Origin of the sequence: Lactococcus fujiensis JCM 16395, from assembly GCF_002441655.1 — a bacterium.
Classification (GTDB): Bacteria; Bacillota; Bacilli; order Lactobacillales; family Streptococcaceae; genus Lactococcus; species Lactococcus fujiensis.
Window position 1 is genome coordinate 115,343 of record NZ_JXJU01000002.1, and the last position, 57,671, is coordinate 173,013.

Annotated in this window: 50 protein-coding genes and 3 pseudogenes (2 of these 53 running past the window's edge); 33 read left to right on the forward strand and 20 right to left on the reverse strand. The window is 38.1% G+C overall.

Translation table 11 applies throughout. The features are described 5' to 3' along the window. Positions 1-132: the start of an LPXTG cell wall anchor domain-containing protein gene (locus RT41_RS02445; protein WP_180752672.1), read on the reverse strand. Its footprint begins 1,935 nt before the window's first position; only the first 132 of its 2,067 coding nucleotides appear in the window; it begins with the start codon at positions 130-132; the stop codon falls past the left edge of the window. A gap of 307 nt (positions 133-439) precedes the next feature. On the opposite strand from RT41_RS02445, the gene RT41_RS02450 reads away from it, so the two are divergent. The 6 genes from RT41_RS02450 to RT41_RS10325 all read left to right on the forward strand — a co-directional run bounded on the left by RT41_RS02450 (position 440) and on the right by RT41_RS10325 (position 6,683). Continuing rightward, a complete protein-coding gene (locus tag RT41_RS02450; RefSeq protein WP_054639228.1) occupies positions 440-1,015 on the forward strand; it encodes a TetR/AcrR family transcriptional regulator in 576 nt (191 codons plus the stop codon). A gap of 85 nt (positions 1,016-1,100) precedes the next feature. Beyond that, positions 1,101-1,589: an HAD domain-containing protein gene (locus tag RT41_RS02455; protein ID WP_096817177.1), complete on the forward strand. Its 489-nt coding sequence runs from the start codon at positions 1,101-1,103 to the stop codon at positions 1,587-1,589. 14 nt (positions 1,590-1,603) lie between these two features. Next, positions 1,604-2,089 carry a glutathione peroxidase gene (locus RT41_RS02460; protein ID WP_096817179.1) on the forward strand — a complete coding sequence of 162 codons (486 nt, stop codon included), beginning with the start codon at positions 1,604-1,606 and terminating at the stop codon, positions 2,087-2,089. A gap of 319 nt (positions 2,090-2,408) precedes the next feature. Further along, entirely contained in the window at positions 2,409-5,603 is a 3,195-nt protein-coding gene (carB, locus tag RT41_RS02465) for a carbamoyl-phosphate synthase large subunit (protein WP_096817181.1), read from the forward strand. Between the two features lie 732 nt (positions 5,604-6,335). Further along, the gene (locus tag RT41_RS10730) at positions 6,336-6,470 is read left to right on the forward strand and encodes a hypothetical protein (protein WP_281251366.1); all 135 of its coding nucleotides are present in this window, start codon (positions 6,336-6,338) and stop codon (positions 6,468-6,470) included. 12 nt (positions 6,471-6,482) lie between these two features. Further along, entirely contained in the window at positions 6,483-6,683 is a 201-nt protein-coding gene (locus tag RT41_RS10325; RefSeq protein WP_143467338.1) for a hypothetical protein, read from the forward strand. On the opposite strand, the gene RT41_RS02475 is transcribed toward RT41_RS10325, so the two are convergent. Beyond that, positions 6,680-7,669 (reverse strand): hypothetical protein, encoded by a 990-nt coding sequence (locus RT41_RS02475; protein ID WP_096817184.1) that lies wholly within the window; start codon positions 7,667-7,669, stop codon positions 6,680-6,682. The genes RT41_RS10325 and RT41_RS02475 overlap by 4 nt on opposite strands. Positions 7,670-7,907: 238 nt before the next feature. On the opposite strand from RT41_RS02475, the gene RT41_RS02480 reads away from it, so the two are divergent. Both RT41_RS02480 and RT41_RS02485 read left to right on the forward strand, forming a co-directional pair. Beyond that, complete coding sequence (locus RT41_RS02480) at positions 7,908-10,229, forward strand: glycosyltransferase family 39 protein (RefSeq protein WP_245811571.1); 2,322 nt, start codon at positions 7,908-7,910, stop codon at positions 10,227-10,229. Between the two features lie 99 nt (positions 10,230-10,328). After that, positions 10,329-10,865, forward strand: a complete 537-nt coding sequence (locus RT41_RS02485; protein ID WP_096817188.1) for an rRNA large subunit pseudouridine synthase E — start codon at positions 10,329-10,331, stop codon at positions 10,863-10,865. A gap of 488 nt (positions 10,866-11,353) precedes the next feature. Here the strand turns inward: RT41_RS02485 and RT41_RS02490 are convergent, their stop codons facing one another. From RT41_RS02490 to RT41_RS02500, 4 genes and pseudogenes are all read right to left on the reverse strand, one after another. After that, positions 11,354-12,154 (reverse strand): TPM domain-containing protein, encoded by an 801-nt coding sequence (locus RT41_RS02490; RefSeq protein WP_054639218.1) that lies wholly within the window; start codon positions 12,152-12,154, stop codon positions 11,354-11,356. Continuing rightward, on the reverse strand, positions 12,151-13,269 hold the full coding sequence (locus RT41_RS02495) for a TFIIB-type zinc ribbon-containing protein (RefSeq protein WP_096817190.1): 1,119 nt from the start codon (positions 13,267-13,269) through the stop codon (positions 12,151-12,153). Before RT41_RS02495 ends, RT41_RS02490 begins: the two co-directional genes overlap by 4 nt. 20 nt (positions 13,270-13,289) lie before the next feature. Beyond that, a pseudogene (locus RT41_RS10775) lies at positions 13,290-13,463 on the reverse strand (SPFH domain-containing protein); the annotation flags it as partial. Between the two features lie 8 nt (positions 13,464-13,471). Further along, positions 13,472-14,573 (reverse strand): annotated as a pseudogene (locus RT41_RS02500) (SPFH domain-containing protein); the annotation flags it as partial. Between the two features lie 319 nt (positions 14,574-14,892). Here RT41_RS02500 and RT41_RS02505 point away from each other — a divergent pair. The 6 genes from RT41_RS02505 to RT41_RS02530 all read left to right on the forward strand — a co-directional run bounded on the left by RT41_RS02505 (position 14,893) and on the right by RT41_RS02530 (position 19,786). Continuing rightward, positions 14,893-15,693, forward strand: coding sequence for a dihydroorotate dehydrogenase electron transfer subunit (locus tag RT41_RS02505; protein ID WP_096817194.1), 801 nt, complete (start codon positions 14,893-14,895; stop codon positions 15,691-15,693). Further along, positions 15,690-16,640, forward strand: a complete 951-nt coding sequence (locus RT41_RS02510; RefSeq protein ID WP_096817196.1) for a dihydroorotate dehydrogenase — start codon at positions 15,690-15,692, stop codon at positions 16,638-16,640. The genes RT41_RS02505 and RT41_RS02510 overlap by 4 nt, the downstream gene beginning before the upstream one ends. Continuing rightward, positions 16,633-17,346: an orotidine-5'-phosphate decarboxylase gene (gene pyrF / locus RT41_RS02515; protein ID WP_096817198.1), complete on the forward strand. Its 714-nt coding sequence runs from the start codon at positions 16,633-16,635 to the stop codon at positions 17,344-17,346. The genes RT41_RS02510 and pyrF overlap by 8 nt, the downstream gene beginning before the upstream one ends. A gap of 404 nt (positions 17,347-17,750) precedes the next feature. Further along, positions 17,751-18,092, forward strand: coding sequence for a GNAT family N-acetyltransferase (locus tag RT41_RS02520; protein WP_096817200.1), 342 nt, complete (start codon positions 17,751-17,753; stop codon positions 18,090-18,092). 68 nt (positions 18,093-18,160) lie between these two features. Then, a complete protein-coding gene (locus RT41_RS02525) occupies positions 18,161-19,489 on the forward strand; it encodes an amino acid permease (RefSeq protein ID WP_096817203.1) in 1,329 nt (442 codons plus the stop codon). A 60-nt stretch (positions 19,490-19,549) separates the two neighbouring features. Then, complete coding sequence (locus tag RT41_RS02530) at positions 19,550-19,786, forward strand: serine hydroxymethyltransferase (RefSeq protein ID WP_096817206.1); 237 nt, start codon at positions 19,550-19,552, stop codon at positions 19,784-19,786. A 65-nt stretch (positions 19,787-19,851) separates the two neighbouring features. Here RT41_RS02530 and rsmG read toward each other — a convergent pair whose 3' ends face one another. From rsmG to RT41_RS02560, 6 genes are all read right to left on the reverse strand, one after another. Next, complete coding sequence (gene rsmG, locus RT41_RS02535; RefSeq protein ID WP_096817208.1) at positions 19,852-20,565, reverse strand: 16S rRNA (guanine(527)-N(7))-methyltransferase RsmG; 714 nt, start codon at positions 20,563-20,565, stop codon at positions 19,852-19,854. Then, positions 20,562-21,521 carry a polyprenyl synthetase family protein gene (locus tag RT41_RS02540; RefSeq protein WP_096817210.1) on the reverse strand — a complete coding sequence of 320 codons (960 nt, stop codon included), beginning with the start codon at positions 21,519-21,521 and terminating at the stop codon, positions 20,562-20,564. Before RT41_RS02540 ends, rsmG begins: the two co-directional genes overlap by 4 nt. Further along, the gene (locus tag RT41_RS02545; RefSeq protein ID WP_054639215.1) at positions 21,512-22,042 is read right to left on the reverse strand and encodes a Gx transporter family protein; all 531 of its coding nucleotides are present in this window, start codon (positions 22,040-22,042) and stop codon (positions 21,512-21,514) included. Before RT41_RS02545 ends, RT41_RS02540 begins: the two co-directional genes overlap by 10 nt. Then, positions 22,039-22,425 (reverse strand): NusG domain II-containing protein, encoded by a 387-nt coding sequence (locus RT41_RS02550; RefSeq protein ID WP_096817212.1) that lies wholly within the window; start codon positions 22,423-22,425, stop codon positions 22,039-22,041. Before RT41_RS02550 ends, RT41_RS02545 begins: the two co-directional genes overlap by 4 nt. A 114-nt stretch (positions 22,426-22,539) precedes the next feature. Further along, on the reverse strand, positions 22,540-23,466 hold the full coding sequence (gene galU / locus RT41_RS02555; protein ID WP_096817215.1) for a UTP--glucose-1-phosphate uridylyltransferase GalU: 927 nt from the start codon (positions 23,464-23,466) through the stop codon (positions 22,540-22,542). A gap of 106 nt (positions 23,467-23,572) precedes the next feature. Next, positions 23,573-24,586 carry an NAD(P)H-dependent glycerol-3-phosphate dehydrogenase gene (locus tag RT41_RS02560; RefSeq protein WP_096817217.1) on the reverse strand — a complete coding sequence of 338 codons (1,014 nt, stop codon included), beginning with the start codon at positions 24,584-24,586 and terminating at the stop codon, positions 23,573-23,575. A 272-nt stretch (positions 24,587-24,858) separates the two neighbouring features. Between RT41_RS02560 and RT41_RS02565 the strand changes: the two genes are divergently transcribed. The 7 genes from RT41_RS02565 to RT41_RS02595 all read left to right on the forward strand — a co-directional run bounded on the left by RT41_RS02565 (position 24,859) and on the right by RT41_RS02595 (position 33,752). Then, the gene (locus RT41_RS02565) at positions 24,859-25,473 is read left to right on the forward strand and encodes a 5-bromo-4-chloroindolyl phosphate hydrolysis family protein (protein WP_096817219.1); all 615 of its coding nucleotides are present in this window, start codon (positions 24,859-24,861) and stop codon (positions 25,471-25,473) included. A 100-nt stretch (positions 25,474-25,573) separates the two neighbouring features. Then, entirely contained in the window at positions 25,574-26,740 is a 1,167-nt protein-coding gene (locus RT41_RS02570) for a toxic anion resistance protein (RefSeq protein WP_096817221.1), read from the forward strand. 149 nt (positions 26,741-26,889) lie between these two features. Beyond that, on the forward strand, positions 26,890-28,038 hold the full coding sequence (nagA, locus tag RT41_RS02575; RefSeq protein ID WP_096817223.1) for an N-acetylglucosamine-6-phosphate deacetylase: 1,149 nt from the start codon (positions 26,890-26,892) through the stop codon (positions 28,036-28,038). A gap of 249 nt (positions 28,039-28,287) precedes the next feature. Continuing rightward, positions 28,288-29,310 carry a 6-phosphofructokinase gene (pfkA, locus tag RT41_RS02580; RefSeq protein ID WP_096817225.1) on the forward strand — a complete coding sequence of 341 codons (1,023 nt, stop codon included), beginning with the start codon at positions 28,288-28,290 and terminating at the stop codon, positions 29,308-29,310. 84 nt (positions 29,311-29,394) lie between these two features. Beyond that, on the forward strand, positions 29,395-30,927 hold the full coding sequence (gene pyk, locus RT41_RS02585) for a pyruvate kinase (RefSeq protein ID WP_096817227.1): 1,533 nt from the start codon (positions 29,395-29,397) through the stop codon (positions 30,925-30,927). 134 nt (positions 30,928-31,061) lie between these two features. Then, the gene (pyk, locus tag RT41_RS02590; protein ID WP_096817230.1) at positions 31,062-32,594 is read left to right on the forward strand and encodes a pyruvate kinase; all 1,533 of its coding nucleotides are present in this window, start codon (positions 31,062-31,064) and stop codon (positions 32,592-32,594) included. Positions 32,595-32,774: 180 nt separating this feature from the next. Then, complete coding sequence (locus RT41_RS02595; protein ID WP_096817232.1) at positions 32,775-33,752, forward strand: L-lactate dehydrogenase; 978 nt, start codon at positions 32,775-32,777, stop codon at positions 33,750-33,752. 67 nt (positions 33,753-33,819) lie between these two features. Here RT41_RS02595 and RT41_RS02600 read toward each other — a convergent pair whose 3' ends face one another. From RT41_RS02600 to RT41_RS02625, 6 genes are all read right to left on the reverse strand, one after another. Further along, entirely contained in the window at positions 33,820-34,236 is a 417-nt protein-coding gene (locus tag RT41_RS02600) for an EamA family transporter (protein ID WP_096817234.1), read from the reverse strand. A 97-nt stretch (positions 34,237-34,333) separates the two neighbouring features. Continuing rightward, entirely contained in the window at positions 34,334-35,287 is a 954-nt protein-coding gene (locus RT41_RS02605; RefSeq protein WP_096817236.1) for an ABC transporter permease, read from the reverse strand. After that, positions 35,287-36,354, reverse strand: a complete 1,068-nt coding sequence (locus RT41_RS02610; RefSeq protein ID WP_054639212.1) for an ABC transporter permease — start codon at positions 36,352-36,354, stop codon at positions 35,287-35,289. The genes RT41_RS02605 and RT41_RS02610 overlap by 1 nt, the downstream gene beginning before the upstream one ends. Beyond that, on the reverse strand, positions 36,344-37,867 hold the full coding sequence (locus RT41_RS02615) for an ABC transporter ATP-binding protein (protein WP_096817238.1): 1,524 nt from the start codon (positions 37,865-37,867) through the stop codon (positions 36,344-36,346). The genes RT41_RS02610 and RT41_RS02615 overlap by 11 nt, the downstream gene beginning before the upstream one ends. 203 nt (positions 37,868-38,070) lie before the next feature. Next, the gene (locus RT41_RS02620; protein ID WP_096817240.1) at positions 38,071-38,907 is read right to left on the reverse strand and encodes a putative RNA methyltransferase; all 837 of its coding nucleotides are present in this window, start codon (positions 38,905-38,907) and stop codon (positions 38,071-38,073) included. Beyond that, positions 38,904-40,526, reverse strand: a complete 1,623-nt coding sequence (locus RT41_RS02625; RefSeq protein WP_096817322.1) for an Rqc2 family fibronectin-binding protein — start codon at positions 40,524-40,526, stop codon at positions 38,904-38,906. The genes RT41_RS02620 and RT41_RS02625 overlap by 4 nt, the downstream gene beginning before the upstream one ends. A 402-nt stretch (positions 40,527-40,928) precedes the next feature. Between RT41_RS02625 and trpX the strand changes: the two genes are divergently transcribed. From trpX to RT41_RS02650, 5 genes are all read left to right on the forward strand, one after another. Further along, positions 40,929-41,921, forward strand: coding sequence for a tryptophan ABC transporter substrate-binding protein (trpX, locus tag RT41_RS02630; protein WP_096817242.1), 993 nt, complete (start codon positions 40,929-40,931; stop codon positions 41,919-41,921). A 16-nt stretch (positions 41,922-41,937) separates the two neighbouring features. Further along, complete coding sequence (locus RT41_RS02635; RefSeq protein ID WP_096817245.1) at positions 41,938-42,783, forward strand: ABC transporter permease; 846 nt, start codon at positions 41,938-41,940, stop codon at positions 42,781-42,783. Continuing rightward, on the forward strand, positions 42,767-43,522 hold the full coding sequence (locus tag RT41_RS02640) for an ABC transporter ATP-binding protein (RefSeq protein WP_096817248.1): 756 nt from the start codon (positions 42,767-42,769) through the stop codon (positions 43,520-43,522). The genes RT41_RS02635 and RT41_RS02640 overlap by 17 nt, the downstream gene beginning before the upstream one ends. Beyond that, complete coding sequence (locus tag RT41_RS02645) at positions 43,519-43,986, forward strand: hypothetical protein (protein WP_096817250.1); 468 nt, start codon at positions 43,519-43,521, stop codon at positions 43,984-43,986. The genes RT41_RS02640 and RT41_RS02645 overlap by 4 nt, the downstream gene beginning before the upstream one ends. A 171-nt stretch (positions 43,987-44,157) precedes the next feature. Next, the gene (locus RT41_RS02650; protein WP_096817252.1) at positions 44,158-45,282 is read left to right on the forward strand and encodes a polysaccharide deacetylase family protein; all 1,125 of its coding nucleotides are present in this window, start codon (positions 44,158-44,160) and stop codon (positions 45,280-45,282) included. A 55-nt stretch (positions 45,283-45,337) separates the two neighbouring features. On the opposite strand, the gene RT41_RS02655 is transcribed toward RT41_RS02650, so the two are convergent. After that, positions 45,338-47,578, reverse strand: a complete 2,241-nt coding sequence (locus RT41_RS02655; protein WP_096817254.1) for a GH92 family glycosyl hydrolase — start codon at positions 47,576-47,578, stop codon at positions 45,338-45,340. Positions 47,579-47,620: 42 nt separating this feature from the next. Further along, the gene (locus RT41_RS02660) at positions 47,621-48,661 is read right to left on the reverse strand and encodes a GntR family transcriptional regulator (protein ID WP_096817257.1); all 1,041 of its coding nucleotides are present in this window, start codon (positions 48,659-48,661) and stop codon (positions 47,621-47,623) included. Positions 48,662-48,937: 276 nt separating this feature from the next. On the opposite strand from RT41_RS02660, the gene RT41_RS02665 reads away from it, so the two are divergent. The 7 genes and pseudogenes from RT41_RS02665 to RT41_RS02695 all read left to right on the forward strand — a co-directional run. Continuing rightward, a complete protein-coding gene (locus tag RT41_RS02665) occupies positions 48,938-50,227 on the forward strand; it encodes a glycoside hydrolase family 125 protein (protein ID WP_054639209.1) in 1,290 nt (429 codons plus the stop codon). 29 nt (positions 50,228-50,256) lie between these two features. Next, positions 50,257-52,950 (forward strand): alpha-mannosidase, encoded by a 2,694-nt coding sequence (locus tag RT41_RS02670; protein WP_096817324.1) that lies wholly within the window; start codon positions 50,257-50,259, stop codon positions 52,948-52,950. Beyond that, on the forward strand, positions 52,947-53,876 hold the full coding sequence (locus RT41_RS02675) for an ABC transporter permease (RefSeq protein ID WP_096817258.1): 930 nt from the start codon (positions 52,947-52,949) through the stop codon (positions 53,874-53,876). The genes RT41_RS02670 and RT41_RS02675 overlap by 4 nt, the downstream gene beginning before the upstream one ends. Positions 53,877-53,887: 11 nt before the next feature. Beyond that, on the forward strand, positions 53,888-54,808 hold the full coding sequence (locus RT41_RS02680) for a carbohydrate ABC transporter permease (RefSeq protein WP_096817260.1): 921 nt from the start codon (positions 53,888-53,890) through the stop codon (positions 54,806-54,808). A gap of 108 nt (positions 54,809-54,916) precedes the next feature. Beyond that, a pseudogene (locus RT41_RS02685) lies at positions 54,917-56,383 on the forward strand (ABC transporter substrate-binding protein). 52 nt (positions 56,384-56,435) lie between these two features. Then, positions 56,436-57,455, forward strand: a complete 1,020-nt coding sequence (locus RT41_RS02690; RefSeq protein WP_245811574.1) for a family 20 glycosylhydrolase — start codon at positions 56,436-56,438, stop codon at positions 57,453-57,455. 75 nt (positions 57,456-57,530) lie between these two features. Beyond that, positions 57,531-57,671: the start of a DUF624 domain-containing protein gene (locus tag RT41_RS02695; protein ID WP_054639206.1), read on the forward strand. It continues 480 nt past the right edge of the window; only the first 141 of its 621 coding nucleotides appear in the window; the start codon lies at positions 57,531-57,533; its stop codon lies beyond the right edge, outside the window.

Below are 57,671 nucleotides of genomic sequence, written 5' to 3' on the forward strand. Positions count from 1 at the left end.
ACTGATTTGGTTACCCGTGTCAGCCAGAACATGGTTGCTAGGGGGGATTGTAGCAAACGACCCCATTACGAGTAGGAGAATGTTTGCAGAATAAATAAAACTTCTTACCTTGTGATTTTTTAGATTGTTCATTTGGATACCCCTTTCCATAAAAACTTTAAAAATAAGATTATTTAAATATTTGCTATTCCTTAATTAAATTTTACTGTAAATATTATTGATTGTAAACATAATGCAATCATAGAAATGTTTACGAATTGTAAATGTTACTAAAAAGATATATAATAGAATATATATGAAAATAGCGAAAATTAAATTAATATTATATTATTATCTTTACATATTGTAAATTTTTTGTGGTTTACAAAATGATATAGTAATACTTGTGAAGCAAAAAGATCATTATAAATTTGACAAACTATATTATAGGAGGGATAAAATGGTTAAAAACACAAGAGAAAATATTATTAATGCCTTGTTTCGAATTGCAATTAAACATCCTGAAAAATCAAATTTTACAATTAATGAGATCGCATTAGAAGCAGGGATTAGTCGGCAGGCAATTTATCAAAAACACTATCGCAACGTTGCTGAAATACTTGAAGATGTGCAGCGACCAATGCTTTTTGACATTGGAAAAGTCTACCGAGAAGCAAATAAGATTGAAACTTCTGATCCTTTTGTTTTTTTAGCTGAACAGCTATTGCCCGTTTTATATAAGCATCGCGAATGGTTACGTGTCTTTTATACGACTTGTATGGATCCGACTTGGATAAAAAGGTCTGAGGAAAGAATGAGAAATTGGATAAAACCTTATCTCAAGATAGAATATCAGTCCGGTGAGTTTTCACGTGAAGTTGCCCAAAACGTGTTGGCAAAAAGTATGTTAGTCATCATCACGACTTGGCTTTCACAGGATTTTCCACCACCACCGGATACGTTTAAATATGACTTTCTCTATTTGCTCCAACATTCAGTTGAAGAATTACTGCTTCCAGAATTTAGAATTAAGTAAGGCGATAAAGCTGAGAAAGTGTTATAATTTAATTAAAATGAAGTTAAGTTTCAGCTGGTTATTTAAAAAGAAAAATGAGCGAAAAATGTCAAAAGTAATTGTTTTATTAGATGTAGATGGTGTCTTACTGGCGATGGGGCAACAGCCAGAAAATACGTTGAAAGTTGGCAAAATGGTGTATGATGCCAACTTGCCCGCATGGCTTCAAAAGCTAAGTCAGATAGCAGAAATATATTGGTGTTCTTCTTGGCAAGATCAATCGGAACAATTTGCTCACGATTTGGGCTTTAGTTCTGCAGGCTATATTGGATTTTCTGATCTGAAAAGAACAAAAAACTACTTTTGGGGCAAATTAGAAGCAATCGAACATTTTATGATTGAACATCAAAATCAATCCTTTGTATTAATTGATGACAACGCTAATTCTTGGTTAATAGAAGAGTCATCATTACTGACCGACTTGCAGAAAAATGGGAGATTATTGGTCATTAAACCCTTCGCATACACAGGGATTTCGGAAGATGAAATGAACAAAGTTACGAATTATGTGGATCATATTAATAAAAGCCAATAAAAAAGGAGATTCAGATGAAATTTTATGATTATTCGGCCCGTAAAATGAATGGCAATACAGTTTCCATGTCAGCGTACAAAGGAAAGGTGGTATTGGTCGTTAATACCGCCAGCAAATGTGGCTTTACACCACAATTTGAGGGCCTCGAAACACTCTATAAAAAGTATCACGACCAAGGCTTGGAGATTTTAGGGTTCCCTTGCAACCAATTTGGGAACCAAGATTCTGGCACCAATTCGGAAATTGAAGCTTTTTGCCAAATGAACTATGGCGTCACTTTCCCAATGTTTGAAAAAATTAAAGTCAACGGACCCGAGGCGCATCCGCTTTACAAATTTTTGAAATATGAAGCAAAAGGAGTACTAGGATCAACCATAAAATGGAACTTTACTAAATTTTTAATTAGTCGAGATGGTGAAGTGCTTGAGCGTTTTGCATCAGCTACAGAACCTACCGAGTTTGAACAGAAAATTATTGATGAATTAAAAAAAGCAGTTTAACTGCTTTTTTTCAATAATGTAAATTAACTTTTGACTTGAATTAATGCAAATAATTTGATAAACTCAATAAGATAAAACTTTTAATCTAGTCCAGAGAGGCTAGCAAGGTTGTGAACGGGATATTAAAATTCTATCAGGAGGACAGTTTCTGTCTGGACTGACAGAATACATTTTGGTACACATCTGCTAGGTTTCTGGCAGATGTTTTTTTGTCGCCGACGCTTGATAGGCCTTATTGGAAATCGTTGGACACAATGATGGAACGAAAGCAAGAGACTTGTGAATAATTTAGCAACCAGTTGCTTAAAGGAGAAAACAAATGCCAAAACGTAAAGACATTAAGAAAATTATGATCATTGGTTCTGGCCCAATTATTATTGGGCAAGCTGCTGAATTTGATTATGCGGGGACGCAAGCTTGTCTTGCATTGAAAGAAGAGGGGTATCAAGTTGTCTTAGTCAATTCAAACCCTGCAACGATTATGACCGACCGTGAAATCGCAGATCGCGTTTATATTGAACCAATTACGGTTGAATTTGTTTCAAAAATATTGCGCAAAGAGCGCCCAGATGCTTTGTTACCAACACTTGGCGGTCAAACAGGCTTAAATATGGCCATGGAATTATCTAAAGCCGGTATATTAGAAGAGTTGGGAGTTGAGCTACTTGGAACAAAACTATCGGCGATTGACCAAGCAGAAGATCGAGAACTTTTTAAAGAACTTTGTGAAAGAATAGATGAACCCCTTTGTAAATCCGATATCGCCACTACAATTGATGATGCAGTTCAAATTGCCGAAAAAATTGGCTATCCAATTATTGTACGCCCAGCATTTACCATGGGGGGAACAGGAGGAGGAATTTGTGACAACGAAGAAAGTCTCCGCGAAATAGTCGCCAACGGATTGAAATTAAGCCCAGTAACACAATGCTTGATTGAAGAGTCTATTGCTGGCTACAAAGAAATTGAATATGAAGTCATGAGAGACTCAGCAGATAATGCCATCGTTGTTTGCAATATGGAAAACTTCGACCCCGTCGGTGTGCATACAGGGGACTCAATTGTTTTTGCTCCGCTTCAAACTTTGTCAGATAAAGAAAACCAAATGATGCGTGATGCCTCCTTGAATATTATTCGAGCCTTAAAAATCGAAGGCGGTTGTAATGTCCAATTGGCGCTCGATCCTCATTCTTTCCAATACCGTGTCATTGAAGTCAACCCACGTGTTTCAAGAAGTTCGGCGCTAGCGTCAAAAGCAACAGGTTATCCGATAGCCAAAATGTCAGCTAAGATTGCAGTAGGCATGACATTGGATGAAATTGTCAATCCCGTAACAAACAAAACCTTCGCCTTGTTTGAACCTGCCCTTGACTATGTGGTTGCTAAAATAGCCCGGTTTCCTTTCGATAAGTTTGAACATGGCGACCGCCACCTTGGAACCCAAATGAAAGCAACTGGCGAAGTGATGGCAATTGGACGAAATATAGAAGAAAGTTTCTTGAAAGCCATCCGATCATTAGAAATTGGTGCTTTCCACAATGACCTTGAAGAAGCAAGACAAGCATCTGATGAGAAATTATATGAAAAAATGGTAAAAGTGCAAGATGACCGTTTGTTCTATGTCTCAGAGGCCATCCGCCGCGGTATTTCGATTGAAGAAATTCATGAATTAACCAAAATTGATTTGTTTTTCTTAGACAAGTTACTGCACATTGTCGAGATAGAACAAGACTTAAAAGCAGCCCCTTTTGAATTGTCAGTCTTGAAAGAAGCCAAGAAAAATGGGTTTGCAGATCGTGAAATTGCCTTACTATGGGACTGCGCAGCCGAACAAGTTCGTCATTTCCGATTGGAACACCAACTTTTCCCTGTCTACAAAATGGTAGACACCTGTGCAGGGGAGTTTGAAAGCGAAACACCTTATTTCTACTCTACCTATGAGCAAATGACGGAATCAATTCGTTCCGAGAAAAAATCAATCCTTGTACTTGGATCTGGCCCCATTCGAATTGGACAAGGCGTTGAGTTCGACTATGCTACAGTACATGCAGTTAAGGCAGTGCAAGCAGAGGGCTATGAAGCCATTGTCATCAATTCAAATCCGGAAACGGTGTCCACTGATTTTTCAATCTCAGACAAGCTCTATTTTGAACCGTTAACATTTGAAGATGTGATGAACGTGATTGATGTTGAGCAACCAGAGGGTGTAATTGTTCAATTTGGTGGGCAAACTGCGATCAATCTAGCCGAGCCATTAACCAGAGTAGGCGTACGCATTTTAGGGACACAAGTTGCTGACCTTGACCGAGCTGAGGACAGAAAACTATTTGAGGTTGCCCTACAAGAAATGGGGATCCCTCAACCTAAGGGGGCTACTGCAACAAATGAATCTGAAGCGGTTGCAAATGCTAATGCGATCGGCTACCCTGTCCTGATCCGACCAAGTTTTGTCCTCGGAGGACGGGCAATGGAAATTATAAATAACGAAAATGATTTACGTGATTATATGAAGCGTGCCGTTAAGGCAAGTCCAGAACACCCGGTCTTGGTCGACTCCTACCTCCAAGGCCGTGAATGTGAAGTAGATGCAATCTGCGACGGAAAAGATGTCCTTTTGCCAGGCATTATGGAACACATTGAGCGGGCGGGTGTTCACTCAGGTGATTCAATGGCAGTATATCCTCCTCAGACCTTTTCGCCAAAAATTATCGAAACAATCGTTGAGTATACGACTAAATTAGCCCTCGGTTTGAAGTGTGTCGGAATGATGAATGTTCAATTTGTTGTTTACGAGGAACAAGTATATGTCATCGAAGTCAACCCTCGAGCCTCAAGGACAGTTCCTTTCCTATCAAAAGTTACCAATGTTCCCATGGCTCAACTTGCTACTCGATTGATTTTGGGTCAAACGCTTGAAGGATTAGGATACCAGTCAGGACTTTTACCAACACCAGAAATGGTTCATGTCAAGATTCCAGTCTTTTCATTCACAAAATTAGCTAATGTCGATAGCCTTTTAGGCCCAGAAATGAAGTCAACTGGAGAAGCAATGGGATCCGATGTCACATTAGAAAAAGCCCTTTATAAAGCCTTTGAAGCAGCTAAGTTGCACATGGAAGACTTTGGTTCAATTCTATTCACAGTCGCCGATGAGGACAAATCCGAAACTCTTGAACTTGCAAAAAGCTTCGCTGAAATTGGTTATTCATTGGTCGCAACTTCAGGGACCGCTGAATACTTCAAAGCGCATGGCTTGTATGTTCGTGAAGTGGAAAAGTTAGCAGGCTCCACTGATGAAGAAGGAACCATCGTTGAAGAAATTCGAAACGCCAGAGTACAAGCAGTGGTTAATACCATGGGAGCCAACCGTGCCTCACTGACTGCAGAAACGGATGGTTACCGCATTCGTCAAGAAGCTATTTCACGAGGTATTCCGCTCTTTACCGCGCTCGATACAGTCGCAGCTATCCTAAAAGTCATGGAAAGCAGAAGTTTCGCAACCACGACAATTTAATTTATAAAAAGGTAAAAATAAAGTAAATCCTGCTCACTTTTTACCTTTTTTTCTTACCATTCTAGCTCAATTCAAAGAGGAAATCCACAACTTTCTGCTACTTTGAGCAGGTTATATAAGTAGTTTCGGATTAAAGGAAGCAACAGCTTGCTCAAGTCAACCACCAGAGTAATTAAAGATAAGGAACATAATGCGCTAATCCAAGCAAAATAATGACAAATATCAGACTTTTTATCCCCAAAATCAAAGCGACAAAACTCCATAAGTAAAGCGAAATCGTGCATACGTTAAGCTACATTAATCTCAAAGTTAAGCAAGAGAGTTCAAAAATGTAGCTTTGAGAATTCAGATTTTTGTGCTACAAAAATGGAAGAGTAATGCTTTGTTTTGTAAAATGTGATCTTCGAATAGTTGCGAGTTGAACTATTCATTGCTTGGACGTCAACTTTATTTGAGCCCTATCGAAGAAAAAGTTCCCCGACGCTCTAGAGAAAAAAATTAACTTTCAAGGTCAGTGGGCCTTTGACTTAGGGACTTCCAGGTGTGCTTTTACCATCATTTACCATCTTTCTATTTCTTCTGGTGTTTACCAGATTTAGTTGTCGCCCTCCAATTATCTAATCGTTTAGAAATCATAGGGCAAAGATTGTAGCGAAAATGGAGCAACAAAAGCAGTGGAATGGTTATATAGGTCTTGACTATATCCTTTGTAATTGGCATTCTGCTCGGAAGATGACTAGTACTTCTCTCTCGTCCCCAGTTCTTCATTACCTAATTTTATTTGGTTTATTGCTGATCGGTTTAGCTTTTGCACAAGGAGTTGGTGTGACTGCTTTGATAGCTAAAATTGTTGGTCAAGCGTTCTAATATCGCTCAACGATGATGAGCTTAAATAGTTTCGCCATGTATCTAGGCCTAACCATCGGTTCTAATTTTGGTGGAATCCTTTTCCAAAATCTTAATTCTATGAGTCTTGGCCACCTGTCAGCCCTTTCTTATGGACTGGTTATGTTACGTATTAGTAGACAAAAGAAAGAAAATCATTCCTTGGATGATTTTTCTGTTGAATTATTGAGTTAAAGGGGGGCATAATCAAAGGTGTCAAGCCCCATTTGTTTGAGTTGATTTTGCCAAATTGAACTATAGTTTTGTAAGTTTTCTTGATTCATTTCATTTTGTAAAAGGCTTAGAATAGGAACCCCTAGAAGCATAAAGCCAACTTCTAAACGGTCAGCCCAGAGGTCATAAACCGCCTTTTGGTCCGCGGCATAATAATAGTAAGGAGCAGCATTTATCCCGTAAAATGAATTGAGTGAATTGTAATGGTCAATACCTCCTTCATCAAATAAAATCTTCCATGCTGCATTTGCGCCACCTGCGTGATCATGAATTCGAGCGATGGTTTCAAGGTCCAGCATTTTGCGTTCTTGATTAAGATAGATATCATGTTCATTTGGTCGATAGGCTCGATAAAGGTCATTCCATACAGCAACATAGGTCCGATAACGATTATAGGACACTTGTGTCGGTGAAAGAAGTCCCTTCCCGAGGTAGATGGATTGCATAGACCCTTTTGGAAGTGTCCCTTCGCCAATTTTATAGGTCATCTTTTCCCCGGTTGATAAAATCTCAAGCATACGATAGTTTGTATTAGAATCTTGTTGCGTCATATAAAAGACGGGGACTGTACCATAGAAGTGCTCATCTATTTCAATCACCCAATCGCGAGTGGGATTATCAAGGACAATGAAACGCACTTTCCCGTCATAGAGGGTGGCTTTTAAACCGGGATTGTTGGAGGTGTAATAGTTTCCACCACCGTAGGTCGCACTTTGTTTGTCGAGTTGATTGTAACCAATATTCATTTCGAGCGGAGAGGATTCGACTTCATCATAAGTAAAATGGAAGCCATCGTTCTTTTTAATTACCTTGACGACTGTAAATGGTGTGACTGAGGATGCTTTAGCCGAAAGAGGGCTTACGGTACCGAAAGTTGCGGCTGCAACGACAGCAACTCCAATACCAGCACCTTTTCGCGAGTTGCTTAAAATGTTTTCTTTTTTCATGATATGTTCCTTTTCTCATTTATATATTGTTTATTCAATTGAATGTCCTTAAGTACTCGTGTTTCTAATCGATTACTAATAATTTTATCATGTAACTCTTAATTAAAAAAATGATATAAGAAATCTTGCCATTTAAGTTTTATTCTATTTTCATTTAAGTCTGACTAAAAAGAAAGGAAGTACAATATGTTCATCGAATGAAAGAAGCGGGTTAATAAAAATGAAGAAAAGAATAAAAATGAAGTGGTATCAGCGAGTAGACTTTTGGCTTTTGGCTATTTTGATCCTCGCTTTATTTCTAAATGCTTGGGGGATTTGGGACGCAGGTAATGCCAATGCTTATTATACAGCTGCCATTAAGTCAATGACAGAAAGCTGGAAAGCATTTTGGTATGGCTCGCTTGACCCAGCCTCATACATCACTGTAGATAAACCGCCCGTTGCCCTTTGGTTTATGGCATTGTCGGCTAAAATATTTGGAGTTCATGGCTGGTCGGTTGTCCTCCCTTCTGTTTTGTTTGGGGTGGCTAATTCTTATCTCATGTTTGTTTTATTAAAGAAAAAATTTGGGCCTTGGGCAGGTCGATTAGCAGCATTCTTTATGACCATTACACCAATTGCTGTAGCGGACAATAGAACAAACAACATGGATACGACCCTTATCTTTTTCTTACTCTTAGCCTTTTATTTTCTTCAAAAAGGGGCCGTTAAGAAACTCCTCCGTTATGTCTTTCTGAGTTTTGCTTTGATTGGGATAGCATATAATGTGAAAATGCTTCAAGCCTTTATGGTCTTACCTGCTATGCTCCTCTATTATTTTATTGCCATCAAATTACCATGGAAAAAATTATTATTGGGAATGTTGGCGAGTCTGGCGATACTTGGAATTACAACCTTCTCATATACAACGATCGTTGACAATACACCGGCCAGTGAACGGCCATATATTGGGTCAACTGAGGATAATTCTTTATTAAATTTGGCCTTTGGCTATAATGGAACAGAAAGATTATTAGGTCAAACGACAGGAACTGGAGGTGCTTTCCCAGGCATGTCAAGTAAAACGACGGCTAAACAAGGAATAACACCAACGCAAGAAGCAGAGACAAGCAGCAATGGTCAAATGGGAACAGCACCTAATGGAACAAAAGGACCGGTAGGGGGAACGAGCTCAGGAGTAGGGACTCCTCCAGAAAAACCAGCTGGTTCGACTCCAACGCAAATGGCACCAACTAGTGGAACTGTGAGCCAGGGTTCGGTAAATGCTTCTGGCAATTCCAGTGAGTCGATGCCAGCTGGCATTCAAACGCAGGGTACGGCACCTGGTGGAACAATGAAAAAGGGAAGTCAAGCGAGTCCTGGCGGAGCAGGGGGAGCTGGCGGCGGTGCCTTTAATATCGGTACAGCTGGGCCATTAAGAATTTTCGAGTCAGAGCTTGGTCCAATGGCTTCTTGGTTACTCCCAACAGCAATCATTGGTCTCTTTGTCGGATTTTTCGCAAGTCGGCGACGTAAACAAAGATGGTTTGAACTAAATCTTAAGCAAAAAGAGACCTTATTGTGGGCAGGCTGGTTGATTCCTGTAGGAGGCTTCTTCTCAATCGCAGGTTTCTTCCATCCTTATTATATGATTATGTTGGCACCAGCAGTTGCAGCTTTGGCTGCAATTGGTTTGGTAGAATCAATCAAAAAAGTGCAAGAGACGAAAAAAGGAATCACGTGGGCCAATGGCACCCTTGCCCTAATGATTCTGTCCACCCTTGCTTTACAAGGCTATTATGCTTGGTCATATTATCCACTCGTGGTGATTGGCCTTGGTATTATTGCCCTCCTCTTATCGATTGCTTGGTTCTTCCCACGACAAGTTGCTAGCATCAAAATTAAAGCTGGCTTGACGGTAGTGATCATTTCTTTATTGACTGGTTGGTGGGCTTTAACTCCTACTTTATCACACGAATCAGCACAAATTCCGACAGTGGGACCAAGTGTTTTAACAAGTGGTAACTCCAGTATGGGCATGTCAAGTTCTGTCGATAGCAAGTTATTATCTTATGTTGAGAAGAATCAAGGCTCTGCCACCTATTTATTTGCGACAACAGATGCGTCAACTGCAGCACCTTATATCATTTCTTCGGGTAAATCGGTCATGGCTTTAGGCGGTTTCAATGGAACAGACCCTTCAATCACTTTGACTGAATTTAAAAAGCTCGTTAAAGAGGGAAAAATTAAATATTTCTACTCGGGTGGTAAAGGTATGATGGGTGGAAACAGTGAAAATACGACAGATGCAACTGGTGAAATCGAAAAAATAGTAAAATGGATTGAAGCTAACGCTAAAACAGTCTCCTCAGTCAGTTCAACAAATGGAACGAGTCTAGCAAGAACAAGCAAAAATGCAACGTCGAGTTCTAGCGCTCAAGTTGTGACAGGAGCCACGAGTCAAGGCAAGAACTCAACGAGTACAAGTGGAACAAGTCAATCGACTCAACCAGGTGGACAAATGGGTCAAGGTGGACAAAGTGGAACCTTATATGATTTGACAACCATTATAAACGATTAAAAGAACAGCCTCCAAGGAGGTTGTTTTTTTATCTGATATTCGAATGCTGCCTATGGTATAATGAAATGAACGAATGATGTGGGAGAAGTGAGGAATTTCATGATTGTTTTATTTAACAAACCTTTTAACGTATTGACAAAGTTCACAGATGACAAAGGTCGTATGACTTTGGCTGATTATATTGATTTACCTAATATTTATGCGGCTGGTCGCTTGGATAAGGATAGCGAGGGGCTTTTGTTACTAACGAACGATGGTCAATTAAATCATCGTTTGACTGATCCTAAAACGAAATCTTACAAGACTTACTTGGTGCAAGTGGAGGGCGAATTTTCAGAGGCAGCCGCAAATGCTTTACGTCAAGGTGTCCAATTAAAAGATGGTAAAACTTTACCAGCAAAGGTAAGGTTAGTGGATGAGCCCGACTGGCTTTGGGAGCGGACACGGCCAATACGTGAGCGTAAATCCATCCCAACTTCGTGGGTAGAGCTATCAATTAAAGAAGGTAAAAATCGACAAGTTCGGAGAATGACTGCTAAAGTTGGCTTTCCAACGCTGCGATTAATTAGAACGAAAATAGGAGAATATGAGTTGGGCAATCTGCCTTCTGGTCAATTCAAAATTATAAAAGGTTAAAATCTGTCTCTGACAGGTTTTAATTTACTTTTACTTGACATGAATTATAGTTTGTAAGGGGAGAAATTAGAACGAAAAGTTTTTTTGTCAAGATAAGGTCATTGTCGGAAATTCTTTTTTTGATTTTAAAAAAGAAAGATTTGGTGAGATTTTTAATTTCTTGGTCCTTGGGGTTATTCATGCCGCTTACGAGGAATGAGGAATCCGATTCTCTTAGACGATTAATGGCACAAAAAGTTCTTCTTCAAGTTCAATCCTAAGGAATTTGTCATAAAAGATATGTATCATACTGTTTCCATTCAATGAAAATGCTGGAAGAAATTTCTCAAAAACAAAAAGGTCAGGCACTTCTGACTACATCTTAAAAAGTCTTAAAAGTTCAGTCTTGCTCATTTTGTCTGGCCTTTTGAAATTGGTGATTTTTTGGTGCAAGAATTTAAAAAGAGTACATGTAAAATAAAAAAACCATCAATTGATGGCTTTTTTATTTAGAAAGAACGTCCTCCGCCTGATCCACCTGACATCCCGCCTCCCCCAAATCCACCAGAATTATTATTTCGTGGAATGTGGCGCGTGGTGACAAAACGATTGACAAGTAAGTCTTGCTGATTTGTCAGGTTGAGTTGACTGTTTTGATTCAAATTGTAACGTACTTTTGCACTAGAGTCTTTCATTTGATAACGTCTTTGGATGGACCATGCAAATAATCCTGGAATTATTAAGGCGATAAAAGCGGCAAACGCCACGTATTCTATTTTAAATTGGTGGTAAAATGTGATTTTTCCTGTTTCTTCATTGACACTATATTTTCGTCCTCCCGGCACACCATCACGAACGGCAGACTGAACATGTTCAAAATAGTCGACAATGGCTTGGGTATAAGTTTGATTAGTCAAATTAGGTTGAATGTCATCGAGTGCTGAATTGATACGACTTTGGGTAAGGTAGAATTCCATATTTCCTGTCCCCCAAAGATAGACTTCACGTTGCCCCATATCAATGAGTAAAACCACACCATTTTGACCGGCTCCAATTTTTGATGCCAAGTAGCTTTTTGCGAAAGGCCCAGGTTTTTCATTATTGGTCTCTGTTGTAACAACAAAAACAGAGGCTTTGATTTCTTGAGCCAACACATTTGCTTGATTTTCCAAATTGTTCTTTTCATTCATCACTAGATTGGCTTGGTCATCTATTAACCCAGTGAAGGTTTCTGCGAAAATTTGTTTTGGTAGTGTCATTAAGATAAGCGTCAGAATAAAAAGGCTGAGTATAATTATTTTTTTTCTCATGAGATGTAGTACCCCACAATCACTCCTAAATTCAGGAGGACGATGAAAATCAGCGCCGAAACCCAAAATAATTTTACTGTATCAATGGGAAGCACTCCGGCGACTTTTCCGGTTTGCCCATTCATGGCATAATAGTACATTTTGCCATCAGTTTTTTGTTTGTAAGTTACAAGCCAAATGGGCAGTAAGACATAGTCTTGATTGATATGGGTCAAATTCTGCTCGCCTCGGACATTTGTGACAGCGGTATAACCATTAATTGTACTTTGCATCAAACTTGTAGCGTATTGTTGAAATTCTTTTTCTACATCGGTTTTCATTTCGGAAAATTCAATGTCTCGTTTTTCTGTCAAAAAACCAGACAGATATTGGTTTTTGAAATCAACTGCTTGTCGCATATCAAATGGTTCTACAGCACCTACAAGATGATCAGATAAATTTTTGCGAAGTGCTTTTTTGACCAAGTCTTTGAAACTTGAATCGCCGACTCTTGTGATTTGGAATTCTGATGTTTCAGTAAATTCTGTATCACCTTGAATCCAGACACGCACATTTCGACCACGTGCAGTCAATTGACCATTCAAATCGGCATCAACCACCCAATAAGGAAAATAGACACCGGAAAGGTTTTCAATCTGTTTCTTGTTGAAGAAAGCTTTCGGAACAAATTTTTTCTTACCTACCCATTCGAGAAACTCATTTTCAGCTTCTTTGCGTTCAATTTGAAAGGGTAAAACTTTTTCGGGTAAAAATTGACCTGATAAACGGCTTGAGAGCAATACGGGGTTGTGGCAATAAAAGCAAAAAGTAGAAGCAGTGTTTGCATCGGTTACAATTTCAGCACCACAAGACGGGCAGAGAAATAGGCCAACATCTTGTGATGTTTCTGTTTGTGTTTCTACATTTTTTTCATCACTTGCCTGGACATCGGTCGTAGTTTGCCCTAGTGGGTCTTTGATACCAGCATCAGCTTGTTTTTGGGCAATTTGATTGACTTCATTTTCGGTAAAAGTTGAGCCACAATATTCGCAGTGAAATTTTTGGTCTTTTGGATTAAAGAGCAAGGGGCCGCCACAATTGGGACATTTATTAGTAATGACAGTACTTTCGCCCATAGCATTCTCCTCCACGATTATTAGGCTTTAGGAACAAATTTTTTCCCACATTCAGGACAGAATTTTGGCAATCCTTGCGCAGTATCTACGATGGCACCACATTCTGAACAGGTTTCTTCAGTTGACGGCTTTTTATTACCACAATTTGAACAGAACTTGCCTGTATTTTCAGTGCCACAGGAACAAGTCCATGTGGCTTCGGAAGCTGGTTTTGCTTTGCCACAGTTTTGGCAGAATTTGCCTGTATTTTCAGTTCCGCAAGTACATTTCCATGAGGATTCGTCATTTTTTTCGGCCTTTTGTTGATTCATTTGGGCTTGGTTGGCCTGACTAGTTTGACCAACGAGCCCTCCTGCTTGATTCAAGCCCATATTCATTCCCATGAAAGCATTCATGGCGCCACCTGTATTTGATCCGGCTGCTTCCATCCCACGAGCGACTGCACCTTGAACATAGCCTTCACGCACGTTTGGATCACCTAACATTGCCCCCTGATTGCGCATATTAATTAACTTTTGACTATCGTCTGTGTAAGAAATACTTGCCAAAGCAACGGAAACAATTTCCATGCCACGCAGTTTACGCCAGTCCTCATCGAGGACATCGGACATGTATTTGGAGAGCTCCATACTTTTAGAAGTCAGGTAGGAAACACGTTCACCTTGTGCTGAATATTGATTGATTGACGTATTCAAAGCAGTCAAAAATTCAGACACGTATTGATCATTGATATCTTGAATTTCTACGTGATCTTGGTTTTTGGGAATGGCATTCGCATAAAAAGCCAATGGATCGGTAATTTTAATCGAATAAGTCCCATAGGTTCTTACAAAAAGTTCAGCATTATAAAAATTGTCGAAGTATTGTAAAGGTGTAGCAGTACCAAATTTAATGCCTTTGATTTCCTGCAAATTAATATAAAAAACTTGTTGACTTTGTGGTGTTACGCCACCGAATTTGAAACGGAAAAACGTTTCTTGAATGGATTCACGCAAATTTCCATTAAACATGCTGGGTGCCGTGTCGTTTTTGACCGTATAATAGCCAGGTTCAGCACTATAGTCAATAATTTTGCCCCCGTCCACTAACAACATCATCATGTTTGGATAAACGTGGACAACAGAACCGTCAGTAATGACATCAGCAGTTCCTTTACGATTTGAGCCGCGCTTGTCATTTTTTCTGACCATGACCCCCTTGGTAAAGACGGTTTGATCACTCATTTCATCTGGTTCAATGACCTCAAGCCATTGATCGGCAAGTGTTCCACCTAAGGCGCTTGTCGCTGCTTTTATGATTCCCATGCTGTGTTCTCCTTATTCCTGTTAATGCTTTCATTATATCAGAAAATTACTCGTTCATAAAGAATATCTAGATAAAATTTGTCTATCAAAGTTATATATTAATTTTTCGATAATTTTTGACGAATTAAAAAAATTAAGCTATAATGATTAAAACCTTTAAATGAGTCCAGTGAGGCTTGCAAGGAACCGGAAAATGAAAATTACTAGAACGAGAGTCAATCATAGCTTGTAGAGTGGTTGACAGGTATTCTAATATCAATTTTTTGTGCACTTGCAGACTTTCTGTAAGTGCATTTTTATTTATAAAAAAGGAGATATAATGCCCGTTTTACAAGAAAAGATGACAATTGTCAAACAAATGGAAGTCGCAGAAAATATATTCGAAATGACACTGAAGGGCCGAATGGTCGATGAACTTAATGAAGCAGGCCAATTTCTAGATTTGAAAGCACCAAAAGAATCGATGCTCTTACGTCGTCCCATTTCAATTTCTTCCTGGGATAAAGAACAGCAGACTTTGACCCTTCTTTATCGTGCAGGAGATGAAACGACAGGGACGCGTGCATTGTCAGAACTGATCGGAGGACAAGAAGTTGATGTGCTTGGGCCTTTAGGGCACGGCTTTCCCATCCATGAGGTCAAAAGGCATGAGAAAATTGTTTTGGTTGCTGGTGGAATTGGTGTTCCACCACTTTACGAGTTAGCCAAACAGTTATCCAAAAAAGGCTGTCAAATAATCGTTCTTCTAGGTTTTGGGTCTGTTAAGTTTAAAATCTTAGAAGCAGAATTTACAGAATTAAAAAATGTTACCGTTCAGGTTGCCACTGACGACGGTTCGTATGGGAGGCACGGCCATGTTGGAATGCTTATGGATGGACTTGAATTCGAGCCTGATGCAGTTTATACCTGTGGAGCGGCGGGAATGTTAAAAGCCGTTTACAATAAATACTCGCATTTAAAAAGATTATATATCTCAACGGAATCGAGAATGGCTTGTGGAATTGGGGCTTGTTATGCTTGTGTCGTTCATACAAAGGATGATCCAGAAGGAATTTCAGGGCATGCCCTAAAAGTTTGCGAAGATGGACCTGTATTTAAGGGAGGAGAATTAACTTTATGACAACTAAAAACAGACTTGCCGTTTCATTACCTGGACTTGATTTGAAGAATCCAATAATGCCAGCCTCAGGTTGCTTTGGGTTCGGCGAAGAATATGCTAAGTATTATGATCTGAACCAGCTCGGTTCAATCATGATCAAAGCGACCACAATTAACCCACGATTTGGCAACGCCACACCACGTGTGGCTGAAACAACATCTGGCATGCTCAATGCCATAGGTTTACAAAATCCAGGGCTTGATTTTATATTGGCTGAAAAGTTGCCATTTTTAGCTAATCATTTCCCGGAATTACCGATTATTGCAAATGTTGCTGGCTCAACCGTAGAAGACTACGTAGCGGTCTGTGCTCGCATCGGTGAAGCGAGTAATGTTAAAGCCATTGAACTTAACATTTCATGTCCCAATGTTAAGCATGGAGGGCAAGCATTTGGAACTGACCCAGAAGTTGCTTCTGAACTCGTTAAATCTTGTAAAGCAGTTACAAATCTCCCCATTTATCCCAAACTGTCACCCAACGTGACTGACATTGTACCCATCGCAAAAGCAGTCGAAAAAGCAGGTGCAGATGGGATTACCATGATTAATACCTTAATGGGAATGCGTTATGACTTAAAAACGAGAAAACCTGTTCTTGCTAACGGGACTGGTGGATTATCTGGAAAAGCTATTAAACCGGTGGCCTTAAAATTAATCCATCAGGTCGCAGAAGTCGTTGATCTGCCGATTATCGGAATGGGAGGCGTGGCAACAGCACAAGACGTGCTCGAAATGTATATGGCAGGTGCATCTGCTGTAGCAATTGGGACAGCTAATTTCACGGATCCATTGATTTGTCCTAAAATTATAAATGATTTGCCAGAAAAAATGGACGAATATGGAATTGAGAGCATAGAGCGGTTAATAAAAGAAGTAAGAGAAAGTAAGAAAGGAATCCAAAATGCGTGAAAGTAAACCCATTATTGCACTTGATTTTCCTAACCTAGATCAGGTCAGGTTATTTCTTAATCAATTTCCTAAGTCGGAAAAACTTTATCTGAAAGTTGGCATGGAATTATATTACGCTGAAGGGCCAAAAATCGTTGATTACCTTAAATCACTTCATCATTCCGTTTTTTTAGATTTAAAACTGCACGATATCCCAAATACAGTTGAATCGGCCATGCGTGTATTAGCTAATTTAGGGGTTGATATGACAAACGTTCACGCGGCAGGTGGATCAGAGATGATGCGAGCTGCTAGAAAAGGATTAATTGAAGGGACTGTGCCTGGGCAATCTATTCCCAAGTTGTTGGCTGTGACCCAATTAACTTCCACATCTGAAGCTGGGATGCGAAAAGATCAAAATATTCAAACGTCCATTGGCAGGTCGGTTGTTCATTATGCCGAGCGAACGGCCTTTTCAGGACTTGACGGAGTTGTTTGCTCAGCGAAAGAAGTGAAAATGATCAAAGAAGCAACCAACCAGGATTTTATCTGTCTCACGCCCGGAATTCGTCTTAAATCGGATGTAAACGGTGATCAAAAAAGGGTGATGACACCACAAGAAGCACGCAAGGTTGGGTCGGATTATATTGTTGTTGGGCGACCAATTACCCACGCAGAACATGCTTATGAAGCATATCGAGCCATATTTAGGGCTTGGAATGAATAAGTCAGTACGATTTTATAAATTTTTTTAGAAATTACATAATGCTTGCATTTTCAAAATGAGCTGTTATAATTTAATACAACAAAACATGAAAAGGAGAGAACAAATGGCAACACAAAAATTAATGCAATCATATTATTACTGGTGCGGATAGTTGTGTGTAGCTTTGGCTAGATACAACTTTTGAGTATTCTCAAAAAGTATCTAAGCCAGTGATTCTCTAGAAACCGAGTCGCTTGCGAATCGGTTTTTCTTTTTGGGAATATTTCAGAATAGAAAAGGAAAATTTAATGTAATTCAATTTGCAGATTGTTAGAGTTGATGAAGTGGTGGATTAATTAGTTTGGTTAAAAAATATTTCGTCCTTTCTTGAAAAATATCATGACAATGAAATAAATCCAGTCACCATGACGAAAAAACAATTGCTGGAAAAAATTGAGGATAAGCGTTCAGAAATAGATGTGGCGAAATGGCAGAATAAAATATTCGGCATGATTCGATTGAAACATTTGAATGGTGTCTTCCAAGGCCAAGATAAAATAGCCGTCGTTCTAGTTGGAATTGATCCAGAATTTCAAAACCGTGGGGTTGCACAAGAAAAGTTTCATCAAGTTGAACAACGTTACAGACCTAAAGATGGCTGGGAATTAGTTACAATTATACAAGATGAAAGGAATCTGCATTTATATGAAAAGTTGGGTTATCAACGAAACGGATTTCTTAGACAAAAAAATAAGGAACAAACATAAGTGGGTTTCATTAAGGAAAATTCTTGCCAAAAACAGGACTGGTAAGGAAATGAGGAAGGAAAGTTATTTTGGAAAATGAAGAAAAGAAGTTAAAGTCATCAATGAAAACGAGGCACGTCGTTATGCTGTCTTTGGGAGGGGCCATTGGTGCAGGATTATTTGCAGGCTCATCAAGTGCCATTCAAGCAGCTGGGCCATCGGTAATGCTCGCTTACTTACTAGCTGGTCTTATATTATTTGTCGTTATTTATGGTGTCGGGCAAATTGTTCTTCAACAAAAAACAAAATCTGTAGGAATGTCAGGAATCGTTTCTCCATTCTTAGGGAATCGTTGGGGACATTTTACCGATTGGGTGTACTGGGCTGATTCCATGGCTGTAATGGTTGCAGAAGCTGCAGCTATTGCCCAATTTATGCACGTATGGTGGCCCCAGGTACCAAATTGGATTTTTGTGCTGGCAGTTGCCATTTTAACCCTGGGCATAAATTTGTACTCTGTCAGAGCATTTGCTGAAACAGAATATTGGTTGGCAATCGCCAAAGTTGGCGTCATTGTCCTATTAATTGGTCTTGGTTTTTGGTTTTTAATGGTTCAAGTTTTACATCTGGGGATTTCAACTGGTCTAAACCAAATGAATTTACATGGCGGATTTATGCCTCATGGCTACCGCGGGATCTTCAATGCCATGTTGATGGTCATTTATTCATATGGGGGGTCAGAATTGATTGCCATTACGGTTTCAGAAGTTGAGAATCCGAAGGAAGCAATCCCGAAAGCAATTCGTGGAGTTATGAGCCGAATTGTAGCCTTTTACGTGATTCCAATGTTTCTATTTTTAGAATTATTCTCATGGAAGTTTTTGTCTGAAACTAAGGCGAGTCCTTTTGTTCTTATTTTTGATAAATTTGGGATTCCATATGCTGGGGACATAATAAATTTTGTAATTATTTTAGCCCTCTTTTCAGTGATTAATTCAATGATATATGCGACCTCACGTTCGCTTTATGCCAGAACAAAAAATTCGAAGAATGGGCTAGGCCATTATTTGGGGCAATTGTCAAAACGGCAGGCACCTGTTCGTGCAATTGCATTCTGTGCTGCTGTTCTTTTTATCGGTGTTATTCTCTCTTATATCTTTGGGGATGGACTCTTTAGCTACATGGCTGGATCGATCTCATACACGGTATTGATTACCTGGATGATGTTGTTGCTAGCTTCAATTCGCTTTTATTTTCTTAATCGCGCTTCTTTGTGGAAAAAAGGAGTGAGTGTGGTCACATTTGTAGCATTACTCATTGTAGCTTTTAATTTAGTGCTAAATAATCCACTGGGAATCAGTATTTTCGCCTTCATTGTTTGTCTTCTAAGCTTTATTTCATTTCGTAAAGTTAAATAGTTGCTTTTTTTCTGAAAATAATGTATAACTGTTGTAATCTAAAGAAAGACGAGGAATACAATGACACTAACAAAAAATCAGAAAGAGTTGCTCCATCTCATGTACAGCATCATTTTGGACACTACAATTTCAGCAACAGAAAAAGTTTTATTTGTTAAAACAAAAAGTGATATCGAATTTGGTCGTTCTTTTGATCAAGAACTCAAAGCTTTACTCAATGAATTAACTTTTATTCCAAATTCGTCAAAGATTGTTGAATTTAAAGAAGAAGTGAGAAAACGTGCTCTAATCATTTAAGATTTAATAGGTAGTGAGCAGAATTAAAAGACAGAAAAAAACATCATTTTTATGATGTTTTTATTTTATAAAGGATTTTTGTTTGGTGTGCCAGCCTTACGAGGATATATTTTGGGCGTTTCTTTTTTCTTCTCAATAACAGCAATGTGCCGTTCATCACCATTAGGTAATTTGTATGATACTTCACTCACAAATTTGCTTCCCAATTTGGTAATGGCGTTTTTGGCATCACGAAGTTCGTCTTCGAACTGCGCAGCTTTTAAAGAAAGCAGAAGTCCATGAATTTTTAAAAAGGGAATAGTTAATTCCGTCAGTACTGACAATCGAGCAACAGCACGCGCTGTAACAATGTCAAATTGGTCTCGGTAGGTTTTATTCTGGCCAAAGTCTTCAGCACGGCCGTGCAAAAGTTCAACATCTTTCATTTCAAGTTCATCAGTTAGTAAATTTAAGAATTTAATTCTTTTATTTAATGAATCAATGATGGTCACTTTTAATTGAGGAAAAATAATTTTCATAGGTAAACTGGGAAAACCAGCCCCTGCCCCAATATCTAAAACTTTAATGGGTTTATTTTCAACGAGTTGATACAAAAGTGGTGCAATCGAGTCGTAAAAATGTTTCAAATAAACTTCGTTTTTTTCTGTAATCGCCGTTAAGTTTATTTTTTCATTCCACTCTACAAGCAGTTCAAAATAGCGTTCAAACTGAACCTTTTGATTGTCATTTAAGACAATATCAAACGTTTTTAATTGGGCATAAAATTCTTCTGGGGTCATAAGGCTCTCTCTAAAAGTTTTGCAGTAATCTCAGCAATTACGGTTTTATTTTCATGATGAGGTAATTTATCAATCAGGGTTAAGGCATTGTTTGTATAAAACTGAGCCAGTTTTTTTGTTTCTATTAACGCATTTGAATTTTGAATCCAGTCAAAAAGTTCATCATAGGACTCATTTTTCAACAAATGTTCTACTTCAGACCGATTTTCTTTTAAAGCATAAAGGATCGGCGCAGAATATATTCCTTGTCGCACGTCTTCAAGAACCGGTTTACCTAAAGTGTTTGCGTCTGAGGCATAATCGAGATAGTCATCCATAATTTGAAAAGCAATTCCAATATTCATTCCAATTTTATTTGCTAAATTGGCTAATTTATTGTTTTTGGTCACAACAGGAGCGGCACAAGCAGATAATGCAAAGAGTTCCCCAGTTTTACCTGAGATGTTTGCGATATAATCATCTAAATTTTGTTCCAAATCAAAATGATTGTCCAATTGCCCCAATTCTCCACCCAAAAGCCGTTCGATTGAACCTAAATGCTTGGTCAAGTTGGATACTTCAAAGGTATGCTCAGACAAAAGTTTAAAGACGGCCACAAAGAGATAATCCCCTGCGTACACGGCAATTTCAGGATTATATTTATTAGAGAGAGTAGCAACACCACGTCGCGTATCAGCTTTATCAACGACGTCGTCATGAATTAAAGTCGCAGTATGCAGGAGTTCAATACTTGCAGCAAGAGCAAAAGCATCATTATCATCAAGTTCAGTAAAACCAGCAAAAAGAAGGAGATAAGCTGGTCTCAACCGTTTTCCACCACCATCAATTAAATCAAAAATAGCGGCTTGGATGTCTTTATTTTTAACGCGAACTTGTTTTTTCATTAAAATTGTAACTTTATTTAGCTTTTTCTCAAGTTCGGGGTAATTTTTCCAAATCCTATTTTTTACGTCCATAGTTTACTTTCTTTTACGAATAACTCGTGAATTGGTTTAATTCGATCGATGAGTTGATTTCCCCCCATCCCAATCGCGAAGCCGGCTAACATTCCAAAAACCGTGAGCCATGGAAGGTAAATCATCACAGAATAGGCTTGAGCGAGAAGCGCAGCAACTGTCAACTGTCCCAGATTATGGAAAAATCCACCGACAACAGATATTCCAATTTTAGAGACCAAGCGAGGCCCAAATTGTTTCATGGCATACATCATCAGTAATGACAAAACCCCACCCGCTGCTGAATAAATAAAAACCGAAAACCCTGTAAATAAAGCAGTGATGAGTAATCTCAGAATCTCCATTACCCAGACTTTTCGCCAATTTAATGTGAATATAGCAATAATCATGACCAAATTGGCAAGACCAATTTTTGCACCAGGTGCGAATGCAAAAAAAGGTGGAAACCATGATTCCACTATCCCCATGACGACAGCAACTGCAGTCAAAAGAGAAACATAGATATATTCTTTAATATTCATGCGTTATAATCGACCTCATTATTCTCCTTACCGCTCATGACTTGAATGACTAAATTATGGGGTAAACAAACGGCCGTTTGTCCCACTTGGTCTATCCAACCTGTATGGACCGCAATTTGGTCTGGAGAGTTGTCTGCCTTATCCCGAATCTTGCCGTCTTTTACTTCAATAATATTCCAATTGCCATTTTTTGCTCGATAAGTCCATGTTTCATTTTTGTTCAGGTCAAATTGCTTGACAACTTGACCATTTACTCGAACTTCAGCACTGGCTCCCGATTCAGCCTTTGGCATAAATGCAAAAACCGAGAAACTTGAAAAAAAGAGGAGCAGAATAATGACGATATCGAGAGGCTTTATTTTTATATCTCTTAGAAATTTCATTACTCTTAATCATAGCATATTTTGACAAAATTTTCATGATAATTACAAATGAATAGTTGTTAATTTTGGAAAAATAGAAAAACCACTAAATCCTCTGATCCAGTGGCTCAATTTTTATTTTTTCGACCCTTTTTCTTGTGAAAGTTCTTTACCTTTCGCGATGATATAAGCCTTTAAATCGTCTTTAATTTGAGGGTGTTGGAGACCATATTCAATAGAAGTTTCCATGAAACCAAATTTGTCACCCACATCATAGCGTGTCCCCTTGAATTCATGCGCAAAAACCCGTTGCGTTTTATTCAATGTTTCAATCGCATCAGTAAGTTGAATTTCATCACCTGCACCAGGTTTTTGTGTTTCCAAAACGCCAAAAATTTCTGGTGTCAATAAATAACGACCGATAATGGCCAAGTCTGAGGGAGCATCTTCGACAGCTGGTTTTTCAACAAACTTGTCGACATTATAAAGTCCGTCAGCAACTTTACCACTCGGCGCAATGACCCCATATTTGTCGACTTCGTTATGTGGGACTTTCATGACAGCAATAGTTGAGGCATGCGTCTTTTCATAATCATCAATCAAAGATTTAGTCAGTGGTTCACCCTCACCCATGATGTTCATGAGGTCATCACCAAGCATAACAACAAATGGTTCGTCACCAACAAATGCTTTAGCTTGTAAAACAGCGTGTCCCAAACCTTTAGGATGACTTTGACGAATAAAATGAAGATTGATGTCAGTTGTTTCTTCAACCAATTTCAACAGCTCTGTTTTTCCTTTTTCACGAAGATTTTCTTCAAGTTCTACATTGGAATCAAAATGATCTTCAATGGGACGTTTTCCCTTGCCCGTAACGATTAAGATATCTTCTATACCAGATTTTAAAGCTTCTTCAACAATAAATTGGATGGTTGGCTTATCAACGATTGGCAACATTTCTTTTGCAAGTGCTTTTGTCGCTGGTAAAAAACGAGTCCCAAGTCCGGCAGCAGGAATCACTGCTTTACGAACTTTTTTTGTTTTTGATTTAATAACTGACATATCTACTCCTCATTATTTATATATTTGTAAAGATAATAGTATATATTTTTATTATATCCCATTATATAGGATATTGCAACGTTTGTATTTAATCCTTGTTTCACAATCAGAATTCGTTTTCGGCTCGTGTTTCACGACGCATTATTTCAAGGATTCCCGTTCTTGGGTCAAGATTCTCATATAAAACTTGATATATTGTTTCAGTAATTGGCATGTCAATTCCCAATTGCTGGGCCAATTCATAAGCAACTTTGGTTGTAGAGACTCCTTCGATTACCATACCCATATTTTTTTCAACATCAGCTAACTTTTCACCTCTGCCGAGTGCATCACCTGCGCGCCAATTTCGTGAGTGAACAGAAGTTCCTGTTACAATCAAATCACCCACACCGGATAGACCAATGTAAGTCAAGGGTTCCGCTCCTAATGCAACACCCAATCGTGTAATTTCGGTCAGACCGCGCGTAATAATTGCTGCTTTTGCATTATCGCCAAAACCAAGACCATGGAGTGCCCCAGCTCCTACCGCAATAATATTTTTCAAAGCACCTGCCGTTTCAACACCTATAACGTCATTGTTGGTATAGAGGCGGAAATAATCATTTGAAAAGAGCGATTGGGCATATTTGGCTTCGTTATTGTCAATAGAAGCGGCGGAAATCAGTGTGATATCTCGAACGATTGTTTCTTCAGCGTGTGACGGACCAGAAACAACTACAATTTCACCACGTAGATGCTCAGGAATTTCTTCTGTTAGGACGCTTGAAATACGTTCGTGAGTCCCTTGCTCGAGACCTTTTGATGCATGCATGACATGGACGCGATGGTCTAGAAGGGCTGCAACTTGTTGGGCAACAAGTCGAGTTACTTTTGTTGGAACGACAAACAAAAGAGCGTCAACGCCGTCGAGTGCGGCTTTTAAATCCGTATATGCAACAATTTTTTCATCTAGAATGATGTCTTTGAAATAACGAGTATTTGTGTGCTTTTCGTTAATTTCTTTGGCTTGTTCTAAATTATTCCCCCAAAGGCGGACTTCGTGGCCATTGTCATTTAGGACTTGGGAAAGCGCAGTTCCCCACGAACCAGGCCCTAAAACAGCAATTTTTTGATGATTCATATGGTGAGTTCCTCCATGAATTCTATGAAAACAAATATAGACTATACTTTGAAGAACGCTCGATAGATATAATATTTCAAAAAGCGATTTCATAAATATTTATTCAATCCCATTTTAACATAATACAAAATAAAAATCATACCAAAGTATGATTTTGAAAGTTGGAAATGTGGTAAAATAGACATATAGCCAGTAAGGCTAGCATTAGAAAAAACAACTTGTATAACAGGAAACAAGTGGATAAAATAGAAATAAACGAAGGAGATATTGATATGCCAGTAAATTATATGATGGTTGATGGAATGAGTAGAGGTCACTTAGGATTCTTTAATTTTATTCTCATATTCATCTTGGCTTTTTTCGTCATTAAAGTGATTGTTGGCGTCAGTCTTTCAAGAAGCTCTCGCCAGAATGATGGTGAAAATTATCGTGATAAAGCGGCAAACCTAAAAGTAAACATGGAACGTTATCGTGAATCAGGTCTTTCTGATAGTGATATAAAAATCTTCCGTGAAAATTTAGCTGAAGCAAAAACAAACATTGAAACTTGGGAAAAGAACATGAAAAAGAACGATGATTTACAAGTCGTTGAGTCGGTTACCGGTGGGCTTGAATCTAGTAAATTAACATTTAAATACATCGTACAAAATCCTCAAGAATTGACAAAACAAAGTGAATTTCTCTATAAAGATTTGCCTAATATGGTTAAATTATCTGATAAATTCATCGAAATGAAAAAACAATCTGTCAAAACGGATGACATTTCACGCGATTTAGATGAAACATTGTTACTCATCAAGACCTTGTCAACTAACATTTCTAAAAATTACCATGATATTTTAATGGATGATGTCAATGTAATTAAACATGAGGTCAATTTCGACTAGATATGTCTAATTAGCTTGTCACAACTGACAAAAACGTGTATAATTCTGTCAAAAGGCAGAATTATTTTATCATCAAGAAAAAATCCTAAAAGGAGAAAATATGACCAACCCAGTACTAGATGACTTAATTAATGAAGATTCCGGTGTGATTGCTGAATCACATTTGAAAGAACCTCAAAAATCAGAAATTGTTGAAATGAAGAAGAACGCAGGCTTGCGTGCTTTAGATACTTTGACACAAGAAGAACTAGAAAAAGCTCAAGAATTGTCGAAACAATTAGACGAAAATGCCTCACAATCTGTAATCGCATATGGAGCGAACGCTCAAGATAAAATCTCTGCATTTTCACAGGGTGTCCTTAACAAAGTTCAAGCACAGGACTTAGGAGAGGTCGGTGGTTCGCTAACGGATTTGATGTATAATTTACAACAAGCTAATCCTAATGAATTGGTCTCGGAAAACAAAGGTGTTTTCCAAAAAATGTTTGGTAAAGTAAAAAAATCCATTTTTGAGGTGACACAGAAATACCAAAAAATTGGAGCCGGAATAGATAAAATTTCCGCAAAATTGAACAATGAACAAGCGGGCCTTTTGCAAGACAATGAAACATTAGACAAATTATATGATGAAAATTTAAATTATTTCAAGGCGCTTAATGTATATATCGCAGGTGCAGAGTTAAAATTGGATCAATTAGACCAAGAAATTCTTCCTCAAGCACGTCTCGAGGCCCAGCAGTCATCAGATAACGCATTGATTGTACAAAAAGTCAACGATCTTGAATCCTATAAAAATCGTTTGGATAAACGGACTCACGATTTGCGTTTGGCACGTCAATTGACGATTCAACAAGCTCCTCAAATTAGGCTTATCCAAAACACGAACCAAGAATTGGCTGAAAAAATTCAAACTTCAATTAATACAGCCATTCCGCTTTGGAAGAATCAAGTGGCTATTGCCTTGACTCTTCTAAAACAAAAGGATGCCTTAACTAGCCAACGGATTGTCTCAGAAACGACAAATGATTTGTTAAAGAAAAATTCTGAAATGTTGAAGAATTCTACGATAGAAGCGGCTCAAGAAAATGAACGTGGCTTGATTGATGTTGAAACACTTAAGTTGACACAACAAAATTTGGTGGATACGATTCAAGAAACTTTGCGTATACAATCTGAAGGTCGTCAAAAACGTCAGCAAGGCGAACTCGAATTGTCTAAAATGGAAGATGAAATTAAACAAAAACTTTTGCAAATGTCATCTAAATAAAAATGAAAGAAAAATTGAAAACGTTGATCCTTGTAACTTTATAAGGGAACGTTTTTTTATTTGTTATCAAATTGGTTTATACCAATTTATTGACAAAACAGTCTCGATTTGATAAAATTTAAAGTAAATATAAGGAGGCAAGATATAAAATGTTGTATTATATCAAAGCAGATCAATTTTTCTATCCATATGAAATTAAAAAAGAGGGCTATCTTGAAATTAAAGATGGTAAATTTGGAAATTGGGTAGTTGAGGCACCTGAAAATGCTGAAATCCTTGATTACTCTGGCTTTTGGATTGCACCTGGACTTGTCGATACCCACATTCACGGCTTTGGTGGAGCAGACTCACAAGATGCAGAAGTTGAAGGGATAATGGGGACGATGTCTGAGGGGCTTTTGTCTGCAGGTGTCACAAGTTTCTTTCCAACTCCTTTAACAGATTCTCACGAAGGCCTTTTGAAGTGTTGTCAAGTCATTGGAGATCATTATCAAGAAGCTCGTGGTGCTAAAGTCCGTGGTATTTTCTTTGAAGGGCCATTCTTTACAGAAGAACATAAAGGTGCACAAAACCCTAAATATATGCGTGACGCCAAAATGTGGGAAATTGAAGATTGGCAAAAAGCAGCTAAAGGCATGCTTAAGAAAGTCGGTTTAGCCCCTGAGCGAGCAGGTTCAGAAGATTTTATCCGCAAGGCAACAGAGGCCGGTGTGGCAATTGCACTTGGTCATTCTAATGCGACCTATGAACAAGCCGTCGCAGGTGTTGAAGCAGGAGCATCAATTTGGATACATACCTATAATGGGATGTCAGGACTGACACATAAAGAACCCGGAATGGTCGGAGCAATTTTGAATACCCCTAATACTTATGCCGAATTGATTTGCGATGGACACCATGTTCGGCCTGTAGCTGCACAAATCGTCATGAAAATGAAGGGTGCTGACCATGTTGTTCTCATTACTGACTCCATGCGTGCAGCAGGTCTGCCTGATGGCCCATATATGCTGGGTGAATTCGAAGTTGAAGTGCGTGATGGCGCAGCATGGCTCCCAACAGGAAGACCTGCAGCATCAATTTTGACATTGAAGACTGCCGTCAAAAATGTAGTTGACTGGGGAATTGCAACGCCATCGGAAGCCATTATGATGGGTTCTTTGACTGCTGCTAAATCAGTTGGACTAGAAAATGTTTGTGGTCAAATCAAAACAGATCTTGATGCAGACTTTATTGTATTAAATCCACATATGGAGCTTGTTGCAACATACCTGGATGGTGAAAAACGTTATGAAAAATAAAAAAGTTCGTTCTATTGAGCGAGCTTTTTTATTCGAAAGGCCGATTAATGTCTAATAAATTTCTTATTTTATTCTTAAAAACATCAAATTAAAGATTTTGTGAAAATGTAAACGTTTAATACAGTTTTGCATGAGATTTTTTTTCAAAACCATGCTATAATGTAAGAGATAAAGGATTATTCGGTCAACGAATGGTTCGGTGAAAAATCATATTTCACACAAGATTAATTTTTGGAGGACAAGTCTCTAATGAAACGCATTGCGGTTTTAACTTCTGGTGGTGACGCCCCAGGTATGAACGCAGCTATCCGTGCTGTTGTTCGTAAAGCAATTTCTGAAGGTATGGAAGTATACGGCATTAACTACGGTTATGCAGGTATGGTTGCCGGTGATATCCACAAACTCGATTCAGCATCAGTTGGTGATAAAGTAGGACGTGGAGGAACATTTTTATATTCTGCACGTTACCCAGAATTTGCTCAACTCGAAGGACAATTAGCAGGTATCGAACAACTTAAAAAATTCGGTATTGAAGGGGTTGTTGTAATTGGTGGAGATGGTTCATATCATGGTGCTATGCGCTTGACTGAACATGGTTTCCCAGCAGTAGGTTTGCCAGGTACAATTGATAATGATATTGTCGGAACAGATTATACGATTGGATTTGATACAGCAGTAACGACTGCTGTTGATGCAATTGATAAAATCCGTGATACATCTTCATCTCATCACCGTACTTTCATCGTTGAAGTTATGGGACGTAATGCTGGTGACATCGCACTATGGGCTGGAATCGCATCTGGTGCAGATGATATTTGCATTCCCGAAAAAGAGTTCAAATTTGAAAATATCGTAAATAACATTAAAAAAGGCTATGAAAAAGGTAAAAATCACCATATTATCGTCATTGCTGAAGGTGTTATGCACGGAGAAGAATTTGCCAAACGTTTGAAAGAAGCTGGCGATGATTCTGATCTTCGTGTTTCTGTGCTGGGACATATCCAACGTGGGGGTTCACCTACAGTTCGTGACCGTGTTATCGCATCACGCATGGGTGCTCGCGCCGTTGAATTGCTCCGAGATGGTATCGGTGGTGTTGCTGTCGGTATTCATAATGAAGAACTTGTTGAAAGCAAAATCCTCGGTACAGCAGAAGAAGGTGCTTTGTTTAGTTTGACTTCTGACGGTGGAATCACTGTCAATAACCCACATAAAGCTGGGGAGGAACTTTACAAATTAAATTCAGCTTTGAACAATTTAAACCTAAACTAATTAACTAAGTTAATTGAAACCGGACACTAGTTCAGATTTTGTTGACTAGGACGGATTATAAAATTTTATAGGAGAAAAACACTAATGAACAAACGTGTTAAAATCGTCTCAACACTTGGACCAGCTATCGAAGTACGTGCTGGTAAAACATATTTTGATCGTGGCTTTTGGGCAGGCGACCTTGATGTAGAATCATCAGCTAAAAAAATTGCAGAATTAATTGAAAATGGTGCTAACGTTTTCCGTTTTAACTTTTCACATGGTGACCATGATGAACAAGGAAACCGGATGCAAGCTGTTCTCCGTGCAGAAGAAATTGCTGGACGTAAGGTTGGATTCTTGCTTGATACAAAAGGTCCTGAAATCCGTACAGAATTATTCTCAGATGCAGCTAAAGCTGATCCTGACTATGATGATGAAGAAAACTTGTTCAATTACAAAACGGGCGAAAAAATTCGTGTTGCAACAAAACAAGGCATCAAATCAGAAAAAGATTTACTCGCATTAAACGTTGCTGGTGGAATTGATATTTTTGACGATGTAGAAGTTGGAAAACGTATCCTTGTTGACGATGGTAAACTCGGTCTTCTTGTTATCGGAAAAAATACTTCAACGCGTGAATTTGAAGTTGAAGTTGAAAACGATGGCGTTATTGCTAAACAAAAAGGTGTTAACATCCCTGGAACGAAAATTAACTTCCCTGCACTTGCTGAACGCGATGATGCTGATATTCGTTTCGGTCTCTCTCAAGGCATTAACTTTATCGCGATTTCATTCGTCCGTAAAGCTGAAGATGTGCTCGCAGTTCGCCGTATTTTGGAAGAAACAGGTCACACTGGTGTTAAATTATTCCCTAAAATTGAAAATCAACAAGGGATTGAAAATATCGATGAAATCATCGAAGTTTCTGATGGTATCATGGTAGCCCGTGGTGACATGGGAATCGAAGTTCCATTCGAAATGGTTCCAGTTTACCAAAAAATGATTATTTCTAAAGTTAATAAAGCTGGTAAGACAGTTATTACTGCCACAAACATGCTTGAATCTATGACTTACAACCCTCGTGCCACTCGTGCTGAAATTTCAGACGTTTTCAATGCGGTTATTGATGGTACTGATGCAACAATGCTTTCTGGTGAATCAGCAAATGGTCATTATCCTGCAGAATCAGTTAAAACAATGGCTACAGTTGACATGAATGCACAAACGATGCTTTCAGAATACGGCCGTCTTCACCCAGAAAACTACGATCGTAACTCTGTTACTGAAGTAGTCGCTGCTGCCGTTAAAGATGCTGCGAAAGCAATGGATATTAAATTGATTGTTGCATTGACTGAATCTGGTTCAACTGCGCGTTTGATTTCAAAATACCGTCCAGATGCAGACATCTTGGCTGTTACTTTTGATGAAAAAATCGAACGTAGCCTGACAATTTGTTGGGGTGTAATTCCTGCGCTCGCTGAAAAACCAGCTTCAACTGACGACATGTTTGATGTTGCTGAAAAAGCAGCACTTAAATCAGGCCTCGTTGAATCAGGTGACAATATCATCATCGTTGCTGGTGTTCCAGTAGGTTCTGGTCGCACTAACACAATGCGTATCCGCACTGTTAAATAAAGTACTTGAAGGAGTCTTTGCATGAGTGCAAGGACTCTTTTCGATTTATCCAATTCGTCTTATCTATTGTAAAATAACGGGTAATTCATTGACTAAGAATTATGCTTATCCGTGTTCTAAAAGAGGTTAATTAAATGAATAAACGTGTAAAAATTGTGTCAACTTTGGGTCCAGCAGTTGAAATTCGTGGAGGCAAAACTTTCCTTCAAGAAGGCTATTGGGATGAACCGCTCGATATTGAAGCATCAGCGAAAGTCATTGCAGAATTGATTAAAAATGGAGCAAATATTTTCCGGTTTAACTTTTCACATGGTGACCATGAAAGTCAAGGCGAGTTGATGACAGCTGTTCGACGTGCTGAGGAAATTGCAGGGAAAAAAGTTGGTTTCTTGCTTGACACTAAGGGACCTGAAATTCGGACAGAATTATTCTCTGCTGATGCTCAATCTGATGTGGCATATGATTCAGAAGGTAATTTCTTTCATTATGTTACTGGTGACAAATTGCGAATTGCAACTAAACAAGGCCAAAAGTCAGAAAAAAATCTTATTGGATTAAATGTTGCAGGTGGTTTAGATATTTTTGATGATGTTTCAATTGGGAAACGGATTTTGATAGATGATGGTAAATTAGGGCTGACTGTTATCGATAAAGACGTTGAAAAACGTGAATTTGTTGTCGAGGTTGAAAATGATGGAATTATTGCAAAACAAAAGGGAGTCAATATTCCTAATACAAAAATTCCTTTTCCAGCATTGGCAGAACGCGATGACTCTGATATTCGTTTTGGTCTTCAACAAGGCATCAACTTTATTTCGATATCCTTTGTCCGGACAGCCAAAGATGTTCAAGTTATTCGTGAAATTTTAAAAGAAACAGGAAATACGCACGTTCAATTGTTCCCTAAAATTGAGAATCAAGAGGGAATTGATAATATTGATGAAATCATTAAAGCAGCAGATGGTATCATGGTTGCCCGTGGTGACATGGGGATAGAGGTTCCCTTTGTTCGCGTTCCTGTTTATCAAAAGAAAATTATCAAGAAATGTGCACACGCAGGAAAACCTGTCATTACTGCCACAAACATGTTGGAATCCATGACTTACAACCCACGTGCCACACGTTCAGAAATTTCCGATGTTTTTAATGCGGTGATTGATGGTACTGATGCAACAATGCTTTCTGGTGAATCAGCTAATGGGCGCTATCCGGCAGAATCAGTACGGACCATGGCAGAGATTAATTGTGAAGCACAAACCATGTTGCAAGAATATGGTCGTTTGAATCCAGATCGATATACGAGACATGGTGTAACAGAAGTTGTTGCTTCAAATGTTTTGAATACCACTCGTTCGATGGACATCAAGTTAGTTGTTGCCTTGACTGAGACTGGAAACACGGCTCGTTTGATTTCGAAATATCGTCCTAACACTGATATTTTGGCAGTTACATTTGATGAAAAAGTAGAACGTGCCCTTTTGATTAATTGGGGAGTTATTCCATTACTAACTGAACGTCCAGCTTCCACAGATGATATGTTTGAAGTTGCTGAAAAAGCAGCACTTAAATCAGGATTAGTTAAATCAGGCGACAACATTGTCATTGTAGCCGGTGTTCCTGTTGGTTCAGGACGTACAAACACATGTCGCATTCGTACAATTAGATAAACAAAATAAAAATTCTCTGATGAGAATTTTTTTTATTAAATCGTTACATATTATTAACCATATTAGATAAAATGAAAAAAATACCTGTGAATCACATCACATTTATGACAATCTTGTGAATTAATGCTATAATTAAAGAGTAAAATATTTCTTACCTATATGAAAGGATAGTTTAATACTATGGCAGAGAAACAACGTAAAAAAGTAATTCTTGTTGGTGATGGAGCTGTTGGTTCATCATATGCATTCGCACTTGTAAACCAAGGTATCGCACAAGAGTTGGGTATTGTAGATTTATTTAAAGATAAGACAGAAGGCGACGCGATGGATTTATCACACGCACTCGCATTCACTTCTCCAAAAAAGATTTACTCTGCAGATTATTCTGATGCATCAGATGCTGATTTGGTCGTTTTGACCTCAGGTGCACCTCAAAAACCAGGCGAAACACGTTTGGACTTAGTAGAAAAAAACCTTCGTATCACAAAAAGCGTAGTAACTGAAATCATGAAATCTGGTTTTTCAGGTATCTTCCTTGTTGCTGCTAACCCAGTTGATATTTTAACATATGCGACTTGGAAATTCTCAGGACTTCCAAAAAATCATGTTGTTGGCTCAGGAACATCTCTTGATACAGCACGTTTTCGTCAAGCATTGGCTGAAAAAGTTGGAGTTGATGCACGTTCCGTCCATGCTTATATCATGGGTGAACATGGCGACTCAGAATTTGCCGTTTGGTCACATGCAAACGTGGCCGGTGTTCAATTGGATCAATGGTTCCAAGATAATTCTTACCTCGATGAATCTGAAATTGTTGGGATCTTCGAAGGCGTTCGTGATGCAGCTTACGAAATAATTTCCAAAAAAGGTGCAACCTTCTATGGCGTAGCTGTGGCACTCGCACGTATTACGAAAGCTATATTGGATGATGAGCATGCCGTATTACCTGTTTCAACGTTCCAAGATAACCAATATGGAATTACTGACTGTTACCTTGGTCAACCAGCGGTAGTTGGAGCAGAAGGTGTGATCAATCCGGTCAACATTCCTTTGAGTGATGCTGAATTACAAAAAATGCAAGCCTCAGGTGCTCAATTGAAACGAATTATTGATGATGCATTCAAAAATGAAGAATTTTCATCAGCTGTAAAAGTTTAATAAAATTAGCTAATAAGATAAAGCACAGATTTAATGAATCTGTGCTTTTTGTCAGGTCTGAGAATGATTATTTGTTAAATGATATCACCAAGACGCCCAGCGTTATTAATGCTCCACCAATGACAATAGGGACGGTTACTCGTTCTCGTAAAAGGATAAAAGCGAGAACCATTCCAATTACAACGGATAAGTTATCAACTGGGATGACTTTGGATGCTGGCCCTAATTGCAGTGCACGGTTGTAGGTCAACCATGAAGCGCCAGTTGCCAAACCGGATAAAATTAAAAAAGTAATGTTTTTCTTTGATAAACTGGTAAAATCAGGTTTTCCTGCTAAAAATACAACCATCCATGACATGATCAAGACAACAATCGTGCGAATTGCTGTTGCTAAATTAGCGCTGATTCCACTGACACCTACCTTAACTAGAATTGCTGTCAAACCAGCAAAAATAGCCGATAGAAGTGCATAAATTAACCACATAGTATTTCTCCTTGTTCAATTATTAATTATAAACCTATTATCATAATCTTTCAGAAATTTAACATAAAAAAACAGCTCGAGCGCTGTTTTTTGAGTTTTATTTCGATTTGATGTAGTTGGTACCATCAGCTTTAGGAGCAACTGCTTTTCCAAGGAAGAGCGCCAAGACAACAATTGTAATGACATAAGGTAACATTTGTAAGAATGTTGAAGGAATCTCTTTAATTCCGGGAATTTGTCCACCGACAACAGCAAGTGAAGTCGAAAGTCCAAATAAGAGTGATGCAAGCATTGCCCCGATAGGATTCCACTTACCAAAGATCATGGCTGCCAATGAAATGAAACCTTGACCAACAATTGTTGAAACAGAGAAGTTACCAGAAATGGCTTGAGCATAAATTGCTCCACCAACCCCACCAAGAACACCAGAAATCACAACACCAGCCCAACGATAGGCGTAGACGTTAATTCCAAGCGTGTCAGCTGCTTGAGGATTTTCACCGACTGAACGTAAACGAAGCCCAAAGCGGGTCTTAAATAGCACATACCAAGCAAGAAAGGCAACTGCAATCGCGAGAAAAGCGGGTAATGATGTTTGGCTAAAGAAGATTTGACCAATCACTGGGATTTTATTCAAAAGTGGAACATTCCAATAACCAATTTGTTGATTGATGTTTATTTGTCCTTGGTTATAAATAACTTGAACTAAGAATACACCGAGCGCAGGAGCCATCAAGTTTAATACTGTACCCGAAATAATATGATCGGCTCGTAAATTGACTGTGGCAACGGCGTGGAGTGAAGCGAAAATGGCACCGATAAAAGCTCCAAACAGTATGGAAAGCCAAGGCGTCATGGAACCAAATGTGCTGGCAGTTGTCAAGTTAAAGACCACTGATCCGAAGGCACCCATTGTCATGATTCCTTCGAGACCAACGTTGACGATACCGCCACGTTCTGAGAAAACGCCACCGATTGAAGTGAAGATCAGAGGTGTTGAATAAATAAGCATATTTGCAACGATAATTTGCAAAGTATCAACTAAGTTCATTATGCTTTTTCTCCTTTCTTCTTAGCTTTTGGAAGAATAACTTCGATGATAAATTTAATGGCAATAAAGAAGATGATAGATGCAGTTACGACTTGGATAATTTGTGGCGGAATTGAATCAGTCATCATACCAGGTGCACCTGTTTGTAAGACTGAGAAGAGCAATCCGGCAAAGAGGATCCCAATTGGGTTATTTCCACCAAGAAGGGCAACAGCCATCCCGTTAAATCCAATGTCGAGAGACGCCGTTTGTACAACGAAGTTTTGCATATAACCAAATCCATATACAACACCACCGAGTCCAGCGAGAGCACCAGCGACAACCATAGAAAGAATAATTGTGCGTTTGGATGAAATACCTGCATATTCAGAGGCATCTGGATTTAAACCAACAGCATTGATTTCGTATCCTAATGTTGTTTTTGAGAAGATTACAGCCATGATCACTAAGGCAATCAGTGCAATAAAGATACCAATGTTCAGCGTTGAATTATTTGTCAGATCTGACAACCATTGTGCACGGAAAGTTGAATTCGTACCAACAGGATTTGTTTGGTCAATTGAAGTTGACATAATAATTTTTTTTGCCATGATGTTATGTACCACAAAAGTTGAAAAGTACAGAATAATGTAGTTTAACATGATGGTCGTAATAACTTCTGACGTTCCAAGAAGTGCGCGAAGCACACCTGGAATTAAGCCCATCAAAGCACCGAAAAGCATTCCGACGATAATAACGAGTGGGATCATCAACAAACGTGGTATGTCTGGGAAGGATAGGGCAAACCACATTGAGAAAAGCCAACCAGATAAAGCTTGACCAGACATCCCGATATTGAAAAGTCCGGCTTTCATAGCGACTGCAAAGGCAAGTGCTTCAAGAATTAATGGGCCTGCTGTTTGAATGGTTTCGCCAATTGCTCGGGAATTACCAAGGGCTGAGACTAGTAAATCTTCGTATCCCCAGATCGGATTAAATCCGAAAATTAACATGATAATTGCACCAAGTACGAATCCAGCTAGAACCGCAATAATAGGCACAAGAATCTTTTTCGTTTTACTGCTCATTAATATTACCTCCGACCATTAAGATACCAAGTTCTTGTTTATTTGTTGTTTCAGGTGTGACTTCACCTTGAATTTTTCCGTCATGGATAACAAGAATACGGTCAGAAACGTTAAGAATTTCATCCAGCTCGAAAGAAACCACAAGAACGGCTTTTCCTTCATCACGTGCTTGAATCAAACGCTTATGGATATATTCAATCGCACCGACATCGAGTCCACGCGTAGGTTGGCTAACAATCAATAAGTCAGGATCGCGGTCAATTTCACGCGCAATAATCGCTTTTTGTTGGTTACCACCGGATAAAGAAGCAGCAGGGATTAATTCGCCAGCTCCACGAACATCAAATTCTTCCATTAATTCACGTGCTTTGGCATTAATTTTATTATAATCGAGGAATCCATATTTGGATAAAGGTTCCTTGTAGTATGTTTGCAAGGCCATATTTTCGGCAACGGTCATTTGAAGAACTAAACCGTAACGATGTCGGTCTTCTGGAACGTGACCGACAGATTGTTCTGTGATTTTACGAGGCCGTTGATTGGTAATATTTTTCCCTTTGAGGAAAATTTTGCCAGAGTCAGTTTTCATCAGACCTGTAAGAGCTTTTATTAGCTCTGTTTGACCATTGCCATCAATTCCGGCAATCCCAACAATTTCACCAGCATGAACTTGAAGTGAAAGACCTTTTACTGCAAATGCACCGCGAGCCTCTTTAACTTTAAGGTCTTGGATATCAAGGACGATCTCTTTTGGAGTTGCTGGTCCTTTTGGAGTGATGAAGGAGACAGAACGCCCAACCATCATTTCGGCTAATTCCTTATTTGATTTGTCACCAAGTTCCACAGTCTCAATGGACTTCCCACGACGAATAACTGTGATACGATCAGCAACCGCACGAATTTCATCCAGTTTGTGTGTGATTAAAATAATTGATTTGCCTTCTTTTACCAAATTACGCAAAATATCCATCAATTCGAGAATTTCTGCAGGAGTTAGCACGGCAGTTGGCTCATCAAAGATTAAAATATCTGCCCCACGATATAAGGTTTTAAGGATTTCAACACGTTGTTGTTGTCCAACCGAAATGTCGCGAATATAGGAATCAGGTTCAACAGCAAGTCCATATTTTTCAGACAGTTCAATGATTTTTTCTTTAGCTGTTTTTAAGTCTAAAGAAAGTCCTTTGGTTGTTTCAGAACCGAGAATAATGTTTTCCGTAACGGTGAATGCATCAACAAGCATGAAATGTTGGTGGACCATACCGATTCCGAGGTTTGCAGCTTTTGAAGGAGAATCGATTTTTTCGAGTTTCCCTTTGACATGCACCTCACCCTCTGTCGGCTCCAACAAGCCTGATAAAATATTCATCAGTGTGGACTTCCCAGCACCATTTTCACCAAGTAGGGCGTGAATTTCACCCTTACGTAACTCAAGGTTAATTTTGTCATTCGCAACAAAATTACCAAAGCGCTTGGTCACGTTAATCATTTCGATTACATTTTCGTTGGCCATTTTGGCTCCTTCTAAAAAAATATGATAAAAATAAGAATGATTACTTATTTTTACCCTAATGTTCCAAAAACTGACCTGTGCCGTTTTAAAAAACAAAACGTGACAAAGTCAGTTCTTAAAAAAATAATTACAGCTTATTATATCAAAAAAAACGTATTTATGAAAGCACTTTTTTTTAATCAATAGAGGGGTAAATTAATTCTTCAAATCTGGTTTGAATTGTTTCGGCTAATATAATCAATTTCAATTGAAACTGTGACCGTCAAGCTTTTGAGCTTTTTAAGATTATCAAGCCCTTCTGATTTAATTTTCCAATAATGTGGTGTCATTAATAAGAGACTCATCAAATCTTCATTATTTGTGATGGTTGTTTTGAAAGTGACTTCCTGACGCTCTACTTTGAAATTGGGGAAAGGTTTTATTGAATCGAGCCTTTCTTTTTCGTGAATTTCAGGATAAATGACGTTTTTTAATTCAATCAAATGATTGTCGCCCGCCCGCACAAGAATAATAATCCCCTGATCCGAACAAATGCGATTCATTTCTGCTACCGAATATTCTGCAAACATTGATAATATCACATCGGCTGAATGATCCATGAAAGGAAGATGTGCGAAATTAGCTACGAGCCATTGAATTTGAGGGCTTTTTTTGGCGGCCATCTTAATGCCCAGCTTACTTATGTCCAAGCCAAAGTATTGAAGCTTTTCACTCGGATGCTGCGTTTGAAAACGAGAAAGATAATAGCCTTCCCCACAACCGATATCTACAATGGCGTGTGCATCTGCTTGAGCAGCAATGGCTTGACTTATTTTCAGATTCACTGCATTAGAAAGTTGCTCGTAATAACCAGCTGCTAGAAATTTGCGCCGAGCATTCATCATGGCTTTAGAATCCCCTGCTGTAGGTTTGGCATTGAGGAGAAGATTGAGGTAGCCTTCTTTAGCCAAATCAAAACTGTGACTTTGTGGGCAGATAAAAACTCGCTCATCTTGCCTTAATGGACGATTACAGACAGGACATTTTAATTCTATTTTCATTTTATTTTCCTGCTTTTAATCAATTCTTCATTTGGTGTAACACGGATTGTTTTGTCACGATCATAGGTGACAAAACCGGGGGCAGTACCAGTTGGTTTATGCAATTTTTTGGCATCTAAGACGTCAACTTGAATCAAGTTAGAATGACGTGCTTTAGAGAAATAAGCAGCAAGCTCACCAGCAAATGTGACAGTTTCATCTGATGGGTTTTTATTTCCAGTAATCAGGACATGCGAACCAGGAATGTCCTTGACGTGAAACCAAGTATCCCCTTTTTTACTTAGCTTAAAAGAGACTTGCTCATTTTGTAGGTTGTTTTTACCCACTAAAATAATCGTACCATCCTCAGCTTGATATTTTTCAGGGGGCAGCAATTTTTGCTTTTTATTCCGATGCTTCAGTTTGATATACCCTGTTTGAATTAATTCTTCACGAATGTCAGCAATTTCCGGAACATCTGCATTTTCCAAATTGGTTTCGACGGACTCTAAATAAGTAATGGTTTGCTTGGTGTGTTCAATTTGATCGCCAAGAAATTTTACCGCTTGTTTTAATTTTTGGTAACGATGAAAATATCGTTGTGCGTTTTGGGCTGGCGTTTTTGATAAATCGAGTGCAATCTCTAATGGTTCATTGGTATAATAATTTTCTAAGGTGACCGTAGGCTGGTCATTAGGGACAAGGTGCAAAAAGGTGTTTAATAATTCCCCTTTTTGGCGGAAAATCTCAGCATTTTCGGTGTCTAATAATTCTTTTTCCTGTTTCTTTAATTTGTCACGATTCTTTTTGAGTTCATTCTGAACTTTTTTGATGACCTCAGCTCCAATTTGTTTTACACGGTCACGTTCAGCTTTATCCGAATAATAGAAGTCAAGCATTTCTGAAAGGCTTTCAAACGTTTTGGCTTCTGAACCTAAATTTATTGAAGAAAATGTATCATTTTGATAAATTGAAGGGTATTTTTGAATGATCAGTGCTTTGAATTCAGGAACGGTCAGTTCGGACAAGGCCTTGAGAGAGTCTCTTCCGATCCCTTGAAATGTTTTTTGAAGGTTTCCAAGTTGTAATGCCTCAAAGATCTTTTCGTCAGAGCTTTTGAAAGGGCTATTTTCAGACGATAAGGGAGGTGCAATATAATTTGATCCAGGTAAAATGGTCCGATATTGATTTTGAGAGAAACCGACATGTTTAATTGACTCGATAATACGATCACTCGTTTTGTCAAGTAATATGATATTGCTGTGCTTGCCCATAATCTCGACCACGAGTGCGATCTTCATCGTATCCCCAATTTCGTCTTTACTGGAAATATGAAACCAAATTTGGCGGTCGTTACCGATTTGTTCAATCTTTTCGATTAAGGCACCTGCCAAATATTTTCGCAAAATCATTACAAAATTGTTTGGATTTTGAGGATTTTGAAAATCAGTTTGAGTCAATTGGACACGGCCAAAAGTAGGATGGGCTGACAGTAGAAGTTTCTGAGTTTTCCGCTCAGAACGGACTGAAAGAACAAGTTCTTGTTCAAAAGGCTGATTTACTTTTTGAATGCGACCACCTTCGAGTGCTTGAACTAATTCGTCTGTCATGTGGTGTAAAAATATGCCATCAAAGGACATGGTTTGCCTCTTTTCTTTTTTGTCAATGCTGGCGATATCTGGAATGGATTTCTTTTTCAATTGTACGCCAGTACTGATAAAAGTCGTTAACTTTAATTTTATCATAAATTTGCTAACTTTTCTCTTGCATTTTATTTAATATAGGTTTATACTAGAAAAAAAATCAGGAAAAAGGAGAATCACATGTTTAAATTAAACTTCAAATCATGGCAAAGCTGGCGTTCTTGAAGTTGTATTTGTGCAAAGGGCATAGATACAATTTTGGAGTACTTCAAAAAGTATCTATGCCGGTGATTCATAAAATAAGAAGACCGGATAGGATAAGACATCGCTATTCGGTCTTTTTTTGCATGTGCTCTGAAAACTATTGAATACTAATAATGAAATAAATGAGGAGAAATCATGAAAAATAGAAAAATAATCATCGTCGTTGCATTAATCGTAATTATTGGACTTGTGGCGGTCATTTTACCAAAAACGAATTCGAAATCCGATGCTACACCAAGTAATAATAAAGAAGTCAAAATCGGAATATTACAGTTTGTAACCCACCCAGCTCTAGATGCTATAACAAAAGGTGCAAAAGATGAATTGAAAAAAGAAGGCTTCGCGAATGCAAAGATTAATTTCTATAATGGAGAGGCAGACCAATCCAAACTGCAAACCATGTCATCTCAGTTAGTGTCTGAAAATAATGATGTTTTGATTGGGATTGCAACACCTGCAGCTCAAGCTTTGGCTAATGCCACAAGCACAGTTCCGATTGTGATGGGAGCAGTGACTGATCCTGTCGGAGCAAACTTAGTCAAAAACGTGAATAAGCCTGAAGGAAATATCACAGGCGTTTCGGACCGTTTTCCTGTCGAAAAAGAACTTAAGTTGATGAAAGAAATTATGCCCAATCTTAAAACCGTTGGTGTCCTTTATACTTCATCAGAATCGAACTCTAAATCACAAGTCGAAAGTTTTTCAAAAGCTGCAAAAGCAGAAGGCTTAACGGGTAAAACATATGCTATTGCTTCATCTAATGACATTTCAACAACAGTATCTGTTGCAGCTAAAGAAGTACAAGCATTCTATATCGGCAATGATAATACAATTGCATCAGCTTTTAATAATGTTTTACAAATTACAAATGCAGCTAAAATCCCTGTTTTTCCATCCGTTGATACGATGGTTGAGCAAGGGGGACTTGCAGCAGTTTCTATTAATCAACGTGAATTGGGGATTGAGACAGGTAAAATTGCCGCACAAATTTTAAAAGGAAAAAAAGTAAGTGAAATTCCTGTTGATTTTTATGACCACACAACTCCAATTGTAAATACTGAAGCAGCAAAAGTACTTGGAATAACGATTCCTAAAACAGTATTAGATAATTCAACAAACGATAAATAAGATTGTAGGAATAAAAATGATAATTTCAACCATAAATCAAGGCTTGCTTTGGGCCATTTTAGGATTAGGGATCTTTATGACCTTTAGAATCTTAAATTTTCCTGATATGACAACAGAAGGAAGTTTTCCACTTGGAGGAGCTGTTGCTGTGACACTGATCGTCCATGGCGTGGATCCTTTGATTGCTACGCTGGCTGCTTTTTTAGCCGGCTGTTTGGCTGGATTAGCCACTGGTTTGCTTTATGTCAATGGTAAAATACCAACACTTTTAGCTGGCATATTGGTCATGACCTCATCAAATTCAATCATGCTTATGGTCATGGGGCAAGCAAATTTAGGGATGCTTGGCTATCCTCGTCTTCAATCCATTGGCGTCAGCCTTATCGCAGTCGTTTTAGTCGTTTGTCTTATGATTTTCTTCCTCAATACGGAAATTGGGCAAGCTTTTATCGCAACAGGAGACAATCCAGACATGGCAACAAGTTTTGGAATCAACACGGGGCATATGGAATTGTTAGGCCTCATCCTATCGAATGGCATTATTGCGCTTTCAGGTGCTCTCGTCTGTCAGAATGACGGTTATGCAGATGTCTCAAAAGGGATAGGCGTCATCGTCATCGGTTTAGCGGCAATTATTATTGGGGAAGTCTTTTTTTCGAATGTGTCCATGTTGGAACGTTTAATTACAATAGTCATTGGTTCAATATTTTACCAATTTTTAATTTTAGGTGTAATCACTGTTGGCTTAAACACGAATTATTTCAAACTTTTTAGTGCGATTATATTGGCCATCTGTTTAATGATTCCAACGCTAAGAGAAAAATTCTTTAAGGGGGTGAAGTTAAATGCAAGCCGTCATTGAACTTAAGCAAGCAACGGTCATTGTAGAAAATGGCCTTTCCAAAAAAATAATTTTAGACGATCTGTCATTAGCCATCTATCCTCAAGACTTTATCAGCATTGTCGGGGGAAATGGCGCAGGAAAGTCGACTTTATTCAATGTGATCTCAGGCAATATAAAACTAAACTCGGGAAAAGTATTTATTATGGGGAAAGATGTGACGAATAAATCACCTCAATTTCGTTCAAAATATTTGGCACGTGTTTTTCAAGACCCTAAAATGGGAACGGCGCCACGGATGACTGTTTTAGAAAATTTAGCGGTAGCACGTAAACGAGGACAGACGCGCAGCCTTAAATTGATTCATCCGAAGAAATTGAGTAATGTATTTGTCGAAAAAGCAATAAAAATTGGAAACGGTTTGGAGGAGCAATTAAATACACCAACAGGAAATTTATCAGGGGGACAAAGACAAGCGCTCTCCTTATTGATGGCAACCTTTCAAAAACCTGATTTGCTCTTGTTAGACGAACATACCGCCGCATTAGATCCAAAGACAACTTTGGCCATTATGGCTTTGACACAAAAAGTAATTGTCGAAGAAAAATTGACTGCTTTAATGATTACACACCAAATGGAAGACGCATTGAAATTTGGGAATCGACTTTTAGTCATGAAAAATGGTAAAATAGTAAAAGATTTGAAATCATCAGAAAAAATGAAAATGAAAATAGAAGACTTTTACAGGATATTTGAATGAAAAAATTAGTTCCCCTTTTTGAACGTATATTAAGAATAATCATGTTGGTCGTCGCGGCAGCATTACTTGCGGCATCGATATCACTGACTGGTATTCACATGACGAATAAAAACATTGAAAAAACGAAAATAAGCGCCGTTATCGTTCAAGGGGACGATCTAAAATCCCTACACGAAGTACGATATGAGTGGAATGGTAAAATTGTCGAACGTCGCCCGTTGGATGTTTATTTTCGTAAATTAGGTGATATTGGTGATCGAGTTAATGTTTATGTGGCCAATGATTATCCAGACCGTGTTTTTATGTCTCGTCACGGGGATGATTTAATTAGTTCTGCTGAATTTATGGGCGGTTGGGGACTTCTATTGCTAATTATTTTAATTGGTGAGCGACAACTTTTGACGAGGATTAATAAACTTGAAAAGCTTCAAACAAAAGATGCTCAGAATAAGGAAGATAAATAAAAATAGCCATATTTAGTGGCTTTTTTTTATAAAAAAAAGTTTATCACTCGTTAGAATTCCCATTCAGTTTATGTTAAAATTAAAAGAAATAAGGCTTATTTGTCAGAATTTATAATTTTCACGATTTTTGTTTTGACTGATAAATAAGTTATCTTTTTTGGGGGGGAAGTTATGGAATTAAGAACGCGGCAGAGGAGAAAAAAAAAGAGAAAAATATTTTTATTAAGTTTATTTTTTACATTAGTAGCCAGTACAGGAATAGGCATTGGTGTAAAATTATATCATGATGAAACAGTTAGAAAGGAGAAAATCCAAGCTTATCAAAAAATAAAAACCTTGGCAGAAAAATCAATCGATGAAGCATATCAAAATCCAACAGATGAAAATCTCAAGCGTTCCAAGACTTTAGCACAACAATTGAATCCAACAGATAAAAATAAAATTGAAGTGAAATTGTCCACTTTAGTCAATTATAAAATACGTATAGCTGATGCCACATCTGCACTCACAAATTATGAAAATCAGAAAACGGAAGAAAGTTATCAGCAGGTCCTAGCAAAATTAGATTTGTTAACCTCAACGTACGAAGCAAAGGAAAAGTCAAATTTAACCCAAAAATTAGATGTTTCCAAGAAAAGAATCGAAGCCGAAGCGGCTGCTGAGGCAGCAAAAAAAGAGGCTGAAAAATGGGCGGGTAAAAAACTGATCGCATTGACATTTGATGATGGGCCAAACCCACAAACGACGCCAATACTTATACAGACACTTGCAAATGCAGGCGTTTCAGCAACATTTTTCCCATTGGGCAAACAAGCACAAGCTTATCCCAAGCTTATTAAAGCAGAAGCTGCTGGCGGAAATGAAGTCGCTTCACACAGTTGGAATCATGCAAACTTGGTCAACCTCACTGCTGACAAACAAAAAGAGGAAATATTATCAGCTCACGACTTAATTAATTCATTAAGTGGTCAATCCACTAATTTTTACCGCCCGCCTTATGGATCTTATAATGCAACAACTTTGGCTCAAACAAATTTGGCAGCAGTGAATTGGTCTATTGATACAAATGATTGGCGTTATGTTAACAATAGTGCTAAGGTCGTTCAAAATGCGGTGACTCATGCACATGATGGGGGAATTATACTGATGCACGACATTCATAGCTGGTCTGTTGCAGCAGTACCTCAAATTATTCAAGAGCTGAAAGCACAAGGTTACACTTTTGTTACCGTCACACAGTTGTTGAATTCACGCGTTGGACCTATCGAATCAGGAAAGGTGTATACAGGGAACTGAATATTGAGTAAAGAAAAACCAACGTGAGTTGGTTTTTTTGTACTTAGAATCTTCATTATGATTTTGACACGGTCGTTTTTAAATCATTTTTAGTAAGCGAGAAAGGCAGTTGTTCGGGTAAATAGGTCTGAGGATGAGGAACGATCCCCAGTTTAAAATCAAGTCGCAGTCCTGTTGTCAAGTCTTTATGGTCAATAAAAGTGTTCTCTATTTTTTTCCCGTCAGCGCTGACAGTGTCAACGAAAACGTGCTGTTTTTTGTTAGGAGACGAATTTATTTCGACCATCTTTCCATTTGACAAATGAATTTTTGCTCTATTCCAAAGTGGGATTCCCAAAATGTATTCTCCAGTCCCCGCGGTCATTGGGTAAAATCCCAAACTAGAGAAGATATACCATGAAGCCATTGTCCCATTATCTTCATCACCGGGATAAGCTCTAGTTGTATCGTTAAATGTTTCAAGCAATAAATTTTTGATCAGTGGCTGAGCCATCCAAGGTTTACCAATGTATGAAAAGAGATAAGGGTAATGAAAGCTTGGTTGATTTGAAATAGCGACCTGACCGAATTCGAGTGTAGCCATTTCACTCATTTCGTGGATTTCAAAGCCGTAACCTTCAACAGAAAAATCGGGCTTTTGATTACATAATTCAATCAGCATTTCTTCGAATAAATCAGCACCTCCATGAATTTTGATCAGTCCTGCAAAGTCTTGAAATACAGAAAAAGAGGTTTGCCATGCGGAACCCTCAGCATAATCACGGCCCCATTGAAGAGGATTAAAGTTTTCTCGAAACTTCCCATCGTGATCTTTTGCTCTCATAAACCCACTTTCGGAATCATACAAGTGACAATAATTTAAGGCTTGTTTCTTATAATATTGCGAGGTATTTTGATCACCAAGGATCTGTGCCACTCGATAAATGCAATAGTCTGAATAACTGTAATCCAGTGTTTGATTGACGGATTCATGGTGATTCAGTGGAACATACCCATATTCTAGATAATCACTTATTCCTTGACGACCATATTTAGGATCAGATGATTGAACTGTTGCACCTTTTATCATTGCTTCTAAAAATTCAGGCATGAGATCAAGTCGAATTTCTTTTTTTGACGCATCGGCGATGACCGCATCAATTAAAGTTCCGGGCATCATTCCTCGTTCATCCGGAGAAAGCCATTTTGGCAAATAGCCGGATTCACGAAATGAATTTAGAAACCCTTCAAGCATGTCTCCGTACTCTTCAACTGCAATTAAACTGTAAAGCGGATAAACAGTTCTAAATGTATCCCAGAAGCCATTATTTGTATATAAGGGACCAGGTTTTACTGTTCTCGAGCTGGTATCAAAATGTATTTTTTGGTTATTATGGTCAATTTCATAAAAACGTTGTGGAAATAGGAAACTACGATATAAATTATGATAGAAAGTTGAAACAATCTTCGGGTCATCATGTTCCACTTCTATTTTATTCAGCTGCTTTTCCCATGCCTCTTCATTCTGAACTTCATATTCGTCAAGAGTCATTGAGTGCTCACGTTCTAAATTTAAAGACGCCTGATCAAAAGAAATAAAAGAAGTCCCAAAGCGCACAGTTTGTATCTGCTTTAATAATGTTTTAAAAGTCACCTGAACAGCGCCATTTTTTCCTTTGAAAGAGTTTGATCCATCAGCTAAAACCTGATTCTCTTGACCATCTTCTACCTCAAATACTGAATCAAGTACGATGTCATTTTCAAATGCTAATTGCACATAAAACGCAAAGTTTTCATCCTCACAATCAGCATAATTAGAAACCGAAAATAAGATATTTCTTGAGTCTTTGGCAGAAATCTCAAAATTTCCAGGTAATTGCAATATTATTCCGTTATCTTGAACTTTTGAATTTAAAAACTTCATTTGTAAAATACCACCATAAATGGACGGAACAAGGATTGACTGAATTTGATACCTCAGTGATGTTATTGCAATTTTATGAGGTGACATTTGTGTTTCTGAGGGGCGAAAAGATGAGACGGTGTGCCAAATTGAATGGCCGCCTAGATATCCAGAAAATGGGGTCATTGTAAAATGTGAAAAATCTCCCATCCATGGACTGGGTTGGTGAGTTAAGCGGAAGCCTTCGAAAGTATGGTCTTCTGGATGAAACCACCAGGCTCCTCGACTTGAGGCAGTTGACAGCGCGAAATAGTTCATTCCCCAAGGCGTACCTGTGTATGGGAGACAATTCCCATTTGAAAAGCTACTTGAATTTGCACTCCCTTGCCTTGTATCGATTTGATTTATTCTCATAATATTCCTTTATATATTAGTGAATTCTGTTTAAAGTTTTCGTTATGAAATGTCTCTTGTAGAGTTTCTTTTAATAAGTTGGATATCAACTTTTTTATCTTCCGGTCTGATTCCATGATCGAGCCAATCAATGATCATTTCACCAGCGACTTGTCCCATTTTTTGAAAGTCTTGGGCAATCGTTGTAAGACCCGGTTGGCTCAATTGGGTAGCCTGAATATTATCAAAACCAATAATTGATATATCCATTGGAAAAGAATAGCCTTGTTGTTGTAATACACCCATGATTTGAAGTGCCACCAAGTCATTTTCACAAACCAACCCTGTAAGCGCTTGTGACTCAATCAGTTTCAAAATTCCTTCCACCGTTGCTAAAGGGTCGTCAAGTGTTGTGTGATACGACAAATGGTTCTCTTTCAATTCTTTGATGTATCCTAAATACCGGTTCCTCGTCGTATGCGGGTGGTGGGGCTCATTACTCATCACATATGCAATGCGTTGATGGCCTTGTTGAATAAGCAGATGTGTGGCAAGGATCCCTCCATTAAAATTATCGGCAAATACACAAGGAAAAGGGAGATCGATGATTTTTTTATCCAGTAATACAATTGGGAAGTTATACATAGATAATTCGAGAAGGACATCGAGAAAATCCTCTGTATGCATTGGATAATAGATCAAACCGTCAAAATTTTCTCTAATTGAAGTTGCTGAATTTTCCCTTAAATAATTAGAATAGGTCATAAACAAAGTAATTTCAGCAGCATTAATCGTAGGTAAGAGACCAGGTGTGAAATTCCCAAAATTCATTCCTTCAAATGGCATTACAAAAAGAAGTCGACGATTTGTTCCTGAAAATTGAACTTTTTTAACTTTTGTCACGAAAGACCCTTTACCTTGGATCCTGGTTGCCATCCCCATCTGTTCAAGTTCAGATAGGGCTCGTTTTGCAGTAATTCGACTGACTTTGTAAGTAAGAGCGAGTTCCTTTTCGGTAGGAAGTTGTTCGCCGACTTTCAAATTATTTGTTTTAATTTCCTTAACTAAATCATTACATATTTGCTGATAAAGTGGAACAGACATAAGTGTACCTCGACTATAATTGATATATCATATTATATACTAAATAAAAAAAAACACAAGTGAAATACTTTACGAATCCCAAAAAACACCAGGCGACACCCCTTGAGCTAGAAAATGCTTACATTAGCGTAGGATATGCGAATTCAACTAAATAAAATTTTTATAAAAGGGCTTGCAAAAAATAATTTATGTGATATATTAGAAGAAAAAATGATATATCAACATTTGAAACGATTGTTATTTTTTGTAAAGAGTATATCAATATAAGGAGCTAATGTGGGCATTCAAATACCTTATTCAGTGAAACAATTTGTACAAACGATCAAAGAGAACTGTGGAGAATCTCACCAAGATTGGTCAAAAAATTTTGAGACATCATTCACAAACACCTTAGAAAAAGCCATAAAGGTGCAGAGTAACCATCAGGTATTTATGCTGACAGGGGACATACCAGCCATGTGGTTGCGTGATTCAACAGCACAAATTAGGCCCTATCTTTTTTTGGCACAAACTGATCAACAAATTTCCGATCTGATTGCGGGCCTTGTGAAGCAACAATTTAAGTACATTAATTTTGATCCTTATGCAAATGCCTTTAATGAACAAGAGAATTGTGCAGGGCATCAAAATGACCAAACGAATTTTAATTCCAAAAAAGGTTGGATTTGGGAAAGAAAGTATGAAATTGATTCACTTTGTTATCCAGTTCAATTAGCATATTTGTTATATCAAAAGACGGGTAGGATCGATATTTTTGATGAACAATTTGTAGAAGGGGTGCGCAAAATCTTAACTGTTTTTAAAACAGAACAAAATCATGAACACTCACCTTATCGATTTCAACGTGTGACCGATCGGAATGAAGATACCTTGATCCGAAATGGGCGGGGAGCGAAAGTCGCCCATACTGGGATGACATGGTCTGGTTTTAGACCTAGTGATGATGCTTGCCAATATGGCTACCTTGTCCCGTCTAATATGTTTGCAGTTGTAATACTTGATGAGTTAATATTCATCTTCAGTCAGGTATTACACGATGCACAGCTTATGCAAGCAGCACAAGAATTGAAATCTTCAATTCAAAAAGGAATTAATCAATTTGCCGTGACTCAAAATCAGCAAGGGGATGATATTTGGTCCTATGATGTAGACGGGCTGGGTAATAGGGCTGTAATGGACGATAGTAATGTTCCTAATTTACTTGCTGCCCCTTATTTGGGATACTGTGAAATAGATGATCCGATTTATTTGAATACGCGACGAACAATGCTGAGCTTTGAGAATCCTTATTATTATGAAGGAAAATTTGCAAAAGGGATAGGTTCGAGTCATACACCAGAAAATTATGTTTGGCCGATCGCTTTAGCTATGGAAGGACTAACCACAGATTCTCAATCGGAAAAAGAACGGATATTGAATATTTTGGTCAACACAGATGCAGGAACACATCTGATGCATGAAGGATTTGATGTTAATAATCCAAACCATTACACAAGAGAGTGGTTCAGTTGGGCAAACATGATGTACTGCGAGCTCTTAATGGATTACTTTGGGTACAAAATTTAAAAGCAAATTTAGATAAAAAAAGGGATGATATGAAAAAGAAGACAATTCACATAATTTCGCATAGTCACTGGGATCGAGAATGGTATATGGCTTATGAGCAACATCATATGCGTTTGGTTAATCTGTTAGATGACTTATTGGATTTATTTAAGAAAGACCCTGAATTCGATAGTTTTCATTTGGACGGTCAAACGATTATCTTGGATGATTATTTACAAGTAAGACCTGAACGAGAAGATGAAATTCGAGCGGCTATAAGTAGTGGAAAACTGAGAATTGGTCCATTTTATATCTTACAAGATGATTTTTTGATTAGTTCAGAGTCAAATGTACGCAATATGCTGATTGGGAAAAAAGCTACAGATTTCTGGGGACAAAAAGTTCCCCTTGGATATTTTCCAGACACCTTTGGAAATATGGGACAAACACCACAATTGATGAAGGGCGCTGGTCTCGAAAATGTTGCCTTTGGCCGAGGGGTCAAACCAATTGGATTCGATAATCAAGTCCTTGAGCAAAAAACTTATTCATCACAATATTCAGAAATGTGGTGGCAAGGCCCAGATGAGAGTGAGATTCTTGGCATCTTATTTGCTAATTGGTATTCTAACGGAAATGAAATCCCAACAGAAAAAGATAAAGCAATTTCTTTTTGGACAAAAAAAATAGCAGATGCGGAAAAATTTGCATCAACGCCTCATATATTGATGATGAATGGGGGAGATCATCAACCCGTTCAAAAGGATTTAAGTAAAGCCATTCGTCTTGCGAATGAGCTTTTCCCCGAATATGAATTCATTCATTCTAATTGGCCAACTTATTTGGATGCCGTGAGAGCCACCTTACCTGAGGATTTATCAAAGGTTAGCGGTGAATTAACTTCTCAGGAAACAGATGGTTGGTATACATTAGCGAATACGGCCTCAAGTCGTGTTTACTTGAAACAAAAAAATACGCTTGTTGAACGGAAGCTAGAAAATATTGCCGAACCACTTGCCACTTTGGCATACAAAATTAGTGGTCAATATCCACATGAAAAACTTCTTTATGCATGGAAAATATTACTGCAAAATCATCCTCATGATAGCATTTGCGGGTGCTCATTAGATTCCGTTCATCGTGAAATGATGACTCGTTTTGAAAAGGCAGAAACCGTTGCTGATTATGTCCTAACAGATGCTTTAGAAACGATTTCAAAGGCGATCCAGCCGAATGGTGAACACTCATTTGTTGTCTTTAATACCAGTGCTTATGACAAAACTGGTGAGGCCGAAGTAGAAGTTGTTCTAGAGCGGAAATTATTTTCAGAGGGCTTGCCTGTTGACTTGTATCGTTCATTAGACGCAAAAGTTGATCAGAAATTTGAAGTTATAGATCAAACGGGACAGATAGTTCATGCTGAAATTTCAAAAGCAGAAGTTTTATTTGATTATGATTTACCGAAAGATCGTTTTCGTGTCCCTTATATGAAACGTTTCGTAAAAGTGAAATTATTTTTAAATAAAATGCCCGCTTTTAGCTGGCAGACGTTTCAGTTGGTTAGCACCGACCGATCACAAACCAAAGAAAAAGGGATGATTTCAGGTCAAGAAATTGAAAACTCATTTTTTAAATTGACTATTGAAAAGAACGGCACCCTCAGTATATTTGATAAGGTACAGAACTGTAATCTTTCGAACATTTTGGAATTTGAAGATACGGGGGATATTGGAAATGAGTACATTTACTTTCAACCGCAACACTCTAAAGCGATTTTGTCTTCAGAATCAGAAGCGACTTTAACTGTCATTACTGATCAACCTGAAATAGCACAAATTGAAATAAAGCAGAATATGATGATTCCAGAATCAGCTGACGCATTACTCGAAAAAGAGCAGCAAGAGGTCTTGGAATTTCGCTACCGCAAAGCTAATCGCTCGAAACATTTGGTTCCGCTTGAGATAAAAACAATTGTAACAGTAAGGCCGGACAGTAGAAAAATAGACTTTGAAACAACGATTGACAATCAAATGACAAACCACCGTATTCGTGTTTTATTTCCGTCAGGACTGACAACTGAATCACATGAGGCAGATAGCATCTTCGAAGTTGTCAAACGGCCGAATCAAGTTTCTGAACAATGGGAGAACCCAACAAATCCGCAACATCAACAAGCTTTTGTCAACATTCATAATGCTGACTATGGCTTGACAATCGGAAACTTCGGCTTGAATGAATATGAGATTCTCAATTCTTCCGTCATTGCACTGACACTCGTACGGTCAGTGGGTGAACTCGGTGACTGGGGCTACTTTCCAACACCAGAAGCACAAACGCAAGGACGATTAAAGTTTACCTATAGTCTAGAAATGCATGATGCACCAGAATCACGGTACCAAACTTACAAAAACGCCTATGCTTCACAAATTCCATTCAGTTCTGTTCAATTGAGACACCACGATAATGTTTCAATCTTACCTAACAATGGGAAAATTGTTGATATCAGTGCTGATACATTTGCAACAACTGCCTTAAAGAGAAGAGAAGCTGATGACAGAATTGTTTTACGAGGTTACAATATGTCTGATCAAGCAGAAATCGTTCATATTGTTGGTGCATTTAAAGAACTGAATTTATTGGAAGAAGAACAGGATGATTTTTCACAAGACCTCAAGCCTTATGAAATTAAAACGATTCTTGTCCATGAGATGAACAATAGTTCGGCTCAAGAGGAGAAGCAATGAAAAAATTCATCAAAAACATATGGCGATATAAAGCCTTAATATTAATGGCACTTCCTGGTGCAATCTGGATGATTTTCTTTTTCTATATTCCTGTTCTAGCAAATGTTGTTGCTTTTAAACAGTTTCGTCTTGATCCGAATGGCTTTCTTGCTAGTTTAGTTAACAGTCCTTGGGTTGGATTTGATAATTTTAAATTCCTTTTTCAATCGGGTGCGGCTTTTACGATTACTAGAAATACGGTCCTATATAATGTCGGTTTCATTGTTCTCAATTTAATTATTGCGGTCACGTTTGCAATCATTATGTCTGAATTGAGAAATAAACGATTGGTTAAACTCTATCAAACCATGTCGCTTTTACCTTATTTTCTTTCATGGGTAGTCATTTCATATTTTGTCTATGCTTTCTTGAGTCAGGACAAAGGGATTATCAATCACTGGATTACTGGGCATGGGGGGACGGCTATCCAATGGTATAGTGAACCAAAATATTGGCCCTTCATTATACTCTTTATTGGGGTTTGGAAAGGAATTGGCTACAATTCAATTATTTACTTTGCCACAGTAATGGGAATTGATCCGACTTACTACGAAGCTGCAATGGTTGATGGAGCAACAAAATGGCAACAAATTAAAAATATTACGATACCTCAAATGGCACCGTTGATGACAATTTTGACGATTTTAGCGGTGGGAAATATTTTTAGAGCAGATTTTGGTTTATTCTATAACGTACCACAAAATTCAGGTGCATTATATAACGTTACACAAGTTCTTGATACTTACATTTATAATGGACTGGCAAGTTCGGGTGATTTAGGGATGTCTACTGCAGCTGGACTTTATCAATCCATTGTAGGTTTTATTCTCTTGATGATTACCAACTTTATTGCTCGTCGTGTTGATGAACAATCTGCTTTATTCTAAAGGAAGGACATATGAAAAAGAAAAAAATTACACATGTTGAAGTGAGAAATTTTAGTCGTTCTGTCAATCTATTATTCAACGTTTTGATTGCGATCTTTGCAATTTCTTGCATCCTTCCATTCATCTTTGTGGTTGCCATTTCATTTACTAAAGAAAGTGCAATTGTGTCTCATGGTTATAGTTTTTGGCCCAGTCAATTTAGCCTTGATGGCTATCGTTTCCTTTTTAATCAAATGAAAAGTCAAATCTTTCAATCTTTGCTGGTCACTTTGACTGTTACTATTTTCGGTACGCTGATTAATACGACAACAACATCACTTTATGCCTATGCGATTTCACGAACGACATTCCCTTTAAGAAAATTTTTCACTGTTTTCTGTTTGATTACAATGTTATTTTCTCCAGGAATGATTGCGAATTATTTGGTTATGACAAATATGTTACATTTGAACGATACAATCTTCGCATTAATCCTTCCAATGGCAGTTTCGCCCTTTAATATTATCGTCATGCGAACCTTCTTCAGACGCCAAGTTCCAGATGCCATAATTGAATCCGCTCGAATTGACGGTGCAAGTGAAATTAGAATTTTTACACAAATTGTTCTTCCACTAGCCGTACCTGGTATCGCAACAATTTCATTATTTGCCGCGCTTGGTTATTGGAATGACTGGTTTAATGCGCTACTCTATATTCAAAGTGATAACTTAATTCCTTTGCAATATCTCTTGATGAAAATACAAAATAATCTACAATTCCTCATGCAAAATGCAGTGGCAGGAGCTCAATTACAAGGGGGGCTTAGTAGTCTACCTGGTGAATCAGCCCGCATGGCTATCGTTGTGATCTCCATTTTGCCAATTGCCCTGAGTTATCCGTTTTTCCAAAAATATTTTGTCAAAGGATTAACAATAGGTGGAGTAAAAGAATAATGATATGATCTGCTTTGGAAATTCAAAGCAGAAACTATTAAAACGTAATGTAAGCGATTTTATAAATTTATTAAAGTAAATAAATGGGTAACCCCCAAAGGAGCATATATGAAAACATCTAAAAAAATTGCACTCGGTGCGATCACAACGCTATCCGTATTTAGCTTAGTCGCTTGTGGATCAAGTTCAAGCAGTAAAGCAAGTGGTGGACCGACGGTTCTCAAAATGTATCAAGTCGGGCAAGCACCTGACAATTTTAAAACACTTATGGCGGAAGCAAATAAAGAGATTGAGAAAAAATTAAACGCAAAACTTGATATTACATATATTGGCTGGGGAGATTGGGATACCAAAATGAACGTTATCGTTTCATCTGGACAAAATTATGACATCTCATTAGCAAATAATTACGCTGTAACTGCACAAAAAGGAGCCTATGCAGATTTAAGCAAACTTTTACCTAAATATGCCCCTGATTTTTACAAATCATTAAATCCCGCTTACATTAAGGGGAATCAAATCAATGGTAAACTTTATGGCGTACCAGTGAATGCCAATATTTATGCCCAACAAATGATTACATTTAATTCTTCATATGTTAAAAAATATAACCTAGATATTTCGAATATTAAATCATATGCCGATGCTGAAAAAGTGTTTACAGAGTTCCATAAGGCGAATCCGTCCGTTGCAACTTTGGCCATCGGACAAAATTACGTGGCCTCAGGAAACTATGATTACGTCCTTGGCGATTCAATGCCGTTTGCTATTTCAACGACCGGTGATGGAACAAAAATCGTGAATCCGTATGATCAATCAGACTTCCAAGATATTCTGAAAATCCACCGTCAATGGTATAAGGAGGGAATTATCCCATCCGGTGCGGCTACATTTAGCCAAGGATACCCATTGAATGGAAACACGTGGTTCGCACAGGTTCAAACACAAGGTCCATTTGATTATGGTGACAACGCATTGAAGCAAGCGGCAGGACAAGATGTTAAGTCTGTACCAATTAAAGACGCCTTGATTAAAACTGGGTAGGCTCAAATGGCGAACTTTGTTGTTTCTAACACTTCTAAGAATAAGGAATTGGCAGTTAAAGTACTTGGCTTGATTAATACGGATTCAAAATTGCTTAATGGTCTAGTTTATGGTGAAGAAGGAAAAGAATGGGAAAAAACTGGCAAAACGGTCGGTGGTGTTGACCAAATTAAGCTGCTTCCTGATTATTACAAAGGAACCTCTCATATGGCTGCATGGAACACTGGTAATAATGCCATTCTCTATGCACCAACTGCAATTACAGAACAAATGATTCAAACGCGTGATCAATCCATCAAAGATGCAAAAGTCTCTCCATTATTAGGCTTTAGCTTCGATATGACGAAAGTTCAAACACAAATTACTGCTGTTCAAAACGTAATGGCAAAATATAAAGATGACATTAATACAGGGACTATTGACCCAGAAGAAGGAATTAAGAAAATGGATGCGGAGCTTAAAACAGCAGGTTATGACAAAATCCAAAAAGAAATGCAAAGTCAATATGACGCCTTCCGTGCTAAAAATTAATTAAATAAGATCGAAAGCGAGCCTCAATTCTCTAAACGAATAGTGAGAAATCATGGGTCGCTTTTTTGCAAACAAGCTAGAAAAAGGAGCACTCATGCAAGAGCTAGGTTTATTACTCGACATCGGAAGGAAATATTGGTCACTAGATGAAATAAAATCATTAATGTTAATCATGAATAAAGCTAAAATGACACATCTACAACTTCATTTTAGTGAAAATTTGGGCTTTCGATTAGAATTACCCACACTGAAATTAGATCCGTCTGAAAATCGATTTACGAAAACAGAGGTCGCTGAAATACTCAATTTTGCAAGCGAACTTGACTTAGAAGTTATTCCTGATTTCGACGCGCCAGGCCATCTTGACACGTTATTAAAAAATTACCCTCAATACATTTTACCCGAGACGTCAAATTCAGCACTTGATGTAACAAACGATGAAGCGATACAATGGCTTTTTGGGATTTATGATGAAATATTAGATTGGTTTCCTAATTGCAAATCGATTCATATTGGAGGGGATGAATTCATTGATTTTCGTAATATTCAACACTATCCGTATTTATTAAGAAAATCAAGGGAAAAATTTGGACCTAATGCATCTGGAATAGAGTTTTATGTCGCCTTTATAAATCAATTGACAAGACACCTCAAATTAAAAGGGCTCGATGTTAGGATCTGGAACGATGGCCTTTTGAGATCGGATCTCACGAGTCTTGTCAATTTAAACCCAACGGTTGAAGTAACCTATTGGACGAATTGGGATCCGTCAATGGCAAACGTTTCTACATGGCTTGAAGCGGGTTACACCCTTATTAATTTTTGTGATAACGATCTTTATTACGTTTTAGGAAATAATGCAGGGTATATTATACCCACTGTTGATCGTTTAAAACATGAGGCGAAGAAAAATAAATTTTCTGGTGGTCAATATCTTAATGCAAATGAAATGGCACAAGTCAAAGGGACATATTTTTCAGTCTGGGCTGATTTACCAAACATGAAAACATGTGAAGAAATACTTTATGACCTTGACAGTTTATTACCAACATTTTATGAAATTTACCATTAAAGTAATATATAAAATGTTATACTGAGAATATAAAAATAAATATACAGACATATATGAGAGCAGAAAAGAGAAATCATGGTAGGAAGAGCTTTAGAAATATTATTTACACGCGTTTGGACAGTCGTAAAATTGACGTTGATTTTCTGGCTCCTTTCAATTTGCGGGGGATTCATATTCGGAATCGGTCCAGCCTTAAAAGTCATTACTGAGCAATAT

Bases quoted from the DNA above. Each gene is read 5' to 3' on its own strand.
- RT41_RS02450 (WP_054639228.1), top strand. From the start codon at position 440: ATGGTTAAAAACACAAGAGAAAATATTATTAATGCCTTGTTTCGAATT.
- RT41_RS02455 (WP_096817177.1), top strand. From the start codon at position 1,101: ATGTCAAAAGTAATTGTTTTATTAGATGTAGATGGTGTCTTACTGGCG.
- RT41_RS02460 (WP_096817179.1), top strand. From the start codon at position 1,604: ATGAAATTTTATGATTATTCGGCCCGTAAAATGAATGGCAATACAGTT.
- carB (WP_096817181.1), top strand. From the start codon at position 2,409: ATGCCAAAACGTAAAGACATTAAGAAAATTATGATCATTGGTTCTGGC.
- RT41_RS10730 (WP_281251366.1), top strand. From the start codon at position 6,336: ATGACTAGTACTTCTCTCTCGTCCCCAGTTCTTCATTACCTAATTTTA.
- RT41_RS10325 (WP_143467338.1), top strand. From the start codon at position 6,483: ATGATGAGCTTAAATAGTTTCGCCATGTATCTAGGCCTAACCATCGGT.
- RT41_RS02475 (WP_096817184.1), bottom strand. From the start codon at position 7,669: ATGAAAAAAGAAAACATTTTAAGCAACTCGCGAAAAGGTGCTGGTATT.
- RT41_RS02480 (WP_245811571.1), top strand. From the start codon at position 7,908: ATGAAGTGGTATCAGCGAGTAGACTTTTGGCTTTTGGCTATTTTGATC.
- RT41_RS02485 (WP_096817188.1), top strand. From the start codon at position 10,329: ATGATTGTTTTATTTAACAAACCTTTTAACGTATTGACAAAGTTCACA.
- RT41_RS02490 (WP_054639218.1), bottom strand. From the start codon at position 12,154: ATGAGAAAAAAAATAATTATACTCAGCCTTTTTATTCTGACGCTTATC.
- RT41_RS02495 (WP_096817190.1), bottom strand. From the start codon at position 13,269: ATGGGCGAAAGTACTGTCATTACTAATAAATGTCCCAATTGTGGCGGC.
- RT41_RS02505 (WP_096817194.1), top strand. From the start codon at position 14,893: ATGCCCGTTTTACAAGAAAAGATGACAATTGTCAAACAAATGGAAGTC.
- RT41_RS02510 (WP_096817196.1), top strand. From the start codon at position 15,690: ATGACAACTAAAAACAGACTTGCCGTTTCATTACCTGGACTTGATTTG.
- pyrF (WP_096817198.1), top strand. From the start codon at position 16,633: ATGCGTGAAAGTAAACCCATTATTGCACTTGATTTTCCTAACCTAGAT.
- RT41_RS02520 (WP_096817200.1), top strand. From the start codon at position 17,751: ATGACGAAAAAACAATTGCTGGAAAAAATTGAGGATAAGCGTTCAGAA.
- RT41_RS02530 (WP_096817206.1), top strand. From the start codon at position 19,550: ATGACACTAACAAAAAATCAGAAAGAGTTGCTCCATCTCATGTACAGC.
- rsmG (WP_096817208.1), bottom strand. From the start codon at position 20,565: ATGACCCCAGAAGAATTTTATGCCCAATTAAAAACGTTTGATATTGTC.
- RT41_RS02540 (WP_096817210.1), bottom strand. From the start codon at position 21,521: ATGGACGTAAAAAATAGGATTTGGAAAAATTACCCCGAACTTGAGAAA.
- RT41_RS02545 (WP_054639215.1), bottom strand. From the start codon at position 22,042: ATGAATATTAAAGAATATATCTATGTTTCTCTTTTGACTGCAGTTGCT.
- RT41_RS02550 (WP_096817212.1), bottom strand. From the start codon at position 22,425: ATGAAATTTCTAAGAGATATAAAAATAAAGCCTCTCGATATCGTCATT.
- galU (WP_096817215.1), bottom strand. From the start codon at position 23,466: ATGTCAGTTATTAAATCAAAAACAAAAAAAGTTCGTAAAGCAGTGATT.
- RT41_RS02560 (WP_096817217.1), bottom strand. From the start codon at position 24,586: ATGAATCATCAAAAAATTGCTGTTTTAGGGCCTGGTTCGTGGGGAACT.
- RT41_RS02565 (WP_096817219.1), top strand. From the start codon at position 24,859: ATGCCAGTAAATTATATGATGGTTGATGGAATGAGTAGAGGTCACTTA.
- RT41_RS02570 (WP_096817221.1), top strand. From the start codon at position 25,574: ATGACCAACCCAGTACTAGATGACTTAATTAATGAAGATTCCGGTGTG.
- nagA (WP_096817223.1), top strand. From the start codon at position 26,890: ATGTTGTATTATATCAAAGCAGATCAATTTTTCTATCCATATGAAATT.
- pfkA (WP_096817225.1), top strand. From the start codon at position 28,288: ATGAAACGCATTGCGGTTTTAACTTCTGGTGGTGACGCCCCAGGTATG.
- pyk (WP_096817227.1), top strand. From the start codon at position 29,395: ATGAACAAACGTGTTAAAATCGTCTCAACACTTGGACCAGCTATCGAA.
- pyk (WP_096817230.1), top strand. From the start codon at position 31,062: ATGAATAAACGTGTAAAAATTGTGTCAACTTTGGGTCCAGCAGTTGAA.
- RT41_RS02595 (WP_096817232.1), top strand. From the start codon at position 32,775: ATGGCAGAGAAACAACGTAAAAAAGTAATTCTTGTTGGTGATGGAGCT.
- RT41_RS02600 (WP_096817234.1), bottom strand. From the start codon at position 34,236: ATGTGGTTAATTTATGCACTTCTATCGGCTATTTTTGCTGGTTTGACA.
- RT41_RS02605 (WP_096817236.1), bottom strand. From the start codon at position 35,287: ATGAACTTAGTTGATACTTTGCAAATTATCGTTGCAAATATGCTTATT.
- RT41_RS02610 (WP_054639212.1), bottom strand. From the start codon at position 36,354: ATGAGCAGTAAAACGAAAAAGATTCTTGTGCCTATTATTGCGGTTCTA.
- RT41_RS02615 (WP_096817238.1), bottom strand. From the start codon at position 37,867: ATGGCCAACGAAAATGTAATCGAAATGATTAACGTGACCAAGCGCTTT.
- RT41_RS02620 (WP_096817240.1), bottom strand. From the start codon at position 38,907: ATGAAAATAGAATTAAAATGTCCTGTCTGTAATCGTCCATTAAGGCAA.
- RT41_RS02625 (WP_096817322.1), bottom strand. From the start codon at position 40,526: ATGTCCTTTGATGGCATATTTTTACACCACATGACAGACGAATTAGTT.
- trpX (WP_096817242.1), top strand. From the start codon at position 40,929: ATGAAAAATAGAAAAATAATCATCGTCGTTGCATTAATCGTAATTATT.
- RT41_RS02635 (WP_096817245.1), top strand. From the start codon at position 41,938: ATGATAATTTCAACCATAAATCAAGGCTTGCTTTGGGCCATTTTAGGA.
- RT41_RS02640 (WP_096817248.1), top strand. From the start codon at position 42,767: ATGCAAGCCGTCATTGAACTTAAGCAAGCAACGGTCATTGTAGAAAAT.
- RT41_RS02645 (WP_096817250.1), top strand. From the start codon at position 43,519: ATGAAAAAATTAGTTCCCCTTTTTGAACGTATATTAAGAATAATCATG.
- RT41_RS02650 (WP_096817252.1), top strand. From the start codon at position 44,158: ATGGAATTAAGAACGCGGCAGAGGAGAAAAAAAAAGAGAAAAATATTT.
- RT41_RS02655 (WP_096817254.1), bottom strand. From the start codon at position 47,578: ATGAGAATAAATCAAATCGATACAAGGCAAGGGAGTGCAAATTCAAGT.
- RT41_RS02660 (WP_096817257.1), bottom strand. From the start codon at position 48,661: ATGTCTGTTCCACTTTATCAGCAAATATGTAATGATTTAGTTAAGGAA.
- RT41_RS02670 (WP_096817324.1), top strand. From the start codon at position 50,257: ATGAAAAAGAAGACAATTCACATAATTTCGCATAGTCACTGGGATCGA.
- RT41_RS02675 (WP_096817258.1), top strand. From the start codon at position 52,947: ATGAAAAAATTCATCAAAAACATATGGCGATATAAAGCCTTAATATTA.
- RT41_RS02680 (WP_096817260.1), top strand. From the start codon at position 53,888: ATGAAAAAGAAAAAAATTACACATGTTGAAGTGAGAAATTTTAGTCGT.
- RT41_RS02690 (WP_245811574.1), top strand. From the start codon at position 56,436: ATGGGTCGCTTTTTTGCAAACAAGCTAGAAAAAGGAGCACTCATGCAA.